The organism is Salinibacter sp. 10B (genome assembly GCF_002954405.1).
Taxonomy (GTDB): domain Bacteria; phylum Bacteroidota; class Rhodothermia; order Rhodothermales; family Salinibacteraceae; genus Salinibacter.
In genome coordinates, this window is sequence record NZ_MQWC01000005.1 from 170,825 (window position 1) to 228,495 (window position 57,671).

At 60.9% G+C, this 57,671-nt stretch carries 43 protein-coding genes (2 of these 43 running past the window's edge); 19 read left to right on the forward strand and 24 right to left on the reverse strand.

Going from position 1 to position 57,671, the window contains the following annotated elements; translation table 11 throughout:
* On the reverse strand, nucleotides 1-181 hold the 5' end (the start) of the coding sequence (locus tag BSZ35_RS18405) for a HAMP domain-containing sensor histidine kinase (protein ID WP_181149469.1). 1,214 nt of this gene lie to the left of the window's left edge; the window shows 181 of its 1,395 coding nt (coding positions 1-181); its start codon is at nucleotides 179-181; its stop codon lies off the left edge, out of view.
* A gap of 16 nt (nucleotides 182-197) precedes the next feature.
* On the reverse strand, nucleotides 198-989 hold the full coding sequence (locus BSZ35_RS18410) for a response regulator transcription factor (protein ID WP_105014067.1): 792 nt from the start codon (nucleotides 987-989) through the stop codon (nucleotides 198-200).
* Nucleotides 990-1,310: 321 nt separating this feature from the next.
* Between BSZ35_RS18410 and BSZ35_RS18415 the strand changes: the two genes are divergently transcribed.
* From BSZ35_RS18415 to BSZ35_RS18425, 4 genes are all read left to right on the forward strand, one after another.
* On the forward strand, nucleotides 1,311-2,645 hold the full coding sequence (locus BSZ35_RS18415) for a TolC family protein (protein ID WP_105014068.1): 1,335 nt from the start codon (nucleotides 1,311-1,313) through the stop codon (nucleotides 2,643-2,645).
* Between the two features lie 48 nt (nucleotides 2,646-2,693).
* The gene (locus BSZ35_RS19655; protein ID WP_181149471.1) at nucleotides 2,694-3,017 is read left to right on the forward strand and encodes a hypothetical protein; all 324 of its coding nucleotides are present in this window, start codon (nucleotides 2,694-2,696) and stop codon (nucleotides 3,015-3,017) included.
* A gap of 55 nt (nucleotides 3,018-3,072) precedes the next feature.
* Nucleotides 3,073-4,659, forward strand: a complete 1,587-nt coding sequence (locus tag BSZ35_RS18420) for an efflux RND transporter periplasmic adaptor subunit (RefSeq protein WP_181149473.1) — start codon at nucleotides 3,073-3,075, stop codon at nucleotides 4,657-4,659.
* Between the two features lie 68 nt (nucleotides 4,660-4,727).
* Nucleotides 4,728-7,850, forward strand: coding sequence for an efflux RND transporter permease subunit (locus BSZ35_RS18425; protein ID WP_105014070.1), 3,123 nt, complete (start codon nucleotides 4,728-4,730; stop codon nucleotides 7,848-7,850).
* Between the two features lie 341 nt (nucleotides 7,851-8,191).
* Here the strand turns inward: BSZ35_RS18425 and BSZ35_RS18430 are convergent, their stop codons facing one another.
* Nucleotides 8,192-8,782 (reverse strand): hypothetical protein, encoded by a 591-nt coding sequence (locus BSZ35_RS18430; protein WP_105014071.1) that lies wholly within the window; start codon nucleotides 8,780-8,782, stop codon nucleotides 8,192-8,194.
* A 670-nt stretch (nucleotides 8,783-9,452) separates the two neighbouring features.
* Here BSZ35_RS18430 and BSZ35_RS18435 point away from each other — a divergent pair.
* From BSZ35_RS18435 to BSZ35_RS18445, 3 genes are read left to right on the forward strand one after another with little or no spacing between them, the layout of a single operon-like run.
* Nucleotides 9,453-10,697, forward strand: a complete 1,245-nt coding sequence (locus BSZ35_RS18435) for a histidine kinase (protein ID WP_181149475.1) — start codon at nucleotides 9,453-9,455, stop codon at nucleotides 10,695-10,697.
* Nucleotides 10,694-11,932, forward strand: coding sequence for a histidine kinase (locus BSZ35_RS18440; RefSeq protein ID WP_105014073.1), 1,239 nt, complete (start codon nucleotides 10,694-10,696; stop codon nucleotides 11,930-11,932). Before BSZ35_RS18435 ends, BSZ35_RS18440 begins: the two co-directional genes overlap by 4 nt.
* A 29-nt stretch (nucleotides 11,933-11,961) precedes the next feature.
* Nucleotides 11,962-12,792 carry a LytTR family DNA-binding domain-containing protein gene (locus BSZ35_RS18445; protein WP_105014074.1) on the forward strand — a complete coding sequence of 277 codons (831 nt, stop codon included), beginning with the start codon at nucleotides 11,962-11,964 and terminating at the stop codon, nucleotides 12,790-12,792.
* 558 nt (nucleotides 12,793-13,350) lie between these two features.
* On the opposite strand, the gene BSZ35_RS18450 is transcribed toward BSZ35_RS18445, so the two are convergent.
* From BSZ35_RS18450 to BSZ35_RS18490, 8 genes are all read right to left on the reverse strand, one after another.
* The gene (locus tag BSZ35_RS18450) at nucleotides 13,351-13,746 is read right to left on the reverse strand and encodes a hypothetical protein (protein WP_146110173.1); all 396 of its coding nucleotides are present in this window, start codon (nucleotides 13,744-13,746) and stop codon (nucleotides 13,351-13,353) included.
* Between the two features lie 2,020 nt (nucleotides 13,747-15,766).
* Complete coding sequence (locus BSZ35_RS18460; protein WP_105014077.1) at nucleotides 15,767-17,098, reverse strand: CHASE2 domain-containing protein; 1,332 nt, start codon at nucleotides 17,096-17,098, stop codon at nucleotides 15,767-15,769.
* A 42-nt stretch (nucleotides 17,099-17,140) separates the two neighbouring features.
* Nucleotides 17,141-17,710, reverse strand: a complete 570-nt coding sequence (locus tag BSZ35_RS18465) for a hypothetical protein (RefSeq protein WP_146110174.1) — start codon at nucleotides 17,708-17,710, stop codon at nucleotides 17,141-17,143.
* A gap of 812 nt (nucleotides 17,711-18,522) precedes the next feature.
* Entirely contained in the window at nucleotides 18,523-19,659 is a 1,137-nt protein-coding gene (locus tag BSZ35_RS18470) for an alpha/beta fold hydrolase (protein WP_105014079.1), read from the reverse strand.
* Nucleotides 19,656-20,261: a hypothetical protein gene (locus BSZ35_RS18475; RefSeq protein WP_105014080.1), complete on the reverse strand. Its 606-nt coding sequence runs from the start codon at nucleotides 20,259-20,261 to the stop codon at nucleotides 19,656-19,658. The genes BSZ35_RS18470 and BSZ35_RS18475 overlap by 4 nt, the downstream gene beginning before the upstream one ends.
* A 94-nt stretch (nucleotides 20,262-20,355) precedes the next feature.
* Nucleotides 20,356-21,735 (reverse strand): caspase family protein, encoded by a 1,380-nt coding sequence (locus BSZ35_RS18480; RefSeq protein WP_105014081.1) that lies wholly within the window; start codon nucleotides 21,733-21,735, stop codon nucleotides 20,356-20,358.
* Between the two features lie 163 nt (nucleotides 21,736-21,898).
* Entirely contained in the window at nucleotides 21,899-22,633 is a 735-nt protein-coding gene (locus BSZ35_RS18485; RefSeq protein ID WP_146110175.1) for a hypothetical protein, read from the reverse strand.
* 170 nt (nucleotides 22,634-22,803) lie between these two features.
* Nucleotides 22,804-25,101, reverse strand: a complete 2,298-nt coding sequence (locus tag BSZ35_RS18490) for a caspase family protein (protein ID WP_181149480.1) — start codon at nucleotides 25,099-25,101, stop codon at nucleotides 22,804-22,806.
* A 676-nt stretch (nucleotides 25,102-25,777) separates the two neighbouring features.
* Between BSZ35_RS18490 and BSZ35_RS18500 the strand changes: the two genes are divergently transcribed.
* The 3 genes from BSZ35_RS18500 to BSZ35_RS18510 all read left to right on the forward strand — a co-directional run bounded on the left by BSZ35_RS18500 (nucleotide 25,778) and on the right by BSZ35_RS18510 (nucleotide 29,486).
* Complete coding sequence (locus BSZ35_RS18500) at nucleotides 25,778-26,419, forward strand: sigma-70 family RNA polymerase sigma factor (RefSeq protein ID WP_105014085.1); 642 nt, start codon at nucleotides 25,778-25,780, stop codon at nucleotides 26,417-26,419.
* Nucleotides 26,420-26,480: 61 nt separating this feature from the next.
* Complete coding sequence (locus BSZ35_RS18505; protein ID WP_105014086.1) at nucleotides 26,481-27,395, forward strand: hypothetical protein; 915 nt, start codon at nucleotides 26,481-26,483, stop codon at nucleotides 27,393-27,395.
* Between the two features lie 111 nt (nucleotides 27,396-27,506).
* The gene (locus tag BSZ35_RS18510) at nucleotides 27,507-29,486 is read left to right on the forward strand and encodes a caspase family protein (RefSeq protein ID WP_181149484.1); all 1,980 of its coding nucleotides are present in this window, start codon (nucleotides 27,507-27,509) and stop codon (nucleotides 29,484-29,486) included.
* Nucleotides 29,487-29,793: 307 nt separating this feature from the next.
* On the opposite strand, the gene BSZ35_RS18515 is transcribed toward BSZ35_RS18510, so the two are convergent.
* From BSZ35_RS18515 to BSZ35_RS18540, 6 genes are all read right to left on the reverse strand, one after another.
* Nucleotides 29,794-30,939, reverse strand: a complete 1,146-nt coding sequence (locus tag BSZ35_RS18515) for a PAS domain-containing sensor histidine kinase (RefSeq protein ID WP_181149486.1) — start codon at nucleotides 30,937-30,939, stop codon at nucleotides 29,794-29,796.
* A gap of 582 nt (nucleotides 30,940-31,521) precedes the next feature.
* Complete coding sequence (locus BSZ35_RS18520) at nucleotides 31,522-31,914, reverse strand: hypothetical protein (protein ID WP_105014089.1); 393 nt, start codon at nucleotides 31,912-31,914, stop codon at nucleotides 31,522-31,524.
* An 83-nt stretch (nucleotides 31,915-31,997) separates the two neighbouring features.
* Entirely contained in the window at nucleotides 31,998-32,558 is a 561-nt protein-coding gene (locus BSZ35_RS18525; protein WP_105014154.1) for a protoglobin domain-containing protein, read from the reverse strand.
* A 115-nt stretch (nucleotides 32,559-32,673) separates the two neighbouring features.
* Nucleotides 32,674-33,060, reverse strand: a complete 387-nt coding sequence (locus BSZ35_RS18530) for a roadblock/LC7 domain-containing protein (protein WP_105014090.1) — start codon at nucleotides 33,058-33,060, stop codon at nucleotides 32,674-32,676.
* Between the two features lie 88 nt (nucleotides 33,061-33,148).
* Nucleotides 33,149-33,652, reverse strand: coding sequence for a hypothetical protein (locus BSZ35_RS18535; RefSeq protein ID WP_146110176.1), 504 nt, complete (start codon nucleotides 33,650-33,652; stop codon nucleotides 33,149-33,151).
* A gap of 9 nt (nucleotides 33,653-33,661) precedes the next feature.
* Complete coding sequence (locus BSZ35_RS18540; protein WP_181149488.1) at nucleotides 33,662-34,546, reverse strand: AAA family ATPase; 885 nt, start codon at nucleotides 34,544-34,546, stop codon at nucleotides 33,662-33,664.
* Between the two features lie 366 nt (nucleotides 34,547-34,912).
* Here BSZ35_RS18540 and BSZ35_RS18545 point away from each other — a divergent pair, with 366 nt between their 5' ends.
* The 4 genes from BSZ35_RS18545 to BSZ35_RS18560 all read left to right on the forward strand — a co-directional run bounded on the left by BSZ35_RS18545 (nucleotide 34,913) and on the right by BSZ35_RS18560 (nucleotide 39,052).
* Nucleotides 34,913-35,659, forward strand: a complete 747-nt coding sequence (locus BSZ35_RS18545; protein ID WP_146110177.1) for a S24 family peptidase — start codon at nucleotides 34,913-34,915, stop codon at nucleotides 35,657-35,659.
* 1,046 nt (nucleotides 35,660-36,705) lie between these two features.
* A complete protein-coding gene (locus BSZ35_RS18550) occupies nucleotides 36,706-38,019 on the forward strand; it encodes a M12 family metallo-peptidase (RefSeq protein WP_146110178.1) in 1,314 nt (437 codons plus the stop codon).
* Between the two features lie 179 nt (nucleotides 38,020-38,198).
* Nucleotides 38,199-38,588, forward strand: a complete 390-nt coding sequence (locus tag BSZ35_RS18555; protein WP_105014095.1) for an IS5 family transposase — start codon at nucleotides 38,199-38,201, stop codon at nucleotides 38,586-38,588.
* Nucleotides 38,585-39,052, forward strand: a complete 468-nt coding sequence (locus BSZ35_RS18560) for an IS5 family transposase (RefSeq protein WP_105014096.1) — start codon at nucleotides 38,585-38,587, stop codon at nucleotides 39,050-39,052. Before BSZ35_RS18555 ends, BSZ35_RS18560 begins: the two co-directional genes overlap by 4 nt.
* Before the next feature lie 373 nt (nucleotides 39,053-39,425).
* On the opposite strand, the gene BSZ35_RS18565 is transcribed toward BSZ35_RS18560, so the two are convergent.
* The 4 genes from BSZ35_RS18565 to BSZ35_RS18580 all read right to left on the reverse strand — a co-directional run bounded on the left by BSZ35_RS18565 (nucleotide 39,426) and on the right by BSZ35_RS18580 (nucleotide 46,436).
* Nucleotides 39,426-42,314, reverse strand: a complete 2,889-nt coding sequence (locus BSZ35_RS18565) for a T9SS type A sorting domain-containing protein (RefSeq protein WP_181149490.1) — start codon at nucleotides 42,312-42,314, stop codon at nucleotides 39,426-39,428.
* A gap of 866 nt (nucleotides 42,315-43,180) precedes the next feature.
* On the reverse strand, nucleotides 43,181-44,389 hold the full coding sequence (locus tag BSZ35_RS18570; protein WP_105014098.1) for an ABC transporter permease: 1,209 nt from the start codon (nucleotides 44,387-44,389) through the stop codon (nucleotides 43,181-43,183).
* Nucleotides 44,386-45,087: an ABC transporter ATP-binding protein gene (locus BSZ35_RS18575; protein ID WP_219846702.1), complete on the reverse strand. Its 702-nt coding sequence runs from the start codon at nucleotides 45,085-45,087 to the stop codon at nucleotides 44,386-44,388. Before BSZ35_RS18575 ends, BSZ35_RS18570 begins: the two co-directional genes overlap by 4 nt.
* Before the next feature lie 80 nt (nucleotides 45,088-45,167).
* The gene (locus BSZ35_RS18580) at nucleotides 45,168-46,436 is read right to left on the reverse strand and encodes an efflux RND transporter periplasmic adaptor subunit (RefSeq protein WP_105014100.1); all 1,269 of its coding nucleotides are present in this window, start codon (nucleotides 46,434-46,436) and stop codon (nucleotides 45,168-45,170) included.
* Nucleotides 46,437-47,489: 1,053 nt separating this feature from the next.
* Between BSZ35_RS18580 and BSZ35_RS18585 the strand changes: the two genes are divergently transcribed.
* A complete protein-coding gene (locus BSZ35_RS18585; RefSeq protein ID WP_105014101.1) occupies nucleotides 47,490-48,662 on the forward strand; it encodes a site-specific integrase in 1,173 nt (390 codons plus the stop codon).
* Nucleotides 48,663-48,702: 40 nt separating this feature from the next.
* Here the strand turns inward: BSZ35_RS18585 and BSZ35_RS20265 are convergent, their stop codons facing one another.
* Together BSZ35_RS20265 and BSZ35_RS18595 are read right to left on the reverse strand one after the other, a co-directional pair.
* Nucleotides 48,703-49,107, reverse strand: a complete 405-nt coding sequence (locus BSZ35_RS20265; RefSeq protein WP_105014102.1) for a VOC family protein — start codon at nucleotides 49,105-49,107, stop codon at nucleotides 48,703-48,705.
* Between the two features lie 63 nt (nucleotides 49,108-49,170).
* The gene (locus BSZ35_RS18595; RefSeq protein ID WP_181149492.1) at nucleotides 49,171-50,343 is read right to left on the reverse strand and encodes a DUF3987 domain-containing protein; all 1,173 of its coding nucleotides are present in this window, start codon (nucleotides 50,341-50,343) and stop codon (nucleotides 49,171-49,173) included.
* Between the two features lie 74 nt (nucleotides 50,344-50,417).
* Between BSZ35_RS18595 and BSZ35_RS18600 the strand changes: the two genes are divergently transcribed.
* Together BSZ35_RS18600 and BSZ35_RS18610 are read left to right on the forward strand one after the other, a co-directional pair.
* Complete coding sequence (locus BSZ35_RS18600; RefSeq protein ID WP_105014104.1) at nucleotides 50,418-50,651, forward strand: helix-turn-helix transcriptional regulator; 234 nt, start codon at nucleotides 50,418-50,420, stop codon at nucleotides 50,649-50,651.
* Nucleotides 50,652-51,258: 607 nt separating this feature from the next.
* On the forward strand, nucleotides 51,259-52,068 hold the full coding sequence (locus BSZ35_RS18610; RefSeq protein ID WP_105014106.1) for a carbonic anhydrase family protein: 810 nt from the start codon (nucleotides 51,259-51,261) through the stop codon (nucleotides 52,066-52,068).
* A gap of 379 nt (nucleotides 52,069-52,447) precedes the next feature.
* Here BSZ35_RS18610 and BSZ35_RS20270 read toward each other — a convergent pair.
* Nucleotides 52,448-53,232 (reverse strand): IS5 family transposase gene (locus BSZ35_RS20270; protein ID WP_105014107.1). Its coding sequence is split into 2 segments (ribosomal slippage): nucleotides 52,448-52,896 and nucleotides 52,896-53,232, totalling 786 coding nucleotides; the frame shifts between segments, so codons are not numbered across the junction.
* Nucleotides 53,233-53,360: 128 nt separating this feature from the next.
* Between BSZ35_RS20270 and BSZ35_RS18620 the strand changes: the two genes are divergently transcribed.
* Together BSZ35_RS18620 and BSZ35_RS18625 are read left to right on the forward strand one after the other, a co-directional pair.
* Complete coding sequence (locus tag BSZ35_RS18620; protein WP_181149494.1) at nucleotides 53,361-57,470, forward strand: chemotaxis protein CheB; 4,110 nt, start codon at nucleotides 53,361-53,363, stop codon at nucleotides 57,468-57,470.
* Between the two features lie 131 nt (nucleotides 57,471-57,601).
* On the forward strand, nucleotides 57,602-57,671 hold the 5' end (the start) of the coding sequence (locus tag BSZ35_RS18625) for a chemotaxis protein CheB (RefSeq protein WP_105014109.1). It continues 2,996 nt past the right edge of the window; 70 of the gene's 3,066 nt are visible here — the first part of the coding sequence; its start codon is at nucleotides 57,602-57,604; the stop codon falls past the right edge of the window.

The following is a 57,671-nucleotide window of genomic DNA, read 5'->3' on the forward strand; positions in this document are numbered from 1 at the left end:
GCGTCTGTACGGCGGCGGCCTCCTCGTGGAGCCGCGTCTCCAGATCGTCGTGCAATCCCAGATGAACGCTCACATAGAGCCCTACGACAAAAAGGGTCAGTAGCACCAGCAGGCTCGTCCCGAACCAGAGCGTAAGACGGGTTGAGATCGACAGCCGGGAAATGAGAGCACGAATATTCATCTGAGACGAGCGCATGCTAAGCGGAATCACTCGTGGTGGACGACGCCTCTTGAGGCGGATCGTTGGGCGGGGGCGAGACCGTTAGCCGGTAGCCGACGCCTCGCTCTGTCTCAATGGACACCCGGGAGAGGGACGCGCCCGTGATGTCCGCATCTTGAAGCGCCTGTCGGAGGCTCGACACGGTGACGTCAATGGCGTTGGCCGTCACGTCGTAGGGGGAGCCCCAGACGCGTTCGGCGATGGTCGTCCGGGTCACGACCGTGCCCTTTTGGCGGAGCAAAAGCTCCAGCAGGCGAAACGCCTTCGGGCGTAGGTCCAGCGACGACGGCCCGTAGCGTACCGTTCGCCGGGCGGTGTCCATGGTGAGCCCCCCCGCCTGCAGGTGGGTTTTCTGAGTGTCGGGGGACTCGGCGTGGCGGTCGGCCCGTCGGGTGAGGGCCCGGAGACGGGCAAGCAACTCTTCGAAAGAGAAGGGCTTCGTGAGGTAGTCGTCGGCGCCGGCGTCGAGGCCCGCAACCCGGTGATCCACGTCTTGAAGGGCGGTGAGCATCAGTACGGGGGTGGGGTTTCCTTCATTCCGCAGGCGCTCGATGAGCGTGCGCCCATCGAGGCCGGGAAGCCGCCAATCGACGATGACAACGTCGTACGATCCCGCAAGTGCCTCGGTGAGTCCTTCCTCTCCCTTCCTCGTCCAGCTCACGCGGTACCCCTCCTCTTCCAGTCCCTGCTTAATAGGACCAGCCACATCTGCTTCGTCCTCGACAAAGAGGAGCCGCTCGGGAGAGGTTGATGGGCTTGAGGAATGCATGAGCAAAAAGTGAGCCGCGTAAGGGAAGAACCTTTTGGATTTTTCAGGTGACCGACAACCTCCGAACAGCCGCCGTCGCCTATATTCTTTGACGGATTCACCGACTGTTTGATCAGAGCTCTCTCCCTCGTGTGGCCTCTCGCTCTCGGACTGGCGCTTTGGACCGCCCTCCTCTTATGGGTTTGGGTCCAGGTCGGCCGCTCCCTCGGCGGTTCAGTCCGGAAGGACGAGTTTCGAGACCCGACTACGGCCGGTGAAGGAACGCGACGATCTGTGCAGTAACCTTCCGTCCCTGTACTCATCACGACTCGTTCCCGCAGCATGTCTCGAGTTTCGATCCGCTGCCTTGTGTCCGTCGCCGTCTTGTGCCTGCTCGGCGTGACGGCCGGCGCACAGCCAGCTCGCATCCAGGCGGAGAGGAGTGCGTCGTCTGCTGGCACACAGGCACCCGGTCTCGACTCCCAAGCGCCGGAGGTGGGATCAGCAGACTCGCTTCAGACCGTCGACCTGGAGAAGGCCTTGCGCCTCTTTCGAAATAACAACCTGTCCCTGCAGCGAGCGCAGTCGGAAGCCCGCGCATTTCAAGGGGAAGCCCGGCAGGTTCAAGCCTACCCGAACCCAACGCTCCAGGCCACACACGAGCCCCTCTGGCAGGGCGACATGCGCCAATCGGAGACGTACCTGAACCTCAGCCAGAAGCTGGAGTGGAGCGGCCGCTCCGCTCGAACTGCCTCCGCAAAGCAGGCTGCGCGGGCGGCGCGTGCCCGAACCGCAGTAGACAGTGCCCGATTGGCCCTGCAGGTGACCGAGGCCTACGTCCAGGCCGCGACCGCCGAGACGCGCCGGCGCCGGTTAGAGCAGGTAACCCGCGTCTTTCGGCAGGCCGACTCCAACATGGCCGAGCGACGGAGCGAGGGCGACGCGTCCGGCTACGCCACCCGGCGCATCCGGCTGGAGCGGGCGCGATACGAGCAACGCCTGGCCGCGGCACGGCTGGAGGCTCAGAGCGCCCGGCGACAGCTCGCGCTTCTGATCCTCCCAGGCGGGGCAGCCTCCGTGACGGCCGAGCCGCTTCCCGACGCAACGCCACCCCCAATCTCCCGAGACGAGGCCCTTCGCACGGCGCTGCGCACCCGTTCGGAGCTGCGCCACTGGCAGTCGGCGGTGGCGGCGCAAGAAGCCGCCCGCCGAGCTGCTCGCCGGGAGGCGTGGCCCGATCCGTCCGTCACCGCCGGGTACAAGCGGCAGTCCAACGGCGCGGAAGGCGCCTTTTTCGGCATCGGCATTTCCCTCCCCTTCTTCGACCGCAATCGGGGGGCCGCGGAAGCCGAATCGGCCCGGCTCCAGGCTGCAGAGACCCAGCAGGTGCTCGCTCGCCGCGAGATCCGCACCGAGGTGCGCCGCGCCTACGCCGCCTACACGTCTTCCCGCCGCCAATCTCAGCTCCTCCGCGACGAGTTGCTGCGTGGATCCGACGACCTGCTCCGCATTGCTCGGACTAGCTACGACGAGGGCGAAATGTCGCTCGTCGAACTTCTCGACGCGGCCGACGCGTACCGCGATGCCCGTCTCCGGACCGTAGCCCTTCGATCTGATCTATGGACCCGATACTTCCGGCTGCTACGCGCGATGGGGCAGCCAATCGCCTTCCCGTAATTTGGTTTTCCGTTTCGGTTTCCCATTCAACAACGACCACTCTGCGTCATGAACCGCAGCTGGACCTCTTCGATTTTCACCGCTCTTCTTATCCTCGCACTCACCGTTATGCTTCCGGCCTGCGGGGGCGACAGTGAGGGCAGCCACTCACACGGTGGCGACTCCCACACGCACGCCGAGGGAAATGAGCACAGCCACGAAAATGGCGACCACGCTCACGAGGGTGATCACGCCCACGCGGACATCGCCAAGACCCGCCTGGATACCTCCGGGATGGAGGCCGACAGCACCCATGGGCACGAAATGGAGGGTAATCTCAGTCACGAGGAGGACAGTCATTCCCACGGCGGCGAGGAGCATTCACACGAGTAGGAGCGCGGCTTCTACTGCCGACACAGGCCCTTTCCGACCCAATTGTTTTCAGTCCATGACGCCATTGCTCCGTTTCGCCTTCGCCGTCTTGCTTGGAGCCAGCGTTTTGCTCACTGGATGTGGAGACGAATCGTCCGATGGGCACTCTCACGGCGAGGACACCCATAGCCATTCCGGCACGCAAAGCACGGAGGCCCACGATCACGCAAGCGGGATCTCCACGACGGCATGGTCGGAGGCCATCGAGATTTTCGCCGAGCATCCCGCTATGTTCGCGGGACAGACGAGCGCCCCCTGGGCCGTCCACGTCACCCGACTCGACGGCTCCCGCCCACTCACGGAGGGAGCGCTCACGCTGCGTTTTCGTCGCCCGGATGGCGCGGCGTACGTACACACGGTCGAGGGGCCGCCGGAACCCGGCATCTTCACGCCTCAGCCCACAATTCCGGAGGCGGGTACATTTCGCCTCTTCGTAATCGTGGAGGGAGTGCAGGTACAGGACACCGTCGAGGTGGGCGACCTCACCGTGTACGAAAGTGCGTCGGCAGCGCCTGCGCCCGAGGCCCGCTCGGCGGAGATCTCGTACCCGAAGGAGCAGCAGTGGGACGTGTCGTTTGAGGTTGCGGAAGCGCAGGAGCGGTCGATTCAACGATCCATTGACGCGTCCGGCATGATTGAGCCGGTCGCGGGGCAGTTTGCGAAGGTCGCGGCCCCGGTGAGCGGCCTCACGCCCGCCCGGGCGAACCTGGACATGCCGGCTCCCGGCGATCGGGTGCGCGAAGGACAGACGCTGGCGATCCTCAGCCCGTCGGGGGGTGACGGCTCGTACGCCGACCTGAAGGGGCGCGTCGAACGGCTGGAGCGGGAGGTGCGCCGGGCCGAGCGGCTGATAGAGGCAGAAGCGATTCCCCGAAAGCGGCTCGTGGAGGCGCGCCACGACCTGACGCTGGCTCGGGCAGCCCTCAATTCGATGGGACAGGCTGGTGAAAACGCTGCGTCACAGATGGCCTCGGCTTCCGCCGAGCCGACTCGGGACAGCACCGGCTTCAACTACCACCTGACGGCCCCGATTAGCGGCCGAGTCCAGGAGCGTCACCTGGCGCCGGGAAGCCGCGTGGGAGTAGGAACGGTGCTCTACACGATCGTCGATCCCAGCCGCGTCTGGATCCGCCTTCGCGTACCCGCCGAACACGCGGCCGCCACGAGCCGAGCCACCGGCGCCGTGTTCACCGTTGAGGGCAGCAGCCAAGCATACGAGGCGAGCCAGGTCGTCTCCACGGGCGCCTCCATTGACACAGACACGCGGACGCTTCCCGTCCGCCTCGAAGCCCCCAACCCGAACGGCGCGCTCAAGATCGGCATGATGGCCGACGCCCAGCTTCTTCTTGAAGAGACGCAGTCCGGCGTCGCCCTCCCCAATGAGGCCATCCAGACCGAGGACGGCCGGCCGGTGGCCTACGTGCAGACCGGCGGCGAATCGTTCGAGCGGCGGCCCCTTGAGCTCGGCCCCACCGACGGGCAGTACACCCTCGTCGAGCGGGGCATCCAAGCGGGCGAACACGTAGTCACCGACGGGGCCTACCAGGTCTACCTCGCCTCCCTGAACACCAGCCAGATGGCCGGGCACGGGCACCCGCACTGATCGGAGTTCGGAGTGCGGAACTCGGAGTGGGAATCGGCTCATCCTTTTCCATCCACGCAGGCAGCAAGATGCTTGATCGGACGATTCAGTGGGCGCTTACGAACCGAGTGACGACGCTCGTCGGCGCCATGCTTCTACTGGCGGCGGGCGGGTACGCAGCGCTGACAATGCCGGTGGACGTGTTTCCGGACCTGACGGCCCCGCGCGTGACGGTGATCACCGAGTCGCACGGGATGGCCCCGGAGGAGGTGGAAAAGCTGGTGACCTACCCGATCGAGACGGCTGTCAACGGGGCGGCAAGCGTGCGGCGCGTACGGTCCAGCTCCGCGCAGGGCTACTCCATCGTGTGGGTCGAGTTCGAGTGGGGCACCGACATCTATCAGGCCCGCCAGATCGTGAGCGAAAAGCTCCAGCTCGTTGGGGGGCAGTTGCCGGACGGGGTGGACGCCCCCGTGATGGCTCCAATTACGTCCATCATGGGCGAAATCCTGCTGGTTGGTCTCACCAGTGACGATCATTCGATGCGCGAGGTACGGACGGCTGCCGACCGCGTCGTGCGCCGCCGGCTGCTGGCCGTGGATGGCGTCGCGCAGGTGATTCCCCACGGCGGCGAGGTGAAGGCCTATCAGGTGATCGTCGATCAGGAGCGCCTGCGCACGCTCGGACTCTCGCTGTCGGCGGTGATGGACGCGGCGGAAGGATCGAACGAGAACGCGGCGGGGGGCGTCTATCAGAAAGACGGGCGCGAGGTGCTCATCCGCGGGATCGGGCGCACCAACGAGATTCAGGAGATCGGGGCCACGGTGGTGACGAGCCGTGACGGGGCGCCGATCCGGCTTCGGGACGTGGCGGAAGTCAAGATAGGCACCCAGCGGCCCCGCCTCGGCACCGGATCGGTCAACGGCGAATCGGCGGTCATCGTCTCCATCCAGAAGCAGCCCGGGGCCAATACGCTCGAACTCACGGAGCGGGTCTCCGGCGAACTCGACCAAATTGAGCAGCAGCTCCCTACTGGGATGGAGGTGAACCGCTCGATCTTCCGGCAGGCCGACTTTATCTCCCTCGCGGTCAGCAACGTGATCGAGGCGCTGCGGGACGGGGCGCTCCTCGTCATTCTGATCTTGTTCCTCTTCCTATGGAACGTGCGGACGACGGCGATTTCGATTCTCGCCATTCCGCTCTCGCTGTCCGTGGCGATGGTTGTGATGTACGGCCTCGGCATCACGATCAACACCATGACGCTCGGGGGCCTGGCGATTGCCATCGGGGCGCTCGTGGACGACGCGATTATCGACGTGGAAAATGTCTTCCGGCGGCTCAAAGAAAATGCCCAAGCGCCTCCCGAAGAGCAAAAGAACATCCTGCGGGTCGTGTACGAGGCGTCGATGGAGGTGCGGGGCCCCATCCTAAACGCCACGCTCATCATCAGCGTGGTCTTCGTTCCCCTCTTCTTCCTCTCCGGCGTGCAGGGACGGCTTCTGCAGCCCCTGGGGCTGGCCTACATCGTGGCCATTCTCGCGTCGCTATTCGTGGCCGTGACGGTGACGCCGGTGCTCTGCTACTACCTGCTCCCGCAGTCCTCTACAGTCCAAGAGGACGAGGAGACGTGGCTGGTACGGAAGCTGCACAGCACCTACCGCGCCACCCTGGACTGGGTGCTGGGGCACTCCCGGTTTGTGCTTGGGGCCGCTGCCCTCCTTCTGGCCGTCACGCTCGCCACCCTCCCCTTCCTCGGGCGCGGCTTCCTGCCGGACTTTCAAGAGGGAACGCTCGTCATCAGTGCCGTCACGGCGCCGGGGACGAGCCTGCAGGCCTCCACCGACATCGCCCAGAACATCGAGGAGCGGCTGCTGGGACACCCGGCCGTCGAGGCCACCTCCCGCCGCACCGGCCGCGCTGAACTGAGCGCTCACGCACAGGGCGCCAATGGATCCGAGATTGACGTGCGGGTGGACCTTTCGGAAATGGAAATGAGCGAGGTCACCGCCGACGTACGGGCCCGCCTTTCCTCGATTCCAGGTACCAACATCACGATCGGCCAGCCCATTGGGCACCGCATCGACCACATGCTATCGGGCACGCGAACGGACATTGCCCTGAAAATCTTCGGCCCGGACCTCTACCAGCTGCGCGACTTGGCGGAGGAGATTCGGGGGGCTGCCCAGGGCACGCCGGGCCTCGTCGACCTGTCCGTGGAGCAGCAGGCCGATGTCTCCCAACTCCGCCTCTATGCGAGGCGGAAGGAGATGGCGAAATACGGCGTCACCCCCGGCCGCTTGAATCACGCCATCGAGGCGCTGGTGGGCGGAGAAGCCATCTCGCAAGTGCGCGAGGGACAACAGACCTTCAATCTCACCGTGCGGCTCGACTCCGCCCGCCGGGCCGGTGCAGAGTCCATCCGCAACGTGCTCATTGACACGCCAGCCGGCCCGAAGGTGCCGGTCTCGCGCCTCGCCACCGTGCAGCACGAGCGCGGCCCCAACACCATCAGCCGCGAGGACGTGCAGCGCAAGATCGTGGTCTCGGCCAACATCCGCGGACGGGACGTGGGAAGCGTTGTGGCGGGCCTACAGCAACGCATCGGGAATCAGGTCGAGCTTCCGGAAAACTACTACTACGAGGTTGGCGGGCAGTACGAAAACGCCCGGCAGGCCTCTCGGCGAATCGGGTGGCTTTCTCTCGTCGCACTCTTGGTCGTCTTCCTCCTTCTCTATCAGGAGTTTGGCAGTGCCCGGGCCGCGGCGCTCGTGCTCGTCAACCTGCCGCTCGCCCTCACCGGCGGGGTGGCAGCCCTCTTTCTCTTCCTCGGCGGCACGCTCGACATCGCGGCGATGGTCGGATTTGTGACCCTCTTCGGCATAGCCGTGCGCAACGGTATCCTCCTCGTAAGCCACTATATCAACCTGCTCAAGGAGGGCAAATCGCTCCGCGAGGCCGTCGTGCAGGGATCGCTGGAGCGACTCAATCCCATTTTGATGACGGCCCTCACGGCGGGCCTCGCACTCATCCCACTGGCGCTGGGCGGCGGCGAGCCGGGGAAAGAGATTCAGACCCCGCTCGCCATCGTCACCATCGGGGGCCTCCTCACGTCCACGCTGCTCAACATGGTCGTCGTTCCGGTGCTCTTCGACCGGTTCGGAGACGAAGAAGCTCTTCGATCGGCAAGCGAGAATGCCTCGCTAGAAGACTGATCTCCGCTGAGATCAGTTGAGTGGTACTGGGAAGTACTTCCCTTTCAAAAACTTTCGTCTCAGTGCTTGTCGGTCGAGTGGGATTTTGCCTCAATCACATCAATCTTCGATCCTGAGAGCCGATAATCGGTCCGTTGTGACTGAAAAAGTGGGCCGACACGGCCTTGAACCGACCTTCTACAGAATCTCTTCGTGGGCGTCCTAAGAACGGAGCATTCCGGAAAAAAGTCGAGGCGGCCTCGGTCTGCATAACGGGCTTTGTCATTGCCGTCCAGCTTTGATACCGATGGCCCGTAAAATCTTCCTTTACGAGCCAACGGCATCTGCACGTACGCTCCTGCTCAGTTCTTCTTCAGTTTCCGAATACGAAGGGCCTCTGCCCGACGCACATCCTCTAGCGACAGCCGCTTGGTTCTAATGGTCTGTTCCTTGAGCTCCGGATACCTGTCCAGGTAGAATGCGGCGAGGCTACTGTGGGTGGCCTGCCTCGTTTTTTGGGACTGAGATTTTCCATCCTCAACGAGTCTCTCAAGAGCCTTCAGATCCCCAATATTGACGAGAGCCGAGAGCGCCAACAGCCGCTGGCCATCGGCAGGTCCACTGCGGTAGACTTCCAAAAGGTCTGGAACGAGGTTGGTGAGTTCGACTACTGCACCGGTCCCGGTCTCGTTGGCGATGCTCAACTTCTTTTCCTCGATCGACTGAAGACTTACGGTACATGTTTCGCCACAGCCTGCCAGGGCAATCACGTCTACGAGAGCGCGTTCCCGCTGTATAGGCTGATCACTATGGAGACCATTCCGAAGGTGTTGGATAAGGCTGGGTGGGCGATCCGCCTGAGCGGTCGATCGTTGAATGGGGACCATCAGGAGAGCCCCGCCAAACAGCGCGGCGGCGAGAAGGTGAGATCCTAGGGAGATGAAGAGTTTCATGGCGGTACGGGGGTATGGATGATTGAATGCGGTCGGGGTGTCCGCCTCTTTTTGTGTCCAAACGGGCCCGTTTGAGGACGAAAGAACGGCTCGGGTCGGCTCTAAGGTATCTTGAGCTCCGTGCCCGCACAAGCGCAATGCAACAAGTGGCGTTATCTGGTTGCAAAGCCCCAGAAACGTGTCACGAAGCGAAAACGCCCCGCCCAATGTGATCGAACAGGTTTTCACTGGCTTCCTTTTCGCTTCATGACGGCTTGTTGCCACTTATCGCCTCCGAACTGCAATTCGTATCAGAGCAGTGGACGCGCACTGGCAGGAGGAGTATTATCTGAGACCACACCGGACCGAGCATGGCCTCCTCCGGGGGAATCGACAGGTTGCACCAGAAACCAATTCCGGGCTACCAGGCCTGTCCTATTTTTTTGATTCACTCCCCCCACCATTCCCTGCTTTCCTGCTCTTACCATTCGATCGTCCTTCCTCCTCTGCCTCGTACTCGCGCTACTGCTTGGCCTCAGCAGGACAGGGGCCGCTCAGTCTCAGGCACTGGCCAGTGAAGTCTGACATCAGGATCTGGAGGCCCTGGAAGGATCTGGAGCCCTGGCCCGGGGCATCGAAAGATCTCCCTCACCCCGTCAGTGACGCCCCTCCTGTTCGATTGTGAATGCCGATGACGCAAACGCTCCGCTGGCCGTTTCTTTTTTCGTCGTTCTGGGTTCTCCAGGGAATCGGATGGGGAACGTACGCCCTGCTGTGGTATCTGGCGTCTTTTCCTATCTACGAGCAAATCGACGCCCCCCTTTACGTTGGGGTCGTTCGAGTCGGGTATTACGTGGGGATCGGGATCGCGGTCACACTCATGCTTCGTACCCTGTACCGCCGCCTATGGAAACGCGGGGCCTCCTTGACCGCTCTCCTCACGCTGTCCCTCGTATGCTCCCTGTTCGGGTCCGGGACGTGGCTCTTTCTTTTCGAAGGTGTGAAGTGGCCCCTGGACACTACCCCCTTCTCCGGGGCCTACGGGGCCTCGAACCTCTGGTACTTTGCCCGGCCAGTAGTGAGCAATACCATTGTTCTTCTGGCGTGGAGCACCCTCTACTTTGGCATCAAGTATCAGCGCAACCTTCTTGTCCAGCAGGAGCGCACCTTCCACGCCGAATCCCTCGCCCGAGAGGCCCAGATCCAAATGCTGCGCTATCAGCTTAATCCACACTTCTTGTTCAATACTCTCAATACCCTGCTCACCCTGATCGGCGAAGACGATGATCGGGCAAAGCAGTTCGTTCACGAACTCGCGGGCTTTCTTCGGTACTCGCTGCTGGACACCGACACTCACACCGTTCCGCTCCACGAGGAAATCGCGGTCATCCGTTCCTTCCTGTCCATCGAGAAGCTTCGATACGAGGAGAACCTCCAGGTCAAGTTCGACATCGACCCGGCTAGCGAATCAATGCAGATTCCTCCCTTCCTCGTCCAGTCCCTCATCGAGAACGCCATAAAACATGGCCGGGCGACCGGGCCCACCCCACTGCAAGTTCGTCTTAGCACGAGCAAAGAGGGAAACGTCCTGCGAATCGACGTCACAAACACCGGCCGGCTCCCCTCATCCTCCTCCCGGAGCAAACACGGCGGCATTGGGCTCAAGAACGTGCGGAAGCGACTCCGGAGCCTCTACCCTACCCGCCACTCGTTCTCTCTTCAGGAAGAAGACGGATGGGTCCATGCCCGGGTTGTCATTCAGGATTCAGGAGACGAGCAATCGCGTCGACATTCGTCAGGGAAGAAGGACGGACGCGATTGGGCTCGCCCCGGCCCTCCCCCGGACGCCCCGCCCCGATTGTCCTACTCGGAGCATAGAGATATTCCCTCTGACGACTCCCCGCGTCTTTCTCCCTCTTCCTCGTACACCTCATGATCTTCCCTCATCTCACGGACCGATGGTGGCACAGTCACCTTTTCCTCTGGCTCTTCTGGACGGGGGCGGCTTTCCTGTTTGTGGGAATGCGCTACGTGGCTCCCTTCCTCGTGGGGACCGACCTGCCCGACTGGTCCAATCAGCGGTGGATCGTTCTCGGCTGGATGATGTGGATTCCGATGACCTACATCGCCGTGGGGATGGCCCGGCTTTTTCCGCTGAACACGCCGCGATGGCCCCTCTACGTGCCTCTTCACGTCGTTGGGACCATCGTTTGTAGCAGCATCGGCGGGGTGCTGTGGATTTCACTCATTTGGATGCTCAGCGGCGGACAGATTGTCTTCACCGAGCGCCTGCAGGCCGCATTCGTCGGGGCCGTGCCTATCGACTCTATCATTTACTTTGCCGTACTCGCCGGCGTTTACGGCTTCGATTACTATCACCTGCACAAGGAGGCTCAACGTCGCACGGAGCGGCTCCGCGCCGAACTGGCCGAGGCGGAGCTGACCACGCTCCGCACGCAACTCAATCCACACTTCCTGTTCAACGCCCTCAACGCCGTGGCCGCTCACATTCGCGAAAATGCATCGGAGGCAGTGCAGATGGTCGCCGAGCTCGGCGACTTTCTACGGTCCGTTCTCGAACTGGGGGGCAAGCACGCCCTCTCCATTGACGAGGAGATCGGCATGCTAAAGCAGTACCTGGCGGTCCAACGCAATCGTTTCGGCGATGCGCTGGACGTGACGGTTGAGATCGATCCCAACACAGGCGACGCGAAGGTGCCAAGCCTGCTGCTCCAACCCCTCGTTGAGAACGCGATCCATCACGGCATCCGGGCGCGGCACGATGGCGGCCGCATTTGGGTAACTGCCTGCCGGACCGACGGCACCGTTCAACTGCACGTAATGGACGACGGGCGGGGTCCCCAAATGAGCGGAGCAACGCTCACGAAGCGCGGCATCGGCCTCCAAAACGTCGAAATGCGGTTGCGGCACCTGTTTGGGCGAGCGTATTCCCTGTCCCTCGGGCGACAGGAGCACTCGGGCACGATGGTCACGGCCGTCAGCATCGAGGTTCCCTATCGAACCGAGATCCTTGTTCCAGAGGCCCGAGAGGAGACGCACGCGGGCCTCCGCCCCGAGCGCCACGAGACGAGCGTGTCTCTTCGAACGAGTCGAGGGGAGCGCGTTACAGAGGGCTCGCCCACCAACGGCACGGCGCCCACGCTCTTCTGATTCGTCCTTCCTCTTATTCGCATACCGCCATGGATGCTCTTCGTGTTCTCGTTGTTGATGACGAAGCGCCCGCCCGAAAGCGCCTCACCGACCTCGTGGAGGACACCGATGGCATCACGCTACTGGCAGCGTGTAGCGACGGGCGTTCGGCCGTCGAGCAGATCCTCCGCAACGACGCGGAGCTCGTCTTTCTGGACGTGCAGATGCCGGAGATCACCGGAATCGAGGTGGTGCGGCTCGTGGGACCGGACCGCATGCCGCCGGTCGTCTTCGTGACCGCCTACGATCAGTACGCATTGAAAGCCTTCGAACTGGCGGCCGTCGATTACCTGTTGAAGCCCTTTAGCGACGATCGCTTCCGGCAGGCCGTCGAGCGGGCAGCCGAATACGCGCGGCATCGTTCATTCGAGGAGTTGAGCGGCCGCATGATGGATCTGCTCCGTTCGGCTGGCCGGGCCGACCTGGACAACGGAGAATTGGCCTCCGACCCGTCGATCGAACAGGGCGACCGCGAGGCCAACTCCTCTCCCCTACTCGAACGGATTGCGGTGGAGCGTCGAAATGAAATCGAGCTCGTGCCCACTGAGGAGGTAGTCTACTTTGAGGCTGAAGGGGCCTACGTTAACGTTCACACCGACGAGCGCATTCACCTCATCCGTGAGCGGATGAAGACGCTTGAAGAGCGTCTGCCTTCTGGCCAATTCTGCCGCATCCACCGATCAACCATCGTCAACCTCGATTGGGTCGAGGCCCTTGAACCGACGGATCCCGGGAACGTCGTGGCGCGCCTTACGACTGGAAAGCGCCTTCGGGTAAGTCGGAGTCGGCGCAAGGAGATGGAAAAACGACTCGGCTTGTAAGAAACGCCCCTTCGCACTGATCCCACATCCGGCGACCTGGAGGACGGACCGTCTATATGGAGAACCGTGCAGCCCCACAGTCCAGAATAGCGACGTGTCCCCGCTCTGTCACTCATCGTACCGGAGCGCGGAGCTGTCGTCCACCGCACGACCGATACGCGGCGGGTCTGGGTCTTTTCACCGGCGGTAAGGCACAGGAGGCAGAAGCCGCTCGCGAGGCCCGAGGCGTCGAGACGCGCGGTCTGCGCCTCTCCGGCGGCCGGCGTACCGCGGTAGACCGCGCGGACCCGCTGGCCGAGCATGTTGTTGAGAGCGTGAGGCGGTTCCCCGATTTCCGCCGGTTGATGCAGTTGGCGGGGGCGAATGTCGTAGAGCTTAACGCCTGCTTTCTTGAGAACGGGCTCCCATGACAACACCCCAAACACATGTCTAAAACATGTTTCAACAATCGCTCTGCAACGCGCCTATAAACCTCCTCCCTCTTCTTCGATTCCACTTTCTCGGACCTCATGAAAAGGGACTCGTCGCATCCCACCAGAATAGAGTCCTATTGGGAGGTCAGTCGGGAGCCTCTTTGTCCCCATACTCTTTTTCCCCATCACGGCCGGAAAGTCGGTCTAAGAGCTCATTGATTTTCTCACGAACGGCTGCCGAGTCCACAATCACTTTCGGATGGGGATCGTGAAGCAGTTGCCGGTTCAGTTCTAAAGACCGGCGGATTGCGTTTTTGTCGTCACCAAGATCGAAAGGCGCAATCCTGATTGAGGTGTCTTGATTTTGATTTTCCGAATCGCCCCGATCTGAGTCGCTGGGGTCAGGCGTATGGAGGTTGCTGCTCATTTTAAGTACATAAGAGAAGTAGGCTTTCCGGCAGAAATGAGGTTTTGGCCACAGGCTGAACGGCCTCACGGCGATGCCGCTTTTGGGTTGAATGACTCTGTGTTTGAGGGCCACGCGACCGAAAGCCCGATCACTTCTTTAAAGTCGAGAGGGAGCATGACCTTTTTGTCCGGTGCCCCAGCTCGGCGATACATGTAGATCTCTTGCCGGGTCTCTTCCCTCCGATCTTTTGCGTACTCGACTATGTCGGCCGCAATGGTTTGGGCTACAGGTGCGGGCACGCCCTCGAATTCTCGGGTGTGGATCTCCTCCTCAGAAACGGACATCATCGAGTCGGGAGACTTAAATGTAATTCGGAGGATCACCGGCCGTGGAACGGCCCGTTGTGAGGCGGACACAGAGTTGGAGGCGCCAGGACGGTCGAAATGAATTATTTGGCCCTGCAAGAAGAGAGGAAGTGGCTCCCACAAAACCGCTTTCAATAGAGTCAAACCTATTGGCCTCAAGGGAATAGCTATGGATTATGTGCATGTGGGGAAAGACACCACATGCCGCAAGAAGCGGATGAAACTAGAGATAGGTTTCGGTGCAGAACGTCTCGTGAGGAGAGTTCGCTCTCGGTAGCCCCTCCCTGTGGATGCGCGCCTTGCCGTAGGGTCGGGGGCCTGCATTACACGTCTGACGACTTTCCACCCGATAGGAGCCGGTCAGGCAGTAATTTCCTCTGGAGGAGACACCTTTGTCCTTTGGATCCACCGGTGTCCTTTAAGCCCCTAGTCCTTCAGGGTCGACAGCGTGCCAGCCGTCTAGTGCCAGCCACTTAACGTGGGGGTTCAGAGGAGCGCTCCGAGAGCCTTGTCAACAGGCAAACTGGCTAACAAGAAGCTGGAAGCGCTTCCAAAAGAAGAAAAACGAAAAGCCCGTCTCGTGGGGGCCAGAGACGGGCGCGCACGGGACAAAGGGCTCACACAGAAAAAGCCCACTGAGGCCGATTACGACTTTCGGCTGTAGCGAGCTTGAAAAACTATCATCACATGTCTACTACCATTGTACAAATATCGTCCCCCGGGTCGTCAAGGAATGCCTATGACGAAACAGTGAATCCATATAGAAAATCCACAGGAGACGGGCTTATGTGCGCAGAGGCGTTCATGGGCGTAGGCCCGTCGGATCGTTCGGGTCAAGTGATCTCCCATGGCTTGTGGATTGCCGCCCATAGACACGGGCTTCCCATGATCGCCCCTTCTACCTCACACCTTCTCGCGCGAGAATGAAGGAACTCCGACGAACGGTTCCACATGGGTTCATCGGATGGTTTCGATGGCGTTCCTATCGGGTCCAAAGGGACGTATACCGGTCCCTTCACCGATCGGCACGAGTGAGGGATGTGGTCTCTTGTGGCCCAAAAGGGCTAAATTCTCACGCTAAAATCTCGCAGACCTGCCTGTCCTTATCGGTTCGCCAGACGCGAGAAAACCCGTACATCCGGATCGCCTCCGCGATGTTATGCACGAGGAAATTAATAAGAAGTCCCCCAGAGAACTGTTTTCGGTGGGAGATTGGGGAAAAAGGTCGTCATCCATTCGAACGGATTCGCGCGATCAAACTGGCTGCTTTCATAGCGCGAAAGGTCCAGCGGCAAGGAAGAGATGTGAGCGGCAAGCGCTCTCGGACGCAATAACATGTGCATTGTGTTCTCCCCCGATAAACGCCAAGTTTCCCAGGCTAGAACGTGTGCCGGGGAGAGCCCAATGTGATCGACATTCCAGGTCCCAATGTTCGAACCTGGACCTTCCAGGCATTCAGAATCAAGAATCGATTCTGGAGATCGACAACGCACCTTCGGCATGGTAGCCTCGACAGTTCAACTGTAGACTCTGCCCCGCTGACACGCCATCAGAAATGCGGCCCGTGATGTTTTAGGCGAGCCCGCGTCCTCAACGGTGAACTTGTTTAACGCTGCCGGTAGTACCCCGATGTCCGCGCCATTAAGGAGGCAATTCGGAGGAATGGGGAAACGACCCTTTGCACAGGCTCGCTGGCGTGGTGAACCTACTTTTCTTGGCCTAGGTGTCCTGAAGCTCGACGCTTGCGGTTCTTCGTCCCCAGTTCGAGGCGTTTGGTTCTATGTGTCTCAGCGCGGCGTCCTTGAGTCCGGCGACTCTGCTTCCGTGGTCCGCACATCCCGCACTTCACCTCCATCAGCGGGTGGTAGCTCGGAGAGTGGATTCTCAGAAGAGACCTCCTTCCCGCTACGACCAGACCGAAGGAGACGAGTTAATAACACCCGTGCGGCGGTGCCCCTTCTGTAGAACCAGTGGCGATGCCGAACCCCCTCAACGAAAAGGGTTAGAAGGACGGCCAGGAGCAGCACCGGGAGGTGGAACCGGAAGACAAAGTATGTGGCCAGCGAAATGAGAACCAGCCAAAAGGTATTCTCGATCCCCTCGGCTCCCAGTTTCTGAAGCCAGGCACGGAATCCGGAACGTGTCCCCATCCTCCCTGTCTCTTGTTTGCGCTCGGCCTGTACAGTGGACTGGGGAGATGGCCCGAGTTCCCAACTCAGGCTGTACCACGTGAGGCCCACCAGCGCCCCCCAAAGGAAAAAGAGGAGCCAAGGAGAGAGAACGTGATCGCCGTGGCGGAGAGCAAGGTAAAGGTTAGCGAGCACGAGGGGGCCAGGCATGGGGCCAAGCACAGTGTCGTGGATGTCCAGATTGCGGCCGAGTGCCCCGATCACCACAATACGATCCTTGAAATAATGTCGCACCGCCGTCGTGTCCGTTAGGACGGAGAGAAGCTGGCCCAGCGGAAGAGGAGCCGGCATCGCCTGTACAGGTAGACGCAGGTCCGGAATGAATCTCGGAAGGCGCAGCAGACCAAGTACCGGCTCGCTTGGATGCAGAACGCGATGCATATGAAGCGGGATCGTCGCCCGATCGCCATCGACGAGGGAGAATCGGACGAACGTGTTGCCGTCCTGAGAATACTGGGCGAGGGCGCGTGGCGCATCGACGGCTAAGTTGACAGGAGTGCCGGAAGCGTCGAGCGTGTACGGGATGACGAGGTTGCGAACGCCCTCAATGGCGTCCTGCAGAGCCGCGTCGTGCGGAGACGGATCGAGAAACAAGATGTCACAGAGGACAAATCGGTGGACGTTCGTATCAGCGAGAAGACGAAAGAGCGCCGTGAGCTCTGCCCTGTCGGTGATGGGACGCTCCCCGATTGGGAACCCTTCGTCGTCGACGGCCTCGACGAGCATGGGGTCGTAGGCCGTGTCGATGAATATAAACTCGTCCCAGGCGTGCTCCGGAGCGCGCGCTATCGCCCCGTGAATGATCGACGAGACTTGTACCAGAAGCTTCTCATCCTCGAGGGGAAGCCCGTACCGGAGCCACCCGAGCGCGAACAAGAGGAGTGCGGTGCCGAACACGACGCTGTGAGGAAGCCAGGACTGTCGCAGCATGAGACGAAGCGGATGAGAGGGGGTTGCTCGAAAGACCCGGGTTTATGACTGTCCCAGGTGTTGATCCATCCAGGCCTCTACGTGCGGGCGGTAGGGAGTGCCATACGCGTCCTGAAGGAAGCCATAGACCTCCCGTCGAACGTCGTCGAGGGGACGGTCCTGCGCGCGCACCACACGCACCAGAGCGCGCACCTCTTGCGCCACCCGCCCAGGGGAAGGGGCAACTGGATGGACCGCCGCCAGCAGGCGCGTCTCTTCGGGCGACACCCAGTGGAGCATGACGGGCGGTGGGGCGGTTCCATGCTCTTCCGAAGTCACCAGGAGACCCATCAGTGTGTCCGGCACGATGCGCAGGTGACCCGCCGCAACGCGTACCTCTCGGGTTTCCTCCCCTCCCACGGATCGGAAAATCAGGCGCCCTCCAGTTTCCAGTCGGTGTTGGAGCGTCCCGGCTACAGGCACTTCGTGGACATCGAGCATCAGATACCGCGGAACGTCAAAGTGACGGCGCACGTCGAGGAGGGTGCGCAGCGTATCCGGACGCGGCGCCCCCCGGGTATGGAGCTGACGCTGACTGATTGGATCCATCAGCACCGTGCTGACGACAGCCAACCAAACCTCAGACGATGATCGGGACGTTGTTAGTTTCGCGGAGCCGGCCTGAGGACGAACGAGGATTCTTCCCAAGGTGGGGCAGAGCGCCAGGGTTCGGTCATTCGAAGAGGCGAATTGCAGGGTGTCTGTGGGGGTGAAAGAGTCCCCGGGAACCAGGATTGTATCCTGTCCTGTGTTTTCCGCCGAAGCGTGCCATACCGAGCCGCGCACGTGAATCACCGTGCAGGGTTGAGCCAACACCGGCGCCGGACCCAGAAGAGCGGCAAACAGACAGAGGTTCGTCAGCAATGCCAGGTGCCAGTGAAATCGGAGACGGAAACGAAAACTCCTAATATTGTGCATGCGAGCCGGGGACGGACTGGACAACTAAAGTGGAAAAAGACCTTCGTGAGGAGAACAATACTATTATGCTGACGAGTCCGTCGCTTTCGCCATCTGCGACGTACAGAGGCCGACCTCACTTCTCGGTCCCATCAAATGAGAGAGAAAGAGGGCAAAGTGCTACGCGAACTGGCCTTACTCCATCAAGAGGGCGAGGATGAGGCAAAAGAGGGTCACTGCCTCGTCAAGTGACAGATTGAGGTTCAGCCCCTCATTGCCTCCCGAATCTTGTTGAGCGTCGGGCGACTGACGTGGTCAAGGCCGCGCGCCCCGCCCTCGGGTCCACAGGCCGACAGCACGACCTAGAGAAAGGGGACCCCTTGTCGGCTTTTAATAGAGTCGAGCCACAGCCTTGCGATCGGGTCGGGCTAGACCAACAGGAAGTACAAATACCGAGATTGAGGAAAAACGTCTCCGACACCGAGCTGTTACGGGACACGCAGTCGATAATACATCATCTGGGTCGAGAGCTGAACGGCGTCGAGTGAGCGCTCCCGAGCGCCCAGTCCCTCGATCAGCAGGCGGTAGAGATCTCTAATCACGTGATTGCTGTCGGCGAAGTACGCGTGCCCCAGCATGTCGTCGCCCGCCCCACTTACGTCCACGAAGTCCACGTGCTCACCCAGATCCAAGGCCCGTGCCCCAAGCCGTTCGTTGCCGTTGAAGAGGCGCGAGATCGACAGCGCATTGTCCTGGGCCGAGGCGTAAATGGTGATGCGCGTATCCGGAGCCGACAGCCGGGGCAAAATCTGTTCGACAAACACGTCTGCATCAATGTCAGGAGCCGCGAGAATGACCTCTTTGACCTTCCGACGCTCTTCCAGCCCGTGCACCATCATCAACTCCGAAAGCGCCCGTACGCCCCCGCGTGACCCCATGCTGTGAGCGACGAAGTACACCCGCTCGATATCCGCCTGCGCCGTCAGCAGGTGCAGGAACGACACCATGTCTGGCACGCTCCACTCGACGTTGTCCTCGTCGTGGGCATAGCCCGTCACAGTGCCCCGGGACGGCCAGCTGAAAAAGAGAACCGGCCCAGGAAATGCCAGGTCGTACTTGAGCTGTCCAGCTCGGCGCGCAGCCTCAGCAAAGCTTACGTTGTATCCGTGAACGAACACCAGTGCCTCTTTTCGGCTCGACCGGGCCCGCGCCAAGACGCGATGCACGAAATCCGTTTCGGCCATCACGGCCACGTCCTGCACGGTCACGTGTCGGGAGGGGTCTTCCCGAAGCTCAAGCCGCCAAATCGAGGGACGCTCAATGTTGCCAACACGGTGACGTTGCGGAATGCTTACCGTACACGTGCCAAAGACGAGATCGCCACGCTCCGCGCCAAACACCAGTGCGTCTCGCCGGTCCGCCGGGGCGCGATCTGTCCCGTAGAACACCTCCACAACCGTGTAAGGCTCAGACGAGGTCGACTGCTTCGTAGCAGGAGTCGTCTTCGGTGGGGTGTTGGTGCCGGGCGACACGACCTCGTTTGAGGTGCCGCACCCGATGAGGAAAATTCCAATCCAGAGGAGTGGAAATAGGGTCCGAATGGTGTCCGGAGAGTGCTTCTTCATTGTGATTCTTCTGCCTCCTCGTCTTCATCCTCTACCGTTTCGAGGTCCGCCTGCAGCGTTTTGTAGTCATTGAGGAGGTCGTCAATGTCTCCCCGCGCGTCCAAGACCATCTGGATGTTCTTTCGGGCCCGGTTGAAGCCACGGACGGCCCTGATCTGTTGGAGTCTCCCGAGCTCCCGGGGATTCAGGTTGTCGATGAGCGTCGAAAGGCGCTCCGTTTCCGAAACGAGAGTCGGGAGTGACTGAAACGCCTCCATCGTCATGAGTCCCAAAAAGTCGGTATCCTCGGTAGTCTCAAGGCTGAGCTCTCCTTCTCGGTACCGACTGGAGGTCTCTCGAAGTTGGTAGAGCCGTCCGGCCTGCAACGCAGACCGACGGAAAACGTCATCGAATGCTTCACTGCCAATGACCGAGTACTCGAAATCGTCGTCTACGTAATCGTAGCGGTCCCGGTCTTCAAAGGATCGCAGGTCTTCATGGATCTCTGTCAGTTGGATCGATTCGACCCCTGCTCGCTTCAGCAGGGATGCAAGGCCTGGCCCTGCACCGATTAGTAACGAGATGGAAAGGGTGAAAGTCGAAACTAGACGGGTGGATAGCATCGGAGTCTTTGGGTGTGGATGCGCAAATATTCGGAATAGGAGGTTGATGCTTCAGCACGGATGTAGGTGGTGGGAGTGAGATTTGCCCAGCGGATCACGGGAGGCGACGGAGCAATGCCCGGGCGCGATCGTCTCCGCTTTCATGCCGTCGTTCCAATGCGGCGCGGGCCTTGTCGTACCCTTGCTCGGCCGCCTGGTAATACCACCGCCGAGCATTGGCCTCATCTTTTGGACGGCCCCGGCCGCTTTCGTAGACGAGCCCGAGCCGAAACTGTCCTTCGGCGAGTCCCTGCTTGGCGGCCCGTTCGTAAAGGTCGGCCGCTCGCGCATCGTCCTGGCGACGTCCCCCAAATCCCCCACTGTACATTCCCCCGAGGAAATACTGGGCCTTTGCGTGGCCGCGCATTGACGCGAGTTGAAACCAATCGGCTGCTTTCTCTGGATCTTCTGAAACCCCGCGTCCTGCCAGATACATCGTGCCGAGATAATACTGGGAATCCATATGCCCAGCCCGTGCCGCCTTTCGAAGCAGGGGAAGGGCCGATGCATAGTCCTTGCGGTTGTAGTAAGAGCGGCCGTCGCGGACCCACCGCTCCACTTCTCCTGCCGACACAGCAGTAATGGGATTGTCGGGCTCACTTCCCGCTTCGGGGTCGGTAAAGTAAAACGGGAGAACATAGGAGGCCGAAAGCCACGGGCTCTGTGCCTGATTGCTCGCTTCGCGGACACGACGAGTGACCCGACGCATCATCTCCGCAGCCTCGATTCCAGGGCGCTCCAGCTCCGCCAGAAGCGCCTTGGTGAAAAGCCCATTGCGTCCCTCCACGTTATCGCTCGCAACGGCACCCGGCGCCGTCCCATATACCACCAGGGTTCCCCCCATCATGTCCCCCGAGGGAATGGCCCACCCCCCTCCGGCCCCTTCCCCTGTGACATTGTCCGGGAACGGATTGCTTCGGCAGGCATCGAGAACGATCACCTGATTGGTGGCACGGCTCAGCGCGCGAAGAACCTCTTCAAGAGGAACGGCCTCTTGATCGATGCGGAAATCACCGCCCTCAAGATCAGCGACGTCCACCGGAACGAGATAATTTTCCCCCTTCACCTCTACCCCGTGCCCCGCGTAGAACAGGAGTGCCACCTCGGCCCCCTTTGCTTTTTTCGCAAAAGCCCGAACCGCCTCATACATGTTTGCACGGGACTGATCCAGCCGTTTGATGACATCGAACCCGAGGCGCTGAAGTGCCGCGGACATGTCCTCGGCATCGTGAACCGTGTTCTGCAACGGCGAGATCGAGGTGTATTCCGCGTTACCGAGTACGAGAGCAACGCGCCCTTCTCCGGGCTCGGTCGATGCGATGGTTACGCCGCGGCCATCCTCGATCTGCCCACGGACCGCGGGCACACAAAGAGATAGCGGCACCACCAGCCAAAGTAACACCAGGACCCGGGGGCTCCGGAAGGATTCGACCATCGTTCTATAGATTTTAAGACCACTGTGGATGAGGCTCCCTATCGGCACGCTGGATTGCCTTCGGACTCGGCACCGAATCTGCGTCGTCACGGCAAGCGGAGAGGGAAACTTAGCTCCCCCTCCCCACCCTGCCGCGGCCCCTTGCTGTGCTTCTGATTAGGGATCAGTTCGTGGCTCCGTAGTACCCATTCCAGATGGAGCCGAGGTTGCGGACGTAAAGACGGAAGCTGCCGGTGTACCGAGGCGTCCATCTCAGGATACAGTAGTCGGTGTAGTCCGTATCGGAGTCGATGAGGTTACCATTATGATCGTAGACGTAGCAGTCGAGGTCAGTATCGCCGTCCCCACGAACTCGCACCTCCGCCAGCTCTCCCCCACGGAAGCTCCCCAAGTTCCACCGGTCCGTACTCCGCGCAGAAACGCGGTCGCTGAAGGTGCCGGGCTTCGGAATGCGGCCCCGGTCCTGCCCCATCATCGACTGCGTTTGGTCGACCATCGCTGTTACGGATTCGTTGCCTTCTGCCATCTCCCGTGCCGCGTTTAGCAGGCCCTCCGGCGTAAAATCAACATCTGGACGGGTCTTCTCGCCCGTGTCCGGCGCTCCCGCCTCGCCCTCTCTGGTCGCCTCGGATTCTTGGGCACCGGCATTGATGAGGATCCGTGCGGCCGTTACGAGTGCCATCGGATCCCTCTCTGTCAGACCATACGTAGCCAGCTCAGCCGCGGTCTCGACGTAATCCATGGTGGGCGAAGGGGCGGTGGTCGCCTTACCCTCAACGGTTAGGGCATTCGACCCGTTGTCTTGCTGTGCATAGCTTGCGTACGGGGCGTAAGCCATCACCGAAAGCAGCATCAACGCGAGTGCCAAAGGGTGCCAATAGGCGTTAATCGAATTCATGGTAATCTGCTCGGATTGATTGAGAGAGGAATGAGGTAAGACCCGAGCGCCGAACGCTCGGACACTGCGTAGAAGCCACCATCGTGATGAGATTGTCAGGCAAATTGCCAGACACCTTCACCAGACACGAACATCGAAAATAGAATGAGTGTAGTGAACGAGCCGCTATTTCATGGAGCACTGATCATGGGCGCGCGATTGAGCGACCAATCAGTGGGAACAGACTGACTGAATCCTCGCGTCCCATCTCCCGTGTTCAAGAACAGCCGGGCCAACGCCGTATCCTCCCTCGGACCACGGTTCCCACTCGTGCCTCGCGGTGTGCCTTGGAAATTGAAGACGCCGCGGGGATCGGTGATCGGCTCTGCCGTCGTCAGCAGAAAAAACGTGTCGACGTCTGGACGCCCGTCCCCGTCCCCATCCGTGCTTGTGAAGAGAGAGCCGGAACCCGGAATCGTGAAGCGTATCGGATCCGGAATGTCGTCCAGAAGATCTATGTCGTTTTCGACATTCTCGCCCCCGTAGAGCAGATAGCCATCACCCTGACGAGTAATGGCGAATAGATAGAGGTGTCGGAGCGCCCTGTAGGCAAAGCTCGACTTGACCGCCTGAAGCGCTGCCGAGTCTGCCGCGACAACCGCACGATAGCGGTGCTGCCAGCGCAGCGTGTCGTCGAGTGCCACAAAGGCACCGCTATCTGCGTCTTCGAAGCCAATGAGGCGGTACGGAAAGCTTCCGTCGGGGGGCGGGCTTTCAAGCTGTATCCAGCCCCATACGCGATTCAACCGTTTCGCGTATTCCGCTAGTTGTGCTGCTGCGGCCGTGGGATTGCTTGCAGCGACAGGGGCAACGCTCGGCGGCATGGCTGGTGAACCGCCGGACTCGGTGGCGGGAGCATAGATCCATCCATAATCCAGCCTCGCTGAGACGCCTCGTCCCCCCCGTCCGACAAGCACGTAGTGGGCCGCCGTCCCCTTGCTGGTAACCTCAATACTCCCCCCATCGCTCAGCGCAGCCTGCAACGCCTCACGGAGAGCAGGTGGGGGAGGAAAGTGGACATAGAGGCGGACCTCCTCCGCCCCGCGCAAGACCCTACGTGCGACCTCTACGTCCGGCAAGGGACCGCCAAGTTCCACTGCGACGTCGCCGCCATCCGTGAGCATCCACGTCCTGCCGGTCCACTGCACCACGTGCGTCGGTGGCGTAACCGTAGGATCGCCCACAAGCCTCACGTGTTCTTCAGTGTCGAGGGCAGCAATGCTCTCAGTCGCAGGCAGGATTCGGGCTGTCGGTAGGGCTGGAGGCATCCACATGCGCAGAGGAGCCGCAGGGCTTCCAACCCAGCGCGTCACGGTCATCATTTGTCCTGGACTGAGCTCTGCGGCCGCGCCTCTCGTCACCGTTGCTTCTGATCGGGCCAGCCCCTCCACCCTCTTCACCGTCACGCAGAGCGTCGTATCAGGGGCCCGGACGCGTTCGTCGCGCACAGCACACAACTCGCAGTCGGGACGCAGCCCGAGGGCAAGTCCTCCCTGTAGGATGACCGTTCGGCCCTCCGTCTCAATTACGGCGACCTGGGGACTCGAACGAACCTGTCCACGCGTAGCCCCACCAAAGAGGGGACCGGAGAGACGGACGGACTGACCTGCAAGGACTGGCTCCTGTGCAAAGCCGTGTCCCTTCATTCGCGCTCTCACTCGTGTAAATACGTCACGTGCAGGCGTGTCCGGCGCTGCGGTCCGCAGCACTGAGGCCAGCGCCCAGCTAAAGGCACCGTGTGGCGTTCCGTCCCCATCTTTCAGCTCTTTCGCCAGTTCGTTGTCCTGCGCTGCTGAGATCACAAGGGCAGCGGGATGGTCCTGCGGTGGAGGGGGAAGAGCCCCTCCGTCGCTAATGACCTCCGAACTCGGCTTCAGGCTACGGGCCTTACCAGGCGTGACTCCCCGCGTGACGGAGCCGCTGTGGCAACTATCAAAGAGAATCGTCACCTCGGCCCCCGTCGCAAGTAGTTCTTGGAAGAGCACCCGCAACTCCTTGTCCCGGATGTCAGGCACACCGAGGCGTGCGTCGGCGGGGACAATGGACTCGTCCCGCCCATCGGCCTCCTTGGACTCGGTATTTCGGACTTGCGAGCCGTGACCCGCATACATGAAGACGACGGCGTCGCCCGGGCCAGACTCCACAATCAGGTCGCGCAGAGCCTGCAGAATCCCCTCCCGCGTCGCATCAGTGTTAAGGAGAAGACGGACCTCTTCTTCGTCGAAGCCAAATCGCGTAGTCAAGAGCGCACTAAGGGCGCGGGCATCGTTAACGGCCCCATCGAGATCAGTCCATCCTCGCACGCTCCCCCGCTCGGCTTGCTCCGTCGATGCATCTCGGCTTGCGAGGACCGTCCCCTGCTGTGCCTCCGCCGTGTACGTATCAATGCCGATGAGGAGGGCGCGGCGGACCTGGGCCCGAGTATCCATCGGTGAAAATACACACAGTGCCGCCAATCCCCCCAGCGCGACCCCTAAGCCCACGGTTCGAAGCAGAGCAACTGTAATGAATCGGAACGGCATCATGTGTTCAAACACCAGAATTACGTACAGTTAGGGGACGAGGAGGACCGGCCTTTCATTCGTGTTCGGCCAGCCGGTCCGTGGGAGAAACCTCGTCAGTCACCAGGGTATGCTGACCGGATCGGGCAATTTGCCACGGCCAACCGATTTGCAGCGAAGAAGTCAACGCTCGGACTTCAGCGCTATGCTCGGCTCCATGAACGAGTGCTCGACGGTTCGACGGAAAGCAACAGAGTCGACGACGTGCTCAACGCCAGCATACGGTCCTCATTTTTCCGGGTCGGTGACGTTAAAATGGGCCGTTGACGTTCTCCCCGGCGCGCCACTGGTACAAGCCCACATTATCTAACGCGAGCTCCACGTTGACTAAAAACTCCAATGGGGAAGTCTTCCTCAATAAACACTTTTTATGTGACGCCTTCTGCCGGACGAAGGCGATCACACATTGAGGAGCTATCTCTTCTCTGGGAGGCCCCATAGAGGTCCGGAAGGATGTGTTTGCTGCGATATGTACAGCCCCCCTCTCAACAATTTGTTGTGACAGCGTCAAATCTGAGCGCTGTGCCAGCATATTCGAATACGCATGCGAGAGTCTCCCTCATCAGAATCCCCGGTCGAAACTCATCAGTCCCGAGCTTCTCGCCCTTCTTCTGCACTCGCCCCGCGAGAGCGGCTCCGTCAAGTAGAACTTGACGACCTGCTCTCCCGCCTTCTTTCTGTGGCCGAGGGCCTGCACTGGTACGTGCTCCGTTCGTACCGAGGGGCTCCAGAACCGCTCGACCTGGTACAGCAGGCCGTCGCAGACGTGCTCGACGGGACGCGTTGCTGGCCCTCACACGTCGACGCATTCACGATGCTATGCGGTGTGATGCGGAGCCGGGTGAGCAACTTTGCTGCAAGACAACGCCCGTTGGGCAGGTCCCGTCTTGAACCGCAGACGGGAGAGGGAGGCCGCTACGTCTATTTTGACGACCATCCAGCTGACCCCACCATCATCCTCCGTTCCTCCAACGCACCGGACAACATCCTTCTGAATGAGGAGCTTCGAGACCGCATCCGTCAGTTGGTCGCCGGGGACGATGAACTCGAACGTATAGTTGAGCTCCTTTTCGACGATCCGTATTACGGCGCCGCCGACCTTGCGGAGCAGCTTGAGACCAGCGTCAACGGAATCTACAATGCCCGGAAGCGGCTGCGACGCCGTCTTGACTCCCTGCGCCCGTGAACGGGAGCCCTTCGCGGTGCAGCCGGACGAACCACATTCAACTTTCCCGATCTTTTGCCGGATGCCCGACGACACGCCCGACATGCCCCTTGACGGCCGCCCTGAAAACCACACAGGGGCCAACAATAGCGCGAGTGCTGAGCTTGACAGTCAGGCGCGCCGGTGGCTCCAGGCCCAGGTTGACCGTCTCGGGCGAGATCCCGACATCGTGCTCCTCCTTCCCAGAAAGGAGGTCGAAGCATCTGTGCGGGCACGAGACTTGACGGCCCTCACCTCCCAGACCCGCGACCGAATCGGGAGCTCGCGTCCATCAACGAGGACGCCCTCCTCTTCAGCCGATAATCGTGCGTCCCGGTCTGCAAGAGATCGCCAATCGACCACGAGGTGGGCACCGATGTGGCGAACAGCGGCTGGGGCTGCCGTTCTCGTCCTCCTCATTGTTGGGATATGGTCGATCGGTCACTTCACGCAGCCGGCAACGCAGCCCCTCGCGTCCCTGGCCCCCCTCCAGGACGAACTGGCACTCGTCGCGGCGTCCCCGGATCTCGAAGTGAAGAGCCTTACGCCTCGTGGTACCGAAGACTTGCGCAGAGGTGTCCGGGCCCTTCGAGCGGCAGCCCCGCACCCGCTTTCGCCCGTGCCTCGATCTGACGCCGCACGAGCTCGGGAGGCCGCCGCTGCACTGGACGCTGCGTACCAGGCGTTTTCGCCCCAGCCGCCCAATACGCCCGTTCCCCCTGCTCTATTTACCGTCCCGGGTCTTGCCCTCGACGCTCCCCGAGACCTTCCCGACGCTCTCGACACGACGGGAGATCTCGCGGCTTTTGCCGCACTGCTGGCAGCGAAGGCCCACCTGATGTTAGGCGACGCAGAGACGGCCCGTCAGTGGCTGGGTCGCATCGAAGACGTCTCCCCTTGGTACGATCTCGCCTGGAAACTCGACGAACAGATCGATGCCCTCAACCGCCCGAATTGACTCTAACGAAATCTCCCGTCCGCTCTCCCCCTGCCAATGCCCTCCACGATGAAATCCCTCCTTGTTCTGCTTCGATCACTCTCCCCAGGACGGCTCGCAGGACCTCTATCTATGGCCGTACTGCTTCTGATTACTGGCCTCCTCGGATGCGAAGAGGCCCCTAATGATTCGTTCCCCTACACGTCGGCAGGCCCGACAGATACATCTCTCATCACGTCCGCGACGGACACGACGAAGGGCCTCCCTGACAATCTGTATCACCGTCCCGACGAAGAGGCAAATTTCGCGAGCAAGGGAGCCACAAAGTCAGCCATTCCCTCCTCAGACATCGCCGAAATCCAGGCCGGCGTTCCGATCCGAGGCGTCATTGGGGACAGCGACCCCACCCTTCGGGACGGCTCACGGTTCGATGGATGGGTGTACCGCGGTCAGGCAGGGGAAACGATTGACATTCAGATGCGGTCGACGGTGCTAGATGCATACCTCATTCTGGCTCGGTATAGCACCGGGGGGGTTCGGTCCATTGCTAGAGACGACGACGGCGGGGGTGGCACCAACGCCCGCCTCCGCGGGGACCTGCCATCAACCGGCGTTTACCTCATTCTCGCAAACACAGCAGGCCCGGAGGGTCGTGGCTCCTACGAGCTTCTTCTTCGCTCCTCACGCGAGAGCACTGGTGCGTCGACCCGTCCGGACGAGTCGTTTCCAGCAATCTCCGTAGGTGAAACTGTGGAGGGTACTCTTGACGCTGGCGATACCCGACTGGCCTCAGGCGCCTACGTTGACGTGTATCAGTTTACTGGACGCGCCGGACAGCCGGTCGTCATAGACGTGGTCTCGACAGAGATCGATCCGCTCATAGGCCTTCTGGTACGGACCGAGAGCGGCCGGCTCGCCACTGTCGCTCGGGACGACGACAGCGGGGAGGCGCGCAATGCCCGGCTCGCCCTGAACCTTCCCCTCTCGGCGACCTATGCCGTGTGGATTGGCGCCCAAAACAGTCAGCCGGCTATTGGAGCCTATACGGTCCGCATAGGCAGTGAGACTTCCGAGTCCGATGCAGACGCGCCAGAGAGCACTCTCTTCGTCGATCGCTTGCCAACGGAGGATGGTATCGACTATGCCGAACACTATCCAGGAGATGGGGACCCAAGGGGGCGCTACGCCCTCCTCGTCGGTATTGACGACTACCCCGGCGATGAGAACGATCTACCAAGCTCCGTCGCCGATGCGACGCTGATGAAGCAGGCGCTGATCGACGTGTACGGCTTCGAGGAAGACAATATTGTTGTCCTCACCGACGGAGCAGCCACGCGGGAGCACATCCTTCACGCGTTTGTCCGGCATCTCGGGCAGGCCGGACCAGAGGGCGCAGCCGTCTTTTACTTCTCCGGTCATGGCCTGCAGGTGGGCGACAACGTTGCCCTGACGGGTGCGAACGATCCAGAAGAGGACATGAACGACGAGTCCATCGCCGTGTGGAGCGCGCCGCCGGGGCAAGGGGGGCGAGGAAGCGTGATTCTCGATGACGAGCTTGGGATCCTCGCCCGAGAACTTCCTACCGACCGAGCACTCATGATCCTGGACGCCTGCCACTCCGGGACTGGAACCCGGGGGCCTTCCGGCGATCATCCCATCAAGGAGCTCCGATGGGAAAATGTGGCGACCACCTACATCCTCCCTTCCACCCAGGCTACCGTGACGGCCCTCGCTAAAGGCCCCCTTTTGGAGACGACGGGCCAGCCTGCTCGGAGCGAGGGACATCGCTCGGCAACCGGCGCCGGAGAGATCGTGGCAGGCCCGACGGATCACGTTCTTCTGGCCGCCGCTGCCGCCAATGAGGTCGCACTGGCAAGTAGTCGGGAATGGCCGACGAAGGACGAGTCGACGGTGCGGGGAAGTGTCTTTACTTATTTCCTGACCCAGACGATGGCTGATCTCGGCCCCGGGGCGAGCCTGGAGGCGCTTATGAACCAGGTTCGCACCTTCACGGTTAACTACAGCCGCAGCCGTGCCGGTTTCACCCAAACGCCGCAGCTGGAGGGGCAGGGCGGCACGCAGCCCCTCGATGCCTTCCTTGGAGCTAAGTAGGCCTCTCGATGACGCAGTTTTCTCACTCAACTCAGTGACGAATATGCCGTACCGCTTAGGCCGACCTACTCCTTAGAAGTAGGCAAAAGCCATGAGCCGGATCGCTATCAAGGCCACAGTCGAATAGGCCCCCGCTCTTGAAGAGAGAAGACCGACCAGATCCTCTCTGGTGCTACCCTCATATTCTGAAGAATGGCGCCATAGGCAGCGATTCATCGTGAATGCCCTTCGATCTTCGCCGCCACAGGTGAAGTCTTGGGAGTCGGCAAACGCCGCGAGTCCGGCGATAGTACCTGCGGGCCAGGCCTCATCCCTCAGGAAGCTCAGGGTCCGCCTGCGGGACGCGGACGGCCACGTGGGTACCCCGTCCCTTTTCGGTTTCAACCTCCACCTTTGCGCCGAGCGCGTCTGCGAGTTTCTTCACGATCGTGAGGCCGAGGCCGACGCCCTCGTGCTCTCGATTCAGTCCCTCGGACTCCTGTTTAAACCCCTTAAAGAGCATTGGAACCTCCTCAGGATCCATTCCAATTCCGGTGTCTTCCACCTCCAGGATCGCCTCGTCCAGCTCCTCCCGTACCCGAATTTCCACTCGTCCCCCCTCGGGCGTAAATTTGATTGCGTTCTCCAGGAGGTTTTCCGCAATGTGATTCAACACCTCCTGATTTCCGAAAGCCACCACGGGACTCTCAGGAGCGTCGGTCTCCAGGTCAATCTGCTTTTTCTCTGCCTCCGGAGCAAGAATCTCTACGGCCCATTCCATAACCTTTTTGAGACGAACGGGTCGTCGGTCCAGATTTTGGGGTTCAGACTCCAGCTTTGAGAGCTCCAGAACCGAGTTGATGGTCTTCATCAGATACTGCCCCGAGTGGTAGATCTTCTCGGCGTGGGCTTTGGGCGCCCCCTCTAGAAGTTGGGTCAGAATTTTCGAGAAGCCGATAATCGACGTGATGGGAGTGCGAACCTCGTGACTCACATTTGTAAGCAGCGCGTCCTTGAGCCTACTGGCCTCCTCAGCTTCTTGCTTCGCCTTCTTGAGCTTCTCTTCCCGGCGCTTTCGCTCGGTAATGTCTCGGAAGATGCCAACAAAGAGCTCCTCGCCCTCAACCCCGACGAAGGAAGCGTTGATCTCAACAGGAATCCGGCGCCCCTTGTCGGACACGACATAGATCTGCGATCCGTCATCCAATGTGCTCAAGGTGGCTGCCTCCTCCTGGGCCGCTTCCTTATGTCGCTCGAAGAGCGCCTTGTATTTCTCCAGCTCTTCGGGGGGATGGAGTTCCGATTGGTGACGGCCAACGAGGTCGTCTACGGTTGTGTCGAACAGGGTAGCGGCGGCCCGATTGGCGTCAATGATTTTTCCCGAGGAGCTATCTGCAATGAAGACGGCGTCAGGCGCTCCTTCCAGAAGAGCGTCATACTTTTGCTGGAGAAGGTCGCTCGAAGTCTCCTGCACGTCCTCGCCCTTGGTGGATTCGATGTGTCTTGAGCGGGTGGGGGCCGATCGGATATTCCTTTCTGGACCTGTTTCGTGAACCGTAGCCGTGAGTCTCTCGACAGAATGGCGGAGCGACAAAAGAAAGAGCAAAAGGCGGGCCCTAGCGCAGACATTCTGTGCTTCCGGAGAGGAGACTGTGGGCCCGCTCCTTAGCGAATGGGGGACCTCTTCTCGATTCATCGTCTCTGTTGGGTAGCCAATACGTGATAAGAGATTACGGGCGGGACAACGATGGAAGAAAATCGTCAGGGGGCGTTCTATTCAACTCGGAAGCCAGAGAACCTGGCCCCTCCCGGCACACTGGTGGGAGATCTCCCCTCTTTGGATGTCTCCTCGTTGGGCGCGGCCTCTGGAGCGGCACTCGCCTCGGAGAAGACAATGGATCCTTTCTCTTTGGAAATGCCCTGGGCGCTTTTACCCTCAGGGCATAGCCTCCCTTGACGATCTCGTCCTCGCAGTTCTGAGAACCGGGGGTTCAAAAGTCGGCAAGGTCGTGGGAGGATGGACCTCAAAGAGGGTCAGAGAGATTATTTCGCCCAATTAAGCCTCCTCACCCGGCGGCCCCACCGCGTCGAGAGAAAGCTCTTGTCCGATCGATTTTAGATGGGTGCGGGCGAGAGGAAGGCTGCCCTGCTCTTGCTCGAGAATGAGATACGCAAAGACGCTTTCGTCAACCGGAAGGAGGCGAATCAGATGATACTGGTTTTCCATCGTGAGAAGCGCCTCCACTGGCGACTCGTCAAGCTCGAGCTGCTGGATGATGTCGGTTTTGGCCCGGACGATTTTTATCGCGCTCGCGCCAGCGAGCTCCATGTCTAGCCAACCGCCCCCCTTTGTCCCCAGGCACGTGCCAGTCTCATAGTTGACGAGGGCCGTCCCAAGAGCCCCGTCAATCGACATCGCTTTGTCCAAAAACTCCTGAATATTAGCCATTAAGTGACAATATATTTCTACTGAATCCAGTCGAGCAAAAGCGACAAAAAAGCCTCCCCCCTTCGGATCTTCGGAGGACCCGCTTACTTCGAAGCCCCTCCCGTCAACAGACGTCGGGCTAGGCGCTCCCCTCCGACCAGTTCGGCTAGATGCTCGAGTTGTCTGTCTTCGTAGGCCTGGTTGAAAATGGCAATATCCAAGGAAAGAAGCTTCTGAAAGGCACTCATTGCCTTCTCCGGCTCGGGGCTCTCTTCGACCACTTCCTCGCCGTGCTCCATGATGACGTCGATCATCGACAATGGGTAGCGCACCGGCAGTCCAATTCGGACGTGAACGTGACCAATCTCCAGCCGGTCCGCGACGTACTCCGCGTCGTACGTCCCGCCAAAGAGATCGACAAACCACGGGGCCACGAAGTCGTGATTGTCTGTATCCAGTCCCTCGAAGTACTCGGCCGTGTTTTCGTGGGCCATGAGCCGACCGTAAAAGTCGTCCGTCATCGCGTCAGCCTGCTCCTCCGCCACGTCTTTCAGATCGGCCAAGAGGTTCTTTTCCTCTTCTGTGATCTCCATCAATTCGGAGAGTTCCTCGTGAATGTTCTCGTTCTTGACAGACCAGCTCTTTCGTTCTTCGTAGTCTTCCATTGGTTTTGCTGTATTGGGATAGAATAGAAACTGCAGTGGAATAATCGGTTCGGGGGCGATCGCCCCGCGTCCGGAATCTTGTCCGCACAGCCAGCTTTTCTTCATGCTGCCTGCACTAGGTGGCACTCGCAGATGGATCGGAGAGTAACGTTTCAACCTCGTCGGTAGCCCGCCGGGCCTGCAGATTGATCATTCCAACGTTGGCGTCGGCCCCTGCCACGACGGCCAGCACGGCCTCCTCGCCTGCCCGGTAGAGGAAGACGCTGCGCTCGGTCCCCTTGATACTGGTCTCTTCCACCTCTCCGGCCGAGAGGGTCGAAGACATCCGCTCGCTCACACCAGTAGTTGTGGCCACCATGGCGGCAATCTCCTCAGCGTCCTCTCCTTGCAGCGTGTCGGTAATGACGAATCCGTCCTGAGATGCAATTACTGTCCCGATGACGCTCGGAACCTCGCTCTCGAGGGTTCCGAGCGTGGACTCGATATTTTCGATGGTTGACATGTCGAAGTGCTTGTTGTGTGAGAGTGAACGTGTATTGCTTGCAGTTTGCAAAATCAGCTCTTATTGAGCGGCGCTGTGTAGCGGGGACTCATCCCTTTCGCGCCCGCCGAAGCACAAAGGCGATGGACATCCTATCGACCTCCCCTCCTTCGTCATTCCGGAGCTCTACGCGATCGAGGGTCCATCCCTGCTCAAATGCGGCGTTGAGCACAGTCAAGCGCCCTTCTGAGGCCCCCTCCGCCGAGCGAGTCACCACGCGCGTGTCTCCGTCCCTGCCGAATTTGAAGCGGTCGCCCGAATCCTCGAATACACTCGGATCAGTGGTTTCACCGACCCGACTGGCTTCGCCCGTTTCAACGAGAGAGCGGCTTTCAGCGTCAGCGTCTTCGCCGTCGACGGCCGCGCCCTCGTCGGTCGACTCGTCGGCGTGAGTCTCGGGGTCGACATCGCCAGTGCTGTCGTCCTCCTCACCGGCGCCTTCGTCGGAAGGGGGAGCCAATGGATCGTCCTGAAGAAGGGGATCATCTTTTCGTGAACCGAAGGGGGCCATCGTGAAGGAGAAAACCTGTGGCGAGAGATTGACGGGAGACATGCGCCGGGCTTACGCTTTGCTCGCCGCCGAGACACCGTTGCTTGAAGCACTGCTGTTTGCCTGGGCACCAGTTGCCTGGACGCTGCCGTTCTCTCCTCCGTTCATAAGATCCCCATAGACCGAGTTGTACTGCTGAAGTCGCCGCTCGATCTCGTCGATCACGCGATCGTAGTCTTGGGCAGCCGTCGAGTCGGAGGCGTATTGGAAGATGTCCTTGTTTCGGTTCTGCGCCTCGTCGACAGCCGGGTCCCGACGAATCTCCGTCTCGAAGACTTTTCCTCCGTAGTGATCGCGGACCTTTTGGATAGACTCGGGCACCTCGCCTTCGCTCCGATCCACCATCGTGAGAAGCACGCCCAGAATGGGCGCCGCTTCCCCGAGGCCCCGTCGCACACGCCGCACCGTCTTGCCAAGGCTCACAACCCCCTCCAGCGCCAGGTACGAAGGGGCCACAGGAATAATGAAGGCGTCGGCCGCCACCAGCGAACAGACCGAGAGGATTGAGGTCGAGGGGGCACAGTCGATCAAGATCGTCTGGTACCGATCCTCTACCGTCGAAAGCACCTCTCGAAGCCGGTACTGTCCCCGCTCTTGCTCCTTGAGTCGCACGTCGGCATTGGCCAGTTCAAGGGATCCAGTAATCAGGTCTACCCCCTCGAGGCTGGTTGACCGGATCGCTTCTTCGACGGGTGTTTTGCCGAAGAGAACCTCCGCAGAGGAAGGCTTCAGATCGTTTTGTCCGACACCGAGGGAAAGGGAGGCCGATCCCTGACTGTCCAGGTCCACCAACAGAACACGGCGGCCGCGGCGCGCCAGTCCGGCGGCGACGTTGACGGTGGTCGTCGTCTTTCCGACGCCCCCCTTGTTGTTGATTACCGGAATGGTCTTAAGCATAGTATCGCTGCGGCAGTTGTAGGCTAATGTACCTGCTCTGTTAAAGACGCTTTCAATAACTAAGCCAGGGCTCCTTCCATAAGAACAGCCGTCGGCAAACCACATGGCCACCGCCTGATTTCCTGATTAAACAAAAGGCGCAGATAACAAAACGAAGGGCCTTTTGCAGGAGGAGTGGGGATCCTTTCGCTTCAAGATTTACAGTTCTGCAATAAATCTAACCGTAAGGCAGAATCGGCACATTTTTTTCGAAACATAAAACCCTTAAACCGCTTTGATGTAAATTATTATTGACTGTGGAACGTTAAGCGTGATACTTCTTTCTATTCTCCACTTTCTCCCATTAGGACAAAATAATTACCCCAAGTGGGTAATACTGAAAAGTACGTAACGGGAGACCGCTTCCGTCGAATTGCCGAGGAAATGTTCGACGGAAACGCCAGTGAACTGGCCCGAGCCCTGGCTATGCAGCCCTCGAGCTTCTATAAGTATCTAAACGGAGAGCGACAACCCGGCGCATCGGTTCTTCGGCGCCTTACCCAGCTGGGTGTTGACCTGCACTGGTTTCTGACCGGAAGCGGATCGATGGTGCGCGACAACTCCCACCTTAATACGCTTCCTCCCGTTGATAGCACGGAGACTCAACGCAAAGGGACCCAGCGCCAAGAGACTCCCGACGTTGAGGTCTCTGATCAAACGCCCCATCGCGTGATGCTCACCCGCGTCGTTGTAGAGGAGGACGGAAGCCCCCGCCTCAAAGACATCGAAATTGAAGAGTGGCTTAGCGAGTCCCTGATTCGACAAACCTACGGCGTCGACCCCTCGATACTGCGGGTCTTTCGAGTCTCGGGCGACGCAATGAAGGAGATTCTCTGTCCTGGAGACCGCATTCGCGCAGCCCTCTGGCAGGGGGAAGCGCTGACCGACGGTTCGATCTATTTGTTCTACCAAGATCCTGGTGGGGTCCTGGTTCGTCGGGTCTGGATCGACGGGAGCCAGGTCCGGCTTGTCGCGGAGCATTCTGAGGTGCCAGCCCGCACCCTCGAGACCGGTTCTTGGTCCAATGATTTCCGCCCAATAGCCCGGGTCCTGGAAGTGATTCGACCGTTGTGACGGAGTTGAGTAGGGTCACTTGAGATGGGGAGTCTTTGAGTGGGCAGGAGCAGTCCCTCAAACATTTGGTTGAGGAAACCGCTCTACGACGCTCGCGCCCCCAAGCGAGCGGGCCCGGATTGCTTCCAGCGTGGACTGAGGGCAGGAATGGCGATATCCGTTTCGATCAAATCCTGCTTCGCCCGTAGCGTCTCCGAACAATTCCAGCCGAGAGTTCACGGATATTGTCGAGAACTGCCGTCGAGCCGGTGAGCTGCTTTCCCTTCCCTGTCAGACTTGACCGCTCTTCTGTGTGCTGACGCCATCGAGCGTCCCCAACATCACGGCCACCATTGGCGTACCCCACCTGTACCTGGGCATCCACTGGCTGACAGACGTGCTCGCGAGGTGAACCATTGGGACGATGTGGCCCCTCCCCTGTTGGCTCGGAACGCCCTAGAAACGGCGTGGCAATGCATAATGAAACGAATCATCGGCCCGATAAGCGTTTCCGGATCGGTGCGGTCAACTGGTCCACGCCGCCGCCCAGTCACCAGCAGCATGGCCTTTCCAACCGGATCCGATCCTCTCAGAGGGTATCCTGCCAGACCGAATCCGCATTTTCGGTGGAGCTACCAGGATGCTGGAGCCTCTGGTTAGTCGCTCAGGATGCATCTGGCGTACGACGCTGCGTTCGGGGACAGGCTGGCGTACAGGACGCAGTTTGACGCCCCCCTTCGCTCGGAGGTGAACCCTCTCTACGACGGTACTCCCCTCGTAACTGAAAGGTGTAATGTCCGATCCCCCGTCCCGGATGCGTATTAATGGATGAGGCTGGAAACGATTAAGAAGCCTCCCCCCGCTTCGCAGACAGATGCCTGCCTCGCCTCAATGAAAGCAAACTTTTCCATGGCAAGGGCCCCGCGCTTGACGAGAGGCGGGATGGAGGATCTTTTCATTCCAGAATCTTGGAGAAGCACATTCCCCTATTTCAGTTTCGGTGGCCTGTCTCGCTGAAGATCCGAGGGCAGGTCGCTTGCGGCTCCTTTCCCGAACAGATTACTCTGATGACCTATTTTCGTCTCCCTCGCCCGGTCAATCTGTTGATCGTCTCCGGCCTTCTGCTTGTCCTTTCGTCGTGTGACGTCGCTCCCTCCCCAGAAGAACACCCCGACCCCAACGTGGAGGGCATTGAGAAACAGGTGCAAGAGATTCTTGGAGAGCAGGTTACAGCATTTCAGATTCGAGAGATTGACGTCGCTGAGCTTACCGAACAACTCCAGGCGGGAGAAGCACAGGTGCCGATCGCAACTCCTGACACGGAGATGGTCGAAAGCCAGATGGAGGCCCGACCGGCGAACCTGCGCCCCGATAGCGTCGCCACGGGCGTCCTGCGCCAAGGCCCCGAAACCGCCGAACGAGTGCCTCTTCCACCGGAGCGGAGCTTTGTCGTCGGCCAGTGTGGTCAGGGAGGAGCAGTCCCCTGTGGGGGGCTGACGATCCTGGACCAGGACCAGACGATGCTCCGAGGGTTTGTGAAACACTCGGACTTCGGGTCCAGCTTCATTCAGTCGGTCAACCACGTACTCGGGACCGACCAACACCCAAATCTACACGTCGTCTACAACGTCAAGCACACTGAACCTCCTGTCTTTAGTGAGGAGGAGTCGCCAAAACCGGACTACCCAGAATCGGAAATCGGAAAGGCCTCTAGTAAGATCGAGGGGAAAACGTCTGTGGTCCTCGACGGAGATGTCGAGTTCTATGAGATCAACCCAAATACCGTCTGGCGCCGGCAGGAGAGCCTGCTGCTTGCCGTGCGGCTCACAACCCAGCTCATCGAACCGAACACGAGCGACACCTGGAAGCTTGAGCTTACCGTAGCCGGACAAGAGGTCTGGACCTCTGGCGGGCCGTCGACGGACAACGGTGAAGACCTGATCAATCGTCTCGAGGATCCGGGCTACTATCTTCTGCATTCCCTCTCCAAAAAGCAGATGCATCTTTTCCTTCTCGGATACGACGTGGCCAACCCCGAGAATGGAAGTCTCGACTACGGTCTTCTTGGTAAAGCCGGGGGAATCGGTCACAAAAAGGGCGGATGGGGACGGTGGAGCCGCGCCCCCACCTCAGTTACGGACAACCATCTTTTCAGCGAGGCCCGATCCTCGCAGAGTTGGTACCTGAAGGCGACCACCTTGACCCACGAGGTCGGTCACCTCATTGGGGGGCTTCACGGCAAAGCAATCTCAAGTGGCTGCTCGGGATCGAGTTGTGGGCGGTCAATCATGAACGGGACAGCCAACGGGAACGAGGAATTTTTCTTCAGCGATGATAACGACCAGCGAATCAACACCGTGATCGACGCAACCCTCCCGTAGCTCCTGCGATTGGACCGGACTGGTGGGTGATTTGTCGCCATACCGCCAAGAGCCTTTCCGACAGGCGAGCGCCTCTCGTACGAAGGGCTCGCTGGAGTCCTTTCGGGCTAGGCACTGTCTGATAAAAAGCCTGTATGAACGGTTCGCACAGGTTCTAGGACCAAGCGGGCCGTTCTGCCATGCCTCGACGCCGCTATGAACTCACCGACGAGCAGTATGAACGTATAGAGCACCTCCTGCCGAAGGTTGAAGGCCGGGGCTGCCCGTACAACAACCACCGAGAGGTCATCAATGGCATCTTTTGGATCCTGCGCTCCGGGGCCCCTTGGCGGGACATGCCTGAACGGTATGGCAACTGGAAGACTGTTTATGACCGGTTCCGGCGCTGGGCCGAAGATGGCACCCTTGAGTCGATTGTACGGCACCTGCAGGGTGAACTCGACGCCGAGGGCCGTATCGACTGGAGCCAGTTCAACGTGGATAGCACCATCGTTCAAGCAGCCAGGGCCGCCGCTGGTGGGCCGAACGATAGTAAAAAGGGGACCGAACCAAGCGAGACGAAGGAATAGGACCTGCCCTTGGCTACAGTCGAGGCGGGTTCTCCACCAAGGTCCACCTGCTGACGGATCGGCAAGGCCTTCCGCTGAAAACGGTTCTGTCAGCAGGTCAGCGCCACGAGGCGGCCTTCTTCACCGACTTGATGGACGAGGTATCGGTCCCTCGGTCCCGAGGACGGCCTCGCAAGCGCCCTGAGGCGGTTGCTGGGGATCGGGCCTACGATGCCGACTGGATCCGGCAGTGGTGCGCGGACAAAGGAATCGAGTCGGCAATCCCCGTCCGCGAAAACATGCGAGACGGCCCTGGGCGCCCGCCGACCTGCGATGACCGGAGGTACCGCGACCGAAATACAGTCGAGCGCTGTGTCGGCCACCTCAAGGAGCGCCGGCGCCTGGTGGTTCGGTATGAAAAGAAAGCGAGTCACTACAAAGCCATGATCCTCTGGGCGTTCGTCGAGAAATACCTGAATCGATAATTATCAGACGCAGCCTAGTCAATGGCTATTCAGATAAACCGTCCATTCTGCGAGAGTATGAGCGGCTGGGCAGTGTCTAGCCCTTCGACAATGGCTTCAAGTCGAAGCGCGAAACGTCGAAGGCGACGTTGAGGGCGACACCTTCCGGCGCCCTCTACCAAGAAGAGGCCGAAACCTTTCAGGCCAATCCGGCCGAGGGGATTGGGCTCTGATGTATAACAGCATCTCCTCGTTGCTTACGAGCAATCGCTCGCGCCCGCCGTGCCGGTTGTGCCGAAGGTTGCGACGGCTGCTTTCGATGCGGAAAGCGGATCAGGATAGAAAGGGTAAGGCATCACCTCCCCTTTGACCTGCCCCGGTTTGGTGGTTCTCGTCAGCGCACAATGGTGAGCTTTCGAGTCTTTGACGCGCCGCCAGCGGTGAGCTGCAGAATGTACACTCCGCTTGCTATCCCGCTCACGTCAAGGGTTTGTTCATACCGCCCAGCTTCCGCACCTGCGTCGACCGTGTGCACCTGACGCCCCATCACGTCGTAGAGCGTCAACTCCACCTCCGATCCGATGTCTTCCGGCAGTGCAAACCGTACCTGCGTCTGGGTCCGGACGGGGTTTGGCGCGGGGGCCAAAAGCTTCACTTCATCAGCTACTCTTCTCCGGATGACTGTCCGGTCGGAAAAGCTCGTCGATCCGTCGAGATCCACCTGTTTGAGACGATAGACCAGCGAGTCGGTCTCGAAGGGAAGATTTGAGTCCCGAAAACGGTAGGATTGAGGGTTCGAGGTTGTACCTCCGGTGGCCTTGCTTTCCACGAATCCGAGTCGCTTCCACGATCCCGAGGAAGTGAGTCTTTGAATGGCGAACCCGGCGTTGTTTTGTTCGGAAGCTGTCCGCCAGGAAAGAAAAACATCGCTTTCCTCGATTTGCCCCTCGAATGCCGTAAACTCGACGGGAAGAGGGTCCCCAAGCGACTCATGAGCCCCGAAGTCAACGGGAGGGCCCCCGTTTGGGGTATTCCCCGTGTCCGAAACCCCACTCACGTCGTGGTTGCGAGTATTTCCTCCAATGTCGTTTCCTTTGGAGATTGCAGAGTTGTCTCCTGCATCAATAGCCACGGAAGCCCCTCCGCCCGACCCCGGTCCCTGAAGCCGAAAATCGTCGTCATTGGTCCCAAACTTCCCGTCCGGTCCGGCTCCATCGTTTGATCCCGCAAACTGTGGGTTTTCGTCGCGAAGATTGGTCCCGCAGCTTACCCCCGAGGGACATCCTCCCCCGATGATTGAGTACCTGGCAAAGGCAGAAGCATCGGAGACGTAGATTTCATTCTCCGTTCCCGAGCCGTTTCCGTCCGCGTCGGCGGTGTTATTCCAGAGAATCGTGTTGGTAAAAGTCGGGCTCGCGGACCCGTTCGAAGCCTCTCGACGAACGGAGATTGCTCCTCCCGATTCATTGGCTTCGTTTCCGGTGAAGGTGACGTTGGTAAAGGTCGGTTCGGCGACCGGATTTCCCTGACTCATTCGCGTTCTGATATCGACCGCGCCCCCGTCCAATGCTGCCGAATTGCCGGAGAAGATCGAGTTTACTACCGATGGATTGGCCGTTCCTCCGTTCTGAGTCAAAGCAATAAGACCGCCCCCACTCGACTCCGAGAGTCCGGTTGCGCTGTTCCCCAGAAACTTTACGTCGGTGAAGGTGGGAGAAGCAACGGCGGGATTTCCATTGTCGTCTGTATCGTTGGCAAAAATGTCCACCGCACCTCCCTGTCCAGCTTGGTTCGAGGAGAAGGTCACATCAGAGATCTCTGGACGTGCCTCTCCTCCTTCATTAGCACGAACGACCAGTGCTCCTCCTTGCTGGTCGGCATCATTTGAGCTAAAGCTTGAGGAGCTAAGGGAAAGCTCTGCAGCGCTTGCTCTTCCATCGTCACTCGTGGTGTCTGCCCCTACCGCAATGGCTCCGGCCCGGTAAGCATTGTTCTGAGAGAATTCTGAATCCGTGACCTCGGAACCGTCAAATCCTCCGTCAAAGGCAGCAATATAGACGGCCGCTCCTTCATTCGCACTGTTGTTCGAGAATGACGAGTTTTCGATGGTTGCTCGGGTCTCGCTTCGGTCTTGGCCGTCGGGAATGGCGCTGAGGAGACTAATTGCCCCCCCTCCAAGAGTATCGTCTCCCTGCTGGTCGTCTCCATCTCGTTTTCCATTTCCAACAAACTCGCAGTTCGTGAAATGGGGATTTGCAGTAGCACCAAGCCACAGAGAAGATTGGAAAGCGCCACCAAATTTTTCAGTTATGTTATCCTCGAACCTCGTTCCTGTAATTGTGGGACTGATCTCTCCTCCAAACGCAACCATTTCAATTCCTCCTCCATCATTCCCGGAGTAGTTATTTGTAAACTCTCCTTGGTCAATAGAGGGGTTAGAGGTCCCGTCGCTTCCATTGCCAATCATCCCGCCCCCCAATTCCTCAGCGACGTTCCACCGGATAACAGAATTGGTGAGTGAAGGACTCGACACTCCTCCCGAAGTCCCTTGGTTAGAGAGGCCGCCTCCGTTCACTGCGCGGTTTCCCTGCATGGTCACGTTCGTAAGGGCTGGACTGCATTTTTTGCCGGATCCGGAACCATTGCAGAGCAAACCTCCTCCAGTTTTTTTCAGATCGGTCCCGTCGGCTTTTCCGGCCGTTACGGTTACCCCATCCAGAATCGTCATCGAAGTGATGTTCTCACTTCCCGTCCCGTCGAGAAGAACGACGTGAGTGGCATTCGTCCCGTTGATGTGGTCGGTCTGTGTCGGGGTCGAGCTGTCGTTGTCACTGTCGGTGTTTGGCCTCAACACGTCGTCATCCTCCCCGATGTCTCCGGAAAGGCTCACGACGTTAGCCGAGGGGTCCCGAGACGACCGGCTCGACTCGTTTCCCTCAAATCCCCCGTAGATTGCTACTCCATCACGGGTGAGGGTAAAGCTCGTGTCCGAGTCGGCCATGTGTTCGGTTGAGCCGTCTCCATCGTTGTCCACGTTATCCACGTCGGGATAGTAGGTCCCTTCTGCGATCCAGATCTCAACGTCGGTTCCTGGGTTGGCGTTGGCCTGATCAAAAGCGTCCTGGAGGGCCGGGTATGCACTTCCCCAGGAAGTGCCATCCCCCGAGGCAGATGCATCTACGTCAACGTGGATTATGGTTTGGGCTTGTCCTGGAACGGCTGTAAGAACAGAAGAAATGAGCAATACGAAAAGCAGTAAGAGGGAGTAGCGAATTGGACTCATGTGGGGCATGTGGGGAGAAAATCAGTGTCATCGGCGAGAGGAAGCATCCGGCAATATGTTCTCCTTCTATTGCATGTTCGTAGATTTATCCCGATAACAGTAAATTTCAGGCTTTCCGGAGGGAGAATTTCTTTTCTCCTTCAGAAGGCACATCTACCTTCAAAAACCCCGCCATGTAATCAATTTTCAGCGGGTTCTAAATACTGAGTGCGGCTAAAAACTAGACTGCGAACCGAGAGTCTCAATCAAGCGGGTCGGACTTTCCTTTGGGGCCACTCCCCTTCCTTCTGGGCAGCCCAACCCTGTCGGGGCATCTGCGTGATCAGCCTGTCAACTGAGCACAGAGCAGGTACACCTCCGCACTGGATATCAAGACGCAATAAGAGCGAGGACATGATGCTCACTGAAGGGGCATCAGATGAACAGCACAGCCCCGCCCTCCCTTTCAAGGCGGTCTCGTCCCGCAAGTCGAGAGAGGTGGCGTGGGGTCTTTCCCCTTTAGATACTGTTTTGATTTTTGAGCGGGTTTGAGAATCGACGAGATATTTCGCAGGAATTGGAGGGCTGTCCGTTGCTCAGAAGGAGCCCCTGTTGGATCCCGACGATCTGCAGTCGTCGCGCTCTGCCTGAACTGTCATCGTGGGAAATCAAAACAATCTCTAAGCTCTCCGAGCCTTAACCGACCGCCCCTCCAACTGGCGACGGCTCCAACAAGGAGACCAGTCCAGCGCCCCCTCCAGCGCTGCCAAGCTTCCAGAGAAAATGGAGTTTACGACCGATAGGCTGGCCGTTCCTCCGTTCTGAGTCACGACATAGAAAGCGCCCCCACTCGACTCCAAGAGTCCCGTGGCGGTCTCTTATTCGGATTACTCATACCGTAACGCGTCGATGGGATCGAGGCGAGCGGCGCGGCGGGCCGGCACGAAGCCAAAGAGCACGCCCACGGCGCCGGAGAAGACGAACGCGACAATAACGATCATCGGGTCGAAGACGAAGGGCACGCCCAGCATCGGCGCCGCGACGGCGGCCAGGGCAAGGCCCAGTCCGATGCCCACCAGTCCGCCGAACAGGGACAGTACGACGGCCTCCACGAGGAACTGAAGCAGCACCTCTCGTCCCTGCGCTCCAATGGCGAGCCGGATGCCGATCTCGCGCGTCCGCTCCGTCACGGACACGAGCATGATGTTCATGATGCCGATGCCCCCCACCAGCAGACTGATGGCAGCAATGGCACCCAGGAAGGTGGTGAGAACGCCGGTCGTGCTCTCCACGATCGTAGCGATTTCGGCCATGTCTTGCACCGTAAAGTCGTCTTCTTCTCCCGCCAGAATGCGGCGCCGCTGCCGCAGTAGGCGCTCGATGTCAGCCTGGACCTCGGGCGTCGCGGCCTCGCTCACAGCAGACACGAAGATCAGGCTGACGTCGTCGTCTCCCGTGATGCGACGCTGAAGGGCACGTAGGGGCGTGAGGATGAAGTCGTCCTGGTCCATCCCGAAGGTGGATTCCCCTTTTTCTTCCAGCACCCCCACGACGCGGCAGGCGGCCGTGCCCAGCCGGATGGACGCCCCCAACGGATTTTGCAGGCCGAACAACTCTTCACGCACGGTGGCCCCCAGCAGGCAGACGAGCGACCCGGACTGCAGCTCCCCCTCGGTGAAGGAGCGGCCCAGGGCGAGCGGCCAGTCGCGCGTGGCGAGGTAGCCGTTGGTCGTGCCGGTGACCGTGGTCGACCAGTTTTCGTTGCTGTACACCGCGACGGCGGGGGCCGAGGCCGTAGGGGCAATGGCCTCAATCCCGGAAATCTCCCGCTCGATGGCCGCCACGTCGGCTCGTTCGAATGGTGCGGCACTCACTTGAATGCCGCCATGCTGAGGCCGCGTCCCGGGCCGCACGGTAATGAGGTTGCTCCCGAGGCTCGAAATCTCGCCCGTAATTTGCGAGGTGGCGCCGCCGCCCAGCGTCACCATGCTGATGACGGCGCCTACTCCGATGACAATGCCGAGGATCGTGAGGAACGAGCGCATGGCGTTGCGCCCGAGTTCGCGGAGGGCCAGCCGAATCGTGCTCCAGATCATGAGGGCATCCCTCCCACGTCGAGCGGCGTCGGGGCGGCGGGACGCTCCCGATCCGACACGACGCGCCCGTCCAGAAAGCGAACGATGCGCCCGGCGTATGCGGCCATGTCTTCCTCGTGCGTGACCATGACGATGGTGATTCCGCGGTCCGTGTTGAGGGAGGACAACAAGTCCATGATCTCGCGGCTGGTCTTCGAGTCGAGATTGCCCGTCGGCTCGTCTGCCAGGAGGAGCGAGGGAGCCGTCACGATGGCTCGTGCGACGGCCACGCGTTGCTGTTGCCCCCCCGACAGTTCAGCAGAGGTATGATGCTCGCGGCCTTGCAACCCCACGGCGGCCAATGCTTCTCCCGCGCGATGACGTCGTTCCCGTCCCGGCACGCGCCGGTACACGAGCGGCATTTCAACGTTTTCGAGGGCCGACGTGCGCTTCAGCAGATTGTACCCCTGAAAGACGAACCCGAGATAGTGCCGCCGCAGCAATGCTCGCTGATTCCGGTTGAGACTGCCCACCTCCACGTCCGAAAATCGATACGAGCCCGACGTGGGGGTGTCGAGGCAGCCGATCATGTTGAGGCACGTGGATTTGCCGGACCCGCTCGGCCCCATGATGGCGACGAACTCCCCCGTGTCGATCCGCAGGTCTACATTATCGAGCGCACGGACTTCCGCCATGCCTTCGCCATAGAGTTTCGTCATGCCCTGAAACTCGACCAGCGGTGTACTCCCGTGAGAAGAGGGCTCGGTCTCCGTTGGAGCTTCATATTGAAGGGCAGTGGTCATGCGTCCGTGCGGTTGAGGTTCATCAAGAGTGGAGTTCCCGGGGTCACCTCACCGTCGCGCACCTCCGTCCACTGGCCGTCTGTGCGGCCCGGGATGACCGTGATTGCGACCGGCGTGTCGTTCTTTAGGGTCCACACGATTTCTGTACCGGGAGCCCGCTCCTGTTCGGGAGGGGCCGCATCGGGCGGCGTGAACCGCAGGGCACTGTTGGGGACGAGGAGGGCGTCGGTCACCGTGTCGGTGGTGATGTCGGCCGTGGCCGTCATGCCGGGGCGGAGGGCCCCGTCGGCATTGTCGACGGTCATAACGGCTTCATAGGTCACGACGCCGGAGACAGTCTTCGAGGCGTAGTGGACTTTCGTAACGCCGGCAGGAAACGTGCGACCGGGGTAGGCGTCGACCGTGAACGTGGCGGGTTGCCCAGCGTCGACTTGTCCCACGTCCGCCTCATCCACGTCCACATGCAGCTCCATCTGCGTGAGGTCGCGTGCAAGCGTGAAGAGGACGGGCGTCTGGAACGAGGCGGCGACGGCCTGACCGGGGTCCACCGCCCGCGAGAGAACGAGCCCGTCGATGGAGGAGCGGATGGACGCCTTTCGGAGCGTCGTTTCCGCCACGTCGAGCGCAGCTTCAGCCACAGAGATTTGTGCTTCGCTGCTAGTCACCGACGCCTCGGCGCGAGCCAGTGCTGCCTGTGCAGCTTCGAATTCCTGGGGCGAGATGAAGTCGCGGGCGGCCAGTTGCTCGGCGCGAGCGGTCTGTAGACGCTGCTCCTCCAGCGTGGCGTCGGCCTGGGCGAGGGCGGCCCGAGCGGCGGTGAGGTTGGCTTCGGCCTGCACGACCTCGGCCTGCAGCCGGTCCGTGTCGAGTCGCGCCAGCACTTGTCCGCGCGTCACCCGATCGTTCACGTCGACGAGAACGGATTCCACCAGCCCGGAAATCTCGCTGCCCACGTCCACCGTCGTCACCGCCTCCAGCGCCCCCGTAGCCGTCACCGACAGGGTGAGTGTGCCCCGGCGAGCGTCGAGAGTCTGATACGATACGGGGTCGCCCCCCCGTGTAAAGACCCACGTTCCCACCGCCGCAACAGCGAGAAGGAAAAGCAGAAGTACGCCCCACCGTCTCCATCGCCGTCGTGAAGACGAATCGTCGAGGCCGAGGGTCTCTTCGATGGCCTCCGGCGGGGTCGTGTCCGCCGGCGTATTGCGGGCCGTCGGCGGCGGGGCGTTCGGGGAGCGTGAAGCCGTACGGGGATCGCGCGTCATGGGAGGCCTCAAGGTAGAGGAGCGAGGATTGCCGACAATCTACGCCAGGCCGGGACGAGAGGACGCCCGAAGAAGTGCTCGTATTCGTGTCGGGGGCCTGCGCATTCGGGCGTAGGAATTGCCCCTGCGCCCGCTGCGCCAGAGGTGGAGCCGGAATCGGTGTACGACCGGTTGTACATTTGGCTGACCGATCCGCTGTCCAGACGACGAGCGGTGCGTTTACGGCAACGGGGAACGCCCAAATTGCCTACCGCTTTCTCGTAATAGACGTGGTCGGTCCCTTACGCGACAAAAGTCGTTCGATCCTTCAAACTTCTGACTGAGGTCATGAATGTGGGGACTCACCCGCTTGCTACAAACACTGACGGGCTTCGAAGTCTGAGCTCGACTGCAAACCAAGAGGCTCATGCAAGCGGATCGGACTTTCCTTTGGGGCCACTCCCCTTCCTTCTGGGCAGCCCAACCCTGTCGGGGCATCTGCGTGATCAGCCTGTCAACTGAGCACAGAGCAGGCACACCTCCGCACTGGACACCTCCACACTGGATATCAGGACGCAATAAGAGCGAGGCCATGATGCTCACTGAAGGGGCATCAGATGAACAACACAGCCCCGCCCTCCCTTTCAAGGCGGTCTCGTCCCGCATGTTGAGATAGGTGGCGTGGGCGCTTTCCTCGTTTAGAGCGCGGGCCCGGCCTACGTTCTACTGGCGGGTAATCTGGAGGAGCTGGTCGGTTTTGCTTTTAGCACCGGCCGAAATAGGAAAGCGTGAAGGCCCTCACGCCCGGGCGGTCAACATGGTGTTGATAAGCTGATAGAAGCGATGTTCTCAGATGGCCCGCGGGAGCATCATTCTCGTGGGCTTTTTCTGTTGGAGTCGTGTATATCCATCAGGGTCTGTGCCTTGTGGCAGCTTATCGGTTGTTATAGGGACGAAATTCCTCTATTCTGAGGGCGGCTGAAGGAGCGGTTCAAACCCGACGGCACCCTCATCGCATGCGTTTATAATTTAGGTACGTCACAATACAAACGGGTCCCCCAGGCCTACCAGACCATGACCGACGAGCCCAGTCCGCCGTCCACCGCAGAGCCCTCCGAAAACGATAACACGGGCGAACTCGCCCCACCACCCCTCTCTGAAATTCGTCAGAATGCGCCCGATTCGAGGGATATGGATGGCGACTCTGAGGACGCGGGTTCCGAGCAAAAAACCGAGGCGTTAGAGGACCCCGAGCGCCTGCGCGAGCTACAGGAAAGTCTCGGTCGGCTTGAAGACTTTGCTGCCCAGAGCCAGGCCGAAAACACCATCCGGGCCTACGCCGCAGACCTGGAGGACTTTCGGCACTGGTGCAAAAAATACGATCGGGAGTGGCTCCCTGCGAAGCCGAAGACGATCGGTCTCTATCTTGGGGCGCGGGCCGACGATCTCAGTCTTGCGACGCTGGAAAGGCGCCTTGCCGCAATCGCCTCCCTGCACAAAGAAGAAGGCTACGAGTCGCCAGCCTCCGTCGCCGAAGGTCCCCTTCGGAAGATCTGGAAAGGCATTGTCCGAGAGAAAACCCGACAGCAAGATGGCGCCCCGCCTCTTATGGTCGAGGACCTCAGGTCCATTATCGAGCACCTGCCCCGTTACCAGGCAGAAGATGACGGCCCCACAGGTCAGCTGACGCTGACAGCTCTGCGCGACCGTGCGCTCCTATTGGTTGGCTGGACCGGAGCGCTTCGCCGGAGCGAGCTCGTCGCGCTCACGACGGACGATGTTCAATTCGTCGAAGGCCAGGGCGTGAACGTCTACGTCCGTCGCTCGAAGGCCGATCAGGAAGGCACGGGACTCGTCAAGGGCCTGCCCTACGGCTCGAACAAAGACACCTGCCCGGTCACGGCCCTCCGGCAGTGGCTTCAAGCAGCTGAGGCAGAAGTTGAGGGGACGTTTGAGGGAGACATCTTCCGCCGCTTCTACCGGGGCGAATCCATCGGCGAGAGTGCAATGACGGCTCAATACGTCTCAAAGGTTTTGAAGCGCCACGCCGCGAGCGCCGGGCTTGACCCGGAGGCGTACTCTGCCCACTCCCTTCGGGCGGGCTTTATCACGCAGGCGATCCGCGCCGGGAAGGCCGAACGCCGTGTCAAGGAGCACTCCGGCCACGCCAGCTGGGAAACGTTCAACCAGTACGTCGAGGAGGCGGGAACCTTCCAGGATAACCCCGCCGAGGACATCGGGCTGTAGTTGGATCTCACTTGCCTTTGGTGCCGCGTGGTTATGCAGTTTATCTCCGGATCTCACTGATCTCTAATAGGTGCCCATCGGGATTACGGAAGAAGCAGCGGACCTCACCTCCACGATCATGAGGCGGGGTTAGAAACTCAGCCCCACGTTCGCGCAAAACCTCATGCGCGCCCTGGCAGTCCGGTACACGCATCGTCAACTGGTGACTTACGACATTCTGGTCTTGGGGAGGAGCAAACGTCACCGAGGGTTTGTCTTCGGTCGGACCGCCTGCGGTTACCAAAAGCAACCACGCACCTTGAAACCGAAGCACGCACGAAGTCCCACCGTACTCCCGGTAGACCTCTGCCCCCAACACGTTACTGTAAAAAGCGCGAGATCGAGAGAGGTCACCGACAACAAGTAATGTCGTGAGCTCGACGCCGTCTGTCGGGAAGTCCTTCATTACGTACACTCATCTGCATGACAGGGTGAGATAACCGGTGCGTTCTGGAGAGACTGCAACCAGTTAAACATTGTCCGTTCGGTGACGTCCGCCCCCATCGGCCGCCTCCCGCGCATCGTCCGTCGTGAACGGCGTGGGCAGGCGCCGAAGAAAGCGTTCGGGCGGCCCCAGCGCCTTCGTGTCCAGATCGAGCGTCTCGTACACGCGAAGGGTCTCGTTTAGGCACCACCGGGCCACCGTCAGGCCGTCCTCCAGTGTGTCCTCTGAGACCGGCCCGGGCTCCCGGTCCCCGTCCGCCACCCGGCAGAGGTGGAAAGTGAGCGTGAGGTGGGCAGCGTGGTTGATCGTCTTTGCTCGGGCTGCCCGGCTCGTGTCGCTGGCCTCTGCGTTTAGACGCTCGTTCTCCCGGTTATAGAATCGGATCCAGGTCTCCTTCGCCGCCGATGACAGCGTGACGGAGGCCGGTGTGTCGTCCTCCATCCGATCCTCCAGAGCGTAGAGCGTGCGGAGCAGCTGCCCGTATCGTTCTCTCAGCGCCTGCGTCACCTCCGCTCCGGTCAACGTCTTCGGCTTCACCGGCGGACGGCACAGGATGAGGCGGGAGGCAAACCCGGTGCGGAAGTGCAGCTCTCCCACCTTCTCCGCCAGCGTTTCCGGCTGGATGGTACCGGTAAGAGGGACGGCCGGGCGGTCCACGGTCACGTTTCCGTCGCCCACGCGGTCCTGGCTCACCTGCACCCCGTTCCACAGCTCAATCCAGAACTGAAGGTCAGCGGCCCCGCTGGAATAGCGGTCGAACGAACCGATCCACGCGGCCAGCTCGTCGCGAGACAGAAGCAGGCCCCGAGGGTTCTCGTCAAGGATCTGGACCACGGCCTCGGGCGTCGGGTCGCCGGTCCGGTATCGCGTGCGGACGGGCCGGGGCTCATCGCCCTCCGGATCGTACCGCTCCATCGCCGCCTCGTAGCGGTCCCGCGCCTCCCGCTCGTGCCCGTACACGGGCCGCATGACGTGTTGTAGGGCCAGGCTCTTGCTGGACCCCGACGGCGCGATGACGACCGTCCAGAGCGTGGCCGGCTCATTACGTGGCGCGCGGAAAGTAATTCCTCCTGAATCCTGGGCGTGGGCGTGATTGTCGCAATCATTGGCCTCAATGCACCAATCGGTGAGGTCTGGGTTGCGCACCTGCTGCTGCTTTCCCTCTTTGCCGCCAAGGTCGTGAAAGGCGTCAACCAACTCGTCTATTATCGGCTCGGGGTGTAGCGATGACCTGCCGCAATGATATCGATAGAGATGAACCAAAGAGAGCAATGGCCCAGACGGATACCAACATTCGAAATCGGATCAGGACCCTCCGCTTTCATCATGGGGAGATGACGCAGCAGGAGCTTGCAGACCAGGTTGGGGTCTCTCGGCAAACGATCAATGCCGTTGAAGGCGGCAAATATGCGCCCTCGCTGGAGGTGGCGTTTCAGATTGCAGAGGTTTTCGACGTACCGATGGAAGAGGTTTTCCAGTACGACCCAGGCGAATCCTGGAGTTGAATCTACTGCGGGTTGGCGTATACTGACGCGAGGACGACTGCCGCCCGAATGCGGTGGCCCGAGTGCGGTGTAATGTGCTCCATTCGAACAGTTGCGAGGCCCATTCCTTGGTTTATCGCGGTCTGGCCGGTGGGGGCCTGGGCCCCTGCCGCAGGCTAAAGCGCGAGCACGAGCAGGATGCCCCCATAACTGCCGGGACTGATCGCATGTGAGTCCAGGCGGTCCATTTCTCAACGTAGGTCCTCCACGTGCTGGCCGCGTCCGGTCCTGTCGGATCCCCCTCTTCCAGCGCGTCGTTCATCGGGACATTGAACACGGCGGTTACCAGGAACGTCCCAGCGAGGTAAAGCACACCCCCTACGGTCATGTACACGCCACCGGGCCCAGCCCCAAGCCCTGCGGCGGAGACGGACATCCCCGCTGAACCTTTGCCAATGACGCACGGCCCATTTTTCCCGGGGAGAGGAAACGGGCGGACTGTCGGCAAATTTCGGTGTAGGCGGGTGCGCTCGTCACCACCTTGTTACGGGTTTCCGGAACGGACCTGACGGGCCCAGGAGTAGGGAGGCTTCCGCACATAACAAGCCTGCAGATCCCCATTGAATCCATGACCCCTCGATTTCTCATTTTCCTTCTGTCCTGTCTCTTTGGGCTTGCGCTCGTAACGGCCGGGTGCCGCTCCTCCTCCGAGGACGAGACCAGCGCCCAGGAACCGGCGGCCACTACTGTCGCCCAGGAGAAAACGACCCTGGCCTGGAGCTACTCCGGCGACACGGGCCCGGCCAGCTGGGCGTCAATCGACGAGGCGTACGCGGCCTGCGCCGGCTCCGAGCAGTCGCCCGTCGACCTCGCGGCCGACGACGAGACCCAACAGGTCAACATTGAACTCAACTACGAAGCAGCCCAAGGCACGCTCTTCGACACCGGCCACGGCGTGCAGGTAAACGTCGAGGGCGGCACCATGATAATCGACGGCAAGGCCTTCGCCCTAAAGCAGTTCCACTTCCACACCCCGAGCGAGCACACGCTCGACGGCACGAGCTACCCGGCCGAGGCCCACCTCGTGCACGCAGCGGACGACGGCGAGCTTGCCGTGCTCGGCATCTTCTACGAGGAGGGCGAGGCCAATGACTTTCTCGCTCCCGTGTGGGAAGATCTGGGCAGCAAGAGCGACATTCAGACCGCCGACCCGATGGAGCTCAACGTCGCCAATATGCTGCCGTCCAATCGTGTGACGTACACGTACTCGGGCTCGCTCACCACGCCCCCGTGCTCGGAGGGCGTCCGCTGGCACGTGATGCAGCAGCCGCTCACCCTGTCGGCCCAGCAGCTGGAAGCCCTGACGGCGATCTACGACGAGAACAACCGGCCCGTGCAGCCCCTCAACGACCGCGAACTCGACCGCGTGACGCTGTAGGCGCGGGGCCCCGCCCATTCGACCGATCAAGTCCTTCAGCGCCCGGCGGCATCGCCCCCGTCGGGTGCTTTTTACGTGGCTTCGATCCTCGACGTTCACCCGGCCCCCTCCATGCAGGGAAGAAGGACGAATCCGCCAAGCCAGTGTCGCGACACGCCACGGCGCGTGGGCCCCGACGAAAACGGATTTAAACCATTGGGCCGAGCCTCAGCGCCACGGCCGTACCCAGACGTGCCCCCTCACCTCTTCAATTCCCCCTTAACCGCCCCCCAATCTTTGCATTTTCCAAACTTCTAGCTTCTCATTTTCACCATCCTCCCCCACAGCAACATATCCCCGTTGGCGATGTTCGACTTAAAGATGCGTTCAGAGCCTGTATTCAAAGAGGCGGTGGATGCAGTCTTTTAAGCATCAGATGAGTCATGGACCACAGAATCATTGCCCGACTCGACTCCGGATCTTCCTCGTAATCCTTCGACAGCCTTCGGCTTCGACCCAACCATCCAAACGTGCGCTCGATAACCCAACGTCCCTTCAGCACTACAAAGCCCTTTTGCCCCTTGGGGCGGTGGACAATTTCAACAAGACAGCCCAGAATCCGCCATGCCCACGAGGCCAACGCACCTGGGTAGCCTGCATCGGCTCGAAGTAGCCGCAAGCGGGAGCCTCGCCAGTTCAGTGCGTTGAGGGCCCACACTGCGCCCCATTCGTCCCGCATCGAGGCCGCGCTTATGTAGCAGGAAAGAATCAGACCCATCGTATCTACAATGAGGTGGCGCTTCCGTCCTTTTACGTGCTTTCCGGCGTCAAATCCGCGAATCCCCCTTTTTCAGTTGTTTTGACCGACTGACTGTCTACCACAGCGATGCTCGGCTCAGCTTCTCGATCAGCAGCAAGGCGAACCTTGCGGCGCAAGGTGTCGTGAAGCCGGTCAAGCGTTCCGTCGAGGCGCCATCGGCGGTAGCAGGTGTGAACCGAGGAGTAATTCGGAAAGTCCCCGGGCAGGTAGCGCCATTGACATCCGGTACGTACCAAATAGAGGATCGCGTTGACGACTTCCCGCCGGTCGAGTTCGGGAGGCCGACCGGTGGACTTCCGGGCAAACAGCGGAGCAATCTGGGTCCACTGCTCGTCGGTCAGGTCAGAAGGATATCCGCGGCTCATGAGGACAGGACTGTACTTTAAGGAAGAAAAGCCCTCGATTGACCCCGTAGACCTGACTTGGTTCCCTTTGAATACAGGCTCTCACACCTTCTCTAAATTGGGCCCGCATGTCCCCACCGCCACCACCCATGGCCCCCTCGTCCAACGACCAAGCCTCGAACGGTGAGACCCCTCGCCCAGCCGACACTGCAGCGGCGGACCGCCCTGAACGCGACCCCATGCCCATCGTCGGCATCGGGGCCTCCGCCGGCGGCATCGACGCCCTCCAGCGCTTCTTCCGCGAGCTGCCGGCGGAGACCGGCATGGCCTTCGTCGTGATTCTCCACCTTGCGCCCGACCGCGAGAGCAACCTCGCCGGCATCCTTCAGTCCTGCACCGACCTGCCCGTCGAGCAGGCCGCGGACGGCACCGAGGTGCAGACCGACCACGTCTACGTCATTGCCCCCGGCCACCGCCTCACCCTGCGGGAGGGCGTCCTGCGAGTCAGTGCGGTCGAAGGGGCCCACGACGTTGCCACCATCGACCGCTTCTTCCGCTCGCTGGCCGAGGACCAGGGCCGCAACGCCGTCGGCGTCGTCCTCTCCGGCAGCGGCAGCGACGGCACGCTCGGCCTCCGCGCCATCAACGAGAAGGGCGGCGTGGCCTTTGCGCAGGTTCCCGAGGACGCCGAGTACGACGACATGCCGCAGAGCGCTATCGCCACGGGCCTCGTCGACCTCACGGCCTCGGCCGGCACCCTGGCCGAAATGCTCGTCCAGTACCGCGACCACGCGGGCGCGATCCAGGTGCCGGAGCGGGTCGACACGCTGGGCGACGACGGGCAGTCCGCCCTCCAGAAGATCCTGGCGCGGCTCTTTTCAATGACGGGCCACGACTTCTCCAACTATGACCGCGCGATGGTCCTCCGTCGTGTGGGACGCCGCCTCCAGCTCACGGCCGCCCAGTCGCTGGACGAGTACCGGCGCCGCCTGCAGAACGACGAGGAGGAGACGCGGGCACTCTACAAGGACCTGCTCGTCAGCATAACGAACTTCTTTCGGGACCCCGAGGCCTTCGCCGCGCTTGAGGAGCAGGTGATCCCGAAATTGTTCGAGGGCAAGGGTCCGGACGATCAGGTGCGGGTGTGGGTGCCGGGCTGCGCCACGGGCGAGGAGGCCTATTCGATGGCGATGCTTCTGGTCGAGTACGCCGACACGCTCGACGCCCCGCCCGAGCTCCAGGTCTTCGCTACTGACGTGGACCAGGACGCCCTCGACACGGCCCGCGAGCGGCACTATCCCGAGGCGATTGCCGCGGACGTGACCGAGGACCGGCTCCGGCGCTTCTTCGAGGGCGAGGGCACCTATTACCGCGTGGACAACCGCCTCCGCGAGATCATTCTGTTCTCCCCGCACAACGTGCTCGCGGATCCGCCCTTCTCGACCCTGGACCTTGTGAGCTGCCGCAATCTCCTGGTGTACCTCGACGCGGACGCGAAAACGCACGTGTACGAACGGTTCCACTACGGCCTGCGCGAGGGCGGATTCCTGTTCCTGGGACGGAACGAGGGCACCCAGGCGGCCGAGGCCCTCTTTTCGACGGTCGACGCCCCGAACACCATCCTGAAGGCCCGCGCCCTGTCCCCGGACGAGCGCACGTACCTCCCCTTCCAAGAGGGCGTCGAGGAAATGAGCGTGATGGCGGCGCCTACCTCCGAGAGCGCAGAGTCGTCGGACCTCACGTCCGACCCGTCGGACCTCGCCGAGGTACACCACCGGGTCCTCATGGACGCGGTGGCCAGCCTGCTGGTCAACGACAACGGGGAGATCGTCCACCTGTCCGACGGCGCGAGCCGCTACCTCCGGTTCCGGGAAGGCACGCCGAGCCGCAAGCTCTTCCCCCTCGTGCCGGACGCCCTGCGCCCCGAGCTGCAGAGCGCCCTCTACCAGGCGTTCCAGAAGGGCCGGACGGTCGAGCGGACGGGCCTGTCCGTTAAGATTGAGGGCGAGCCCCGGATGCTGCGCCTGTTCGTGCGGCCGGTGGAGCAGACGGGCGGCGAGCAACTCGCCCACGTCCGCATTGAGGAACGGCCGCGGCCCGCCCCGCCGGAAGCCCCCGACTCCGAGGAGACTGACCGGTCGGCCACCAACAGGCCGGGCACCAACAAGTCGGACACCGACGAGCCGGACACCGGCCTGCAGCAGACCGACGAGATCAGCAATCGCCAGGAGGAACTCGATCGGACCCGCGAGCAGCTCCAGACCACCACCGAGAAGTACGAGGCCGTGTGGCGGCAACTGGAACTGGCCAACGAGCAGCTCCGCTCGGCCAACGAGGAGCTGCGGTCCAAAAACCAGGAGATGGAAACGAGGCGGGAGGAGCTGCAGTCGCTCAACGAGGAGCTGCAGACGACCAATCAGGAGCGGAAGGCCAAGATCGAAGAGCTGCGCGAGGCGAACAGCGTCCTCGAAAACCTGATGGACGCCACCGAGATTGCCACCCTCTTCCTGGACCGCGACCTCACGATCCAGCGCTACACCCCGCGCGTGACCGAGCTCTTCAACATCCAGCCCGCGGACGTGGGGCGGTCCCTGTCGGACTTCACCCAGCGCTTCGAGTACGAGGACCTGATGGAGGACGCCAAGGCGGCCCTCTACGATCTGGACGCCATCGAGCGCGAGCTTCACACCAGTGAGAATCGGTGGTTTCTGCTGCGGGTGCGGCCCTACCGCACGGTCGAGGACGAGATTCGGGGTGTGGTCCTCTCGTTCATCGACATTACCGAGCGCCGGATGGCCGAGGAGGCGCGGCGCCGGAGCGAGGAGCTTCACCGCCTGGCCGTCGATGCGGGGAAGGTGGGCACGTGGAGTGTGGACCTGGAGACGGGCGAGGCCGCTCTCTCGCCCCGAAAGGCGGCGCTCCTGGGCATTGATCCCGACGAGCACCGCCCCCCCTCAGACCAGGCCGAATCCGAATTCTGGCAGCAGGTCGTGCCCCAGGAGGACTGGGCCCAGCTGGTCCACCCCGACGATCGCGACCCGATGGAGCAGGCGCTCGTCGCCGCGCGGGAGACGGGGGCGCCATTCGAGATCGAATATCGTGCGCAGCACGCGGACGGCGTTCGCTGGATCTATTCAAAGGGTGAGGTGACCCACGACGGCCCGACCGACGGCCGCGCTCTCCGGGGCGCCTCCGTCGACATTACTGAGCTGAAGGAGGCGCAGGAGGAGCTGCTCCGAGAGCGCAACTTCGTAAATAGCGTGCTCGACACCGTGGGCGCGCTCGTGATGGTGCTGGACCGGGAGGGCCGCATCCTGCGTGTCAACGACGAGTGCGAGGCCGTGACCGGCTACTCGGCCGACGAGCTTCGGGGGTCCGACTCCTTCGAGCGGCTGGTGCCGCCCGACGAGGTGCCCGAGGTCCGCGACTCGTTTTTGGCCCTGCTCCGTGGGGAAGCCCCCATTCGAATTGAGAACCATGTTCGGACGAAAGACGGGGACGAGCGCCTCATCGACTGGACCAGCACGGTGCTTCGGGACGAGGCGGGGACGGTCCAGTTCGTCATCGGCACCGGCATCGATGTCACCGAACGACGCGCCCTGGAGCAGGAGGTCATCGACGCCGGGGAGCGGGTGCGCCGCGAGATCGGCCAGGACCTCCACGACGTGCTCAGCTCCGACCTGGCCGCCCTCGCCATGAAGGCCGACAACCTGAAGCGCAAGGTCAAGGAGGCGCTTTCCAATCAGACGGGGGCGGTCGATGCCCTGCAAGACATCATCGGCGGCATCCGAACGGCCGCCGAGCGGTCGCGCACCCTCTCCCACGCCCTCATCCCCGTGTCCCTGCAGGAGGAGCACCTGGCTGCCGCCCTCGACAACCTGTGCCGCGAGCAGGAGGAGCTCACCGGCACGACGTTCACGTTCGAGGGGGACCGCGAGGAGCGACTCCCGCGCGACGACGAGACGGCGATGCATCTCTACCGCATCGCCCACGAGGCCCTCTCCAACGTGCACCGCCACGCCCAGGCGGACCACGTGTGGGTGTCCCTCCGCCGCACGGACGCGGCGCTCGTCCTCACCGTGAAGGACGACGGCGTGGGCCTCCCGGACGAGATCGACAGCGCAAGCAGCGGGGTGGGCCTCCGGTCGATGGACTACCGGGCCAGCGTTATCGGCGCGGCGCTCGCGTTCGAGTCCGGCGACGAGGGCGGCGCCGTCGTCCGCTGCGCCCTGCCGCTGGATAAAGCCCGGGCGGAATAATAGCGTTGAACGTTGGAACGTTAAACGTTGAACGTTCCAACGTTTAACGCCCTCAGCCAACATCTCCCCATCGGCATCGTTCGTAAGAGCACCACCGTTTCTCGTACGTTTCAGCCATATCTGAACGCACCGTGGCCGCCGATTCCGACGCCCCCAATCCTTCTGACGCCGACGGTACCGCCCCAAACGGGGACGGTACCG

Coding starts and splice junctions, on each gene's coding strand:
- BSZ35_RS18410 (WP_105014067.1), bottom strand. CDS start 989: ATGCATTCCTCAAGCCCATCAACCTCTCCCGAGCGGCTCCTCTTTGTC.
- BSZ35_RS18415 (WP_105014068.1), top strand. CDS start 1,311: ATGTCTCGAGTTTCGATCCGCTGCCTTGTGTCCGTCGCCGTCTTGTGC.
- BSZ35_RS19655 (WP_181149471.1), top strand. CDS start 2,694: ATGAACCGCAGCTGGACCTCTTCGATTTTCACCGCTCTTCTTATCCTC.
- BSZ35_RS18420 (WP_181149473.1), top strand. CDS start 3,073: ATGACGCCATTGCTCCGTTTCGCCTTCGCCGTCTTGCTTGGAGCCAGC.
- BSZ35_RS18425 (WP_105014070.1), top strand. CDS start 4,728: ATGCTTGATCGGACGATTCAGTGGGCGCTTACGAACCGAGTGACGACG.
- BSZ35_RS18430 (WP_105014071.1), bottom strand. CDS start 8,782: ATGAAACTCTTCATCTCCCTAGGATCTCACCTTCTCGCCGCCGCGCTG.
- BSZ35_RS18435 (WP_181149475.1), top strand. CDS start 9,453: ATGACGCAAACGCTCCGCTGGCCGTTTCTTTTTTCGTCGTTCTGGGTT.
- BSZ35_RS18440 (WP_105014073.1), top strand. CDS start 10,694: ATGATCTTCCCTCATCTCACGGACCGATGGTGGCACAGTCACCTTTTC.
- BSZ35_RS18445 (WP_105014074.1), top strand. CDS start 11,962: ATGGATGCTCTTCGTGTTCTCGTTGTTGATGACGAAGCGCCCGCCCGA.
- BSZ35_RS18460 (WP_105014077.1), bottom strand. CDS start 17,098: ATGCTGCGACAGTCCTGGCTTCCTCACAGCGTCGTGTTCGGCACCGCA.
- BSZ35_RS18470 (WP_105014079.1), bottom strand. CDS start 19,659: ATGAAGAAGCACTCTCCGGACACCATTCGGACCCTATTTCCACTCCTC.
- BSZ35_RS18475 (WP_105014080.1), bottom strand. CDS start 20,261: ATGCTATCCACCCGTCTAGTTTCGACTTTCACCCTTTCCATCTCGTTA.
- BSZ35_RS18480 (WP_105014081.1), bottom strand. CDS start 21,735: ATGGTCGAATCCTTCCGGAGCCCCCGGGTCCTGGTGTTACTTTGGCTG.
- BSZ35_RS18485 (WP_146110175.1), bottom strand. CDS start 22,633: ATGAATTCGATTAACGCCTATTGGCACCCTTTGGCACTCGCGTTGATG.
- BSZ35_RS18490 (WP_181149480.1), bottom strand. CDS start 25,101: ATGGATACTCGGGCCCAGGTCCGCCGCGCCCTCCTCATCGGCATTGAT.
- BSZ35_RS18500 (WP_105014085.1), top strand. CDS start 25,778: ATGCGAGAGTCTCCCTCATCAGAATCCCCGGTCGAAACTCATCAGTCC.
- BSZ35_RS18505 (WP_105014086.1), top strand. CDS start 26,481: ATGCCCGACGACACGCCCGACATGCCCCTTGACGGCCGCCCTGAAAAC.
- BSZ35_RS18510 (WP_181149484.1), top strand. CDS start 27,507: ATGGCCGTACTGCTTCTGATTACTGGCCTCCTCGGATGCGAAGAGGCC.
- BSZ35_RS18520 (WP_105014089.1), bottom strand. CDS start 31,914: ATGGCTAATATTCAGGAGTTTTTGGACAAAGCGATGTCGATTGACGGG.
- BSZ35_RS18525 (WP_105014154.1), bottom strand. CDS start 32,558: ATGGAAGACTACGAAGAACGAAAGAGCTGGTCTGTCAAGAACGAGAAC.
- BSZ35_RS18530 (WP_105014090.1), bottom strand. CDS start 33,060: ATGTCAACCATCGAAAATATCGAGTCCACGCTCGGAACCCTCGAGAGC.
- BSZ35_RS18535 (WP_146110176.1), bottom strand. CDS start 33,652: ATGTCTCCCGTCAATCTCTCGCCACAGGTTTTCTCCTTCACGATGGCC.
- BSZ35_RS18540 (WP_181149488.1), bottom strand. CDS start 34,546: ATGCTTAAGACCATTCCGGTAATCAACAACAAGGGGGGCGTCGGAAAG.
- BSZ35_RS18550 (WP_146110178.1), top strand. CDS start 36,706: ATGACCTATTTTCGTCTCCCTCGCCCGGTCAATCTGTTGATCGTCTCC.
- BSZ35_RS18555 (WP_105014095.1), top strand. CDS start 38,199: ATGCCTCGACGCCGCTATGAACTCACCGACGAGCAGTATGAACGTATA.
- BSZ35_RS18565 (WP_181149490.1), bottom strand. CDS start 42,314: ATGAGTCCAATTCGCTACTCCCTCTTACTGCTTTTCGTATTGCTCATT.
- BSZ35_RS18570 (WP_105014098.1), bottom strand. CDS start 44,389: ATGATCTGGAGCACGATTCGGCTGGCCCTCCGCGAACTCGGGCGCAAC.
- BSZ35_RS18575 (WP_219846702.1), bottom strand. CDS start 45,087: ATGACGAAACTCTATGGCGAAGGCATGGCGGAAGTCCGTGCGCTCGAT.
- BSZ35_RS18580 (WP_105014100.1), bottom strand. CDS start 46,436: ATGACGCGCGATCCCCGTACGGCTTCACGCTCCCCGAACGCCCCGCCG.
- BSZ35_RS18585 (WP_105014101.1), top strand. CDS start 47,490: ATGACCGACGAGCCCAGTCCGCCGTCCACCGCAGAGCCCTCCGAAAAC.
- BSZ35_RS20265 (WP_105014102.1), bottom strand. CDS start 49,107: ATGAAGGACTTCCCGACAGACGGCGTCGAGCTCACGACATTACTTGTT.
- BSZ35_RS18600 (WP_105014104.1), top strand. CDS start 50,418: ATGGCCCAGACGGATACCAACATTCGAAATCGGATCAGGACCCTCCGC.
- BSZ35_RS18610 (WP_105014106.1), top strand. CDS start 51,259: ATGACCCCTCGATTTCTCATTTTCCTTCTGTCCTGTCTCTTTGGGCTT.
- BSZ35_RS18620 (WP_181149494.1), top strand. CDS start 53,361: ATGGCCCCCTCGTCCAACGACCAAGCCTCGAACGGTGAGACCCCTCGC.